Below are 41,543 nucleotides of genomic sequence, written 5' to 3' on the forward strand. Positions count from 1 at the left end.
GGTTGGGGAAGGGGGTAGCCACAAACGCTGACCTCGCCCGGGGCTACCCCCCTCCCTGCCCCTCCCCCGCAAGGGGGGAGGGAACGGAGAGAGCGTCGCCCGGAACGACTCATCGTAGCCACCGATCCCAATCCGATCACGCCGCTTTCGACGCCGCGGCGAGCGAGGCGAAGGTCTTGCCTTCCGCCGCGAGCTTCTTCAGCAGCGGCGCGGGCTCGAGGCTCGGATCGTTGGTCTCCTTGGCGTAGAAGGCCAGACGATCGGCGATGTGCTTGAGGCCGACGCTGTCGGCCCAGAACATCGGGCCGCCGCGGTAGATCGGCCAGCCATAGCCGTAGAGCCAGACCACGTCGATGTCGGAGGGACGTGCCGCGATGCCCTCTTCCAGGATCTTCGCGCCCTCGTTGATCATCGGATACATCATGCGCTCGAGGATCTCCTCGTCGCTGACGACGCGCTTCTTGCGGCCGAGACGAGCAAGCGTCTCGTCGATCAGCTTCTCGACCTCGGGATCGGGCAGCGGCGCGCGGGAGCCGGCCTCATACTTGTAGTAGCCCTTGCCGGTCTTCTGGCCGAAGCGGCCGGCTTCGCACAGCGCATCCGCAATCTCCGACTTGATGCCGCGGTCCTTGCGCGAGCGCCAGCCGATGTCGAGGCCGGCGAGGTCGCCCATCGCGAACGGGCCCATCGGCATGCCGAACTTGGTGACGACGGCATCGACCTGCTGCGGCAGGGCTCCCTCGAACAAGAGCTTCTCCGACTGCTTGCCGCGCTGGGCCAGCATGCGGTTGCCGACGAAGCCGTCGCAGACGCCGACCACGGCCGGCACCTTTGCGATCTTGCGCGCGATGTTGACGGCCGTCACGAGGGCGTCCGGCGCGGTCTTGTCGGCGCGCACGATCTCGCACAACTTCATGACGTTGGCCGGCGAGAAGAAGTGCATGCCGAGCACGTCCTGCGGACGCCTGGTCGACTTCGCGATCTCGTCGATGTTCAGGTACGAGGTGTTGGAGGCGAGCACGGCGCCCTGCTTGGCGTACTGGTCGAGCTTGCCGAACACCTCCTTCTTCACCGCCATGGTCTCGAACACGGCTTCGATGACGAGGTCGGCATCGCCGACATTCTCGATGCCGACGACGCCGTTGATCAGCGCCATGCGCTTGGCGGGCGCGTCTGCCGGGATGCCGCCGCGCGCCGCGGTCGCTTCCCAGTTCTTCTGCATGATGCCCATGCCGCGCTTGAGCTGCTCCTCGGCGGTCTCGATCAGGGTGACGGGGATGCCGGCATTGGCAAAGGACATCGCGATGCCGCCGCCCATGGTGCCGGCGCCGAGGATGGCGACGCGGTTCACGGGACGCGACTTGGTGCCTTCAGGAACGCCCGCGATCTTGGCGGCTTCGCGCTCGGCGAAGAAGGCGTAGCGCTGCGCCTTGGACTGGTCGCTGGCGACGAGCTTCAGGAAGCCCTCGCGCTCCTTCTTCAGACCTTCGTCGAAGGGTAGGTCAATGGCGTAGCCCACAGCGTCGGCGGCGGCGAACGGCGCCTCCAGGCCGCGCGACTTCTTGGTCATGGCGGCGACCGCGTTGGTGAAGATCGTGCGGTCGGCCTTGGCGGCCGCGATCTTGGAATCGTCGTCGCGCAGACGCCGCAGCGGACGTTTCTCCGCGATGAGCTTGCGCACGAAAGCTTCGCCGCCCGATGCCGGTCCCTCGATGATCTCCTCGATCAGGCCGTTCTTGAGCGCTTCCGCGGCACCGATGGGATCGCCGCCGACGATCATCTTGACCGCGAGCTCAGGACCCACCGCGCGTGGCAGCCGCTGGGTGCCGCCGGCGCCCGGCAGCAGGCCGAGCTTCACCTCGGGCAGGCCGAGCTTGGCTTCTTTCACCGCGACGCGGAAATGACAGGCGAGCGCGACCTCGAGGCCACCGCCGAGCGCCGTGCCGTGGATCGCGGCGACCACCGGCTTCGGCGAGTTCTCGATCTCGGACAGCACGTCGTTGAGGGCGGGCGGCTTCGGCGGCTTGCCGAACTCGGTGATGTCGGCGCCGGCGATGAAGGTGCGGCCGGCGCAGGTCAGCACGATGCCCTTGATGGCGGGATCGGCGATTGCGGCCTTGATGCACTCCAGGATTCCACCGCGGACCGCGGCACTCAGTGCGTTGACCGGCGGGCTGTCGACCGTGACGATGCCGACTTCGTCATGACGCTCAAGCTTGACCACTTCGCTCACGGTGTTCCCTCCTTGGTGGGGATTGCTTTTGTTCGATTTCGCGGTGCGGAATTTAATTCCGCATCTTGACGGCAGGGTTATTTTGAAGCACGGACGTTGTCAACGACTCCGCGCAAGAAGCAGATCAGGGATGAAGCGTACAGGAAAGAAGACAGCGACCGATCGGAATTTCGTCGTCGCGCTTTCCCGCGGACTGGACGTATTGCGAGCATTCCACCCGAACGACGGCCTTCTCGGCAATCAGGAGATCGCGGCGCGCACCAACTTGCCGAAGCCGACGGTGTCGCGCCTGACCTACACCCTGACCAAGCTGGGTTATCTCGCGCCGGTTCCCCGCTTCGAGAAGTACCAGCTCACACCCGCCGCGATGTCGCTCGGCTACGCCGCGCTCGCCAATCTCGGCGTTCGGCATTTGTCCGAGCCGTTCCGCGAGGAAGTGATGCGCGCGACCGGCGGCGCCGTCGCGGTCGGCGGCCGCGACCGTCACAGCATGATCTATTTCGGGCAAAGCCGCGGCAGCGAGACGGTCGGCGTTCAACTTGACGTCGGCTCCCGCGTTCCGATTGCAACCAGTGCGATGGGCCGTGCCTATTTCTGGGCGCTCGACGACGCCGACCGCGCGGAGTTGTCGCGTCTGTTGCGCGAACACTACGGCAGCCGCTGGGCAAAGATGCGCGACGGGCTGGAGCGCTCCGGCGAAACCGTCGCGAAATACGGTTTTGCGATTTCGGTTGGCGACTGGCACGACGACATCGGCGCCGCCGGCGTTGCGCTCAAGCTCAACGACGGAACCGGACCTTACGCATTCAATTGCGGCGCCCCCGCATTCCGCTTCACGGAAGAGCGTTTGATCAACGACATTGGACCGCGCCTCTTGGCGATGGTAAGGAACATCGAAGCGGCGCTCGGGGGTCTGATGCCGCATTCCAAAAAAGACGTCAGCAAAAAGCTGAAATCAGGAGGAAAAGTTGCGCGTGTGCCCGAGGGGATCAGATAGCCTTTGTCATCGTCGGGAGCGGTTCGCATCGCCCCTTCGCTCATCGAACGACGTGAGCGAGACGAGATGACGCAGGCACAGCTCGCGCAGGGGACATCGCCCCTGCTCGCGGTTCGCGACGTCAGCGTCGTGTTCGGCGGCATTGTCGCGCTCAACGGCGTGTCCTTTGACATGCACAAGGGCCAGATCCTCGGCTTGATCGGCCCCAACGGCGCCGGCAAGACCACGCTGTTCAACTGTCTGTCCCGGCTGTATCAGCCCTCGTCCGGCGACATCCTGATGGATGGCGTAAGCATCCTGTCGCGGCCGCCGCACCGGATCGCCGAGATCGGCATCGGCCGCACCTTCCAGAACGTGGCGCTGTTTCCCAACCTTTCGGTGATGGACAACGTTCGCGTCGGAACGCACGCCCGGACCTCCAGCGACATCATCAGCGACTCGCTGCGCCTGGCCTGGATTCGCCGCAGCGAGACCGACGTCAACAAGAAGGTGCACGAGATCCTCGCCTATCTCGAGCTCGAGGACGTCGCCCACACCGTCGTGTCCGGCCTGCCCTTCGGCACGCAGAAGCGCGTCGAGCTGGCGCGCGCGCTCGCGGCCGATCCGAAGATCCTGCTGCTCGACGAGCCCGCCGGCGGCCTCAATCACGAGGAGGTCCATGTGCTCGGCGACCTGATCCGCCGCATCCGCGACGAGCGCCACATGACCGTGCTGCTGGTCGAGCACCACATGGGCCTCGTGATGTCGATCGCCGACCACGTGGTCGCGCTGAACTTCGGCAAGAAGCTCGCGGAGGGCACGCCCGCCCAGGTGCAGGCGGACCCCGACGTCATCAAGGCCTATCTCGGGAGCAAGGACCAATGACGACACTTCTCACCGTCAAGGACCTGCGCGCCTATTACGGCCAGGTCCAGGCGCTCCACGGCCTGTCCTTCTCGCTCAACGAAGGCTCGCTGACGACGCTCTTGGGCGCCAACGGCGCCGGCAAGACCACCACGCTGCGCGCGATCTGCAACATGGTGCGCTCGACCGGCGGCATCGAGTTCGACGGCAAGCCGCTGAACAACCGCTCCACCGAGAGCATCGTGCGGTTCGGCATCGCCCACGTGCCGCAGGGCCGCGGCACCTTCACCACCATGACCGTGGAGGAGAACCTCCAGCTCGGGGCCATCACCCGCAAGGACAGCGCCGGCATTATCTCCGACATCGAGCGCATGTACGCGCATTTCCCGGTGCTGAAGCAGCGCCACACCCAGCAGGCCGGCACGCTGTCCGGCGGCGAGCAGCAGATGCTCGCGGTCGCCCGTGCCCTGATGCTGCGGCCACGACTGATGCTGCTGGACGAGCCGTCCTTCGGCCTCGCGCCGCTGGTGGTGCGCGACCTGTTCGGCATCCTCGGCAAGATCAATCGCGAGGACAAGGTCTCGATCCTGGTGGTCGAGCAGAACGCCCAGCTCGCACTTGAGCTCGCCGACCAGGCCTATGTGATCGAGACCGGCCGCATCGTGATGTCAGGCAAGGCCAAGGACATCGCGAACAACGAAGAAATCCGCAAATCCTATCTGGGTTACTGAGGGAGCCGGGACAATGGAACTGTTTACCAACCAGGTCCTGGCCGGCATTGCCACGGGCGCGATCTACGCCTGCATGGCGCTGGCCGTGGTGATGATCTACCAGGCCATCGACCATCTCAACTTCGCGCAAGGCGAGATGGCGATGTTCTCGACCTTCATCTCCTGGCAGCTGATGCAATGGGGCGTGTCCTATTGGGCCGCCTTCCTGATCACGCTGGCATTCTCCTTCGTCGCCGGAATCGCGATCGAGCGCATCCTGTTCAAGCCGCTGGTGAAAGCGCCGGTGCTGACCAACGTTGCCGGCTTCATCGCACTGTTCGCGATCATCAACTCCTCGGCCGGCCTGATCTGGGACTTCACCATCAAGCAGTACCCGACCCCGTTCGGCTCCTCGCCGTTCCTGGGCAGCCAGCTGATCTCGACCCACCAGGCCGGCATGATCGGCGTCACCGTGCTGCTGCTGCTCGGCCTCTACTTCTTCTTCCAGTACACGCGGATCGGTCTGGCGATGCGTGCGGCGGCCTCGGTGCCTGAATCGGCCCGCCTGGTCGGCATCAACACGAGCTGGATGATCGCGCTCGGCTGGGGCATGGCGACCGCGATCGGCTCGATCGCCGGCATGCTGATCGCACCGGTGGTGTTCCTGGAGCCCAACATGATGGGCGGCGTCTTGATCTACGGCTTCGCCGCCGCGGTGCTCGGCGGGCTGTCGAGCCCGTTCGGCGCCGTGGTCGGCGGCTTCCTGGTCGGCATCTTCGAGAACCTCGCCGGCACCTACATCCCCGGCGTCGGCAACGAGCTGAAACTCCCGATCGCGCTCGCGCTGATCATCTCCGTCCTGGTCGTCAAACCCGCCGGCCTGTTCGGCCGGCACATCGTCAAGCGAGTTTGATCATGAGCGCTGCAGAAGAAGTCGTTGCAGAAGGCCACCAGGCGGTCGAGGCCGTTCCGAAGCGGGCGATGACGCTGGGCACGGGCACCTCGCTGTTGGTGCTGGCGGTGTTGTTGGTCGTGCCGGTGTTCGTCAAGAACTTCATCATCTTCCAGATGACGATGCTCCTGATCTACGGGCTGGCGGTGCTGGCGCTGAACATCCTGACCGGCGGCTCCGGCCAGTTCTCGCTCGGCCAGAGCGCGTTCTACGCCGTCGGCGCCTATACGTCGGCGGTGCTGATGGAGTACTTCAACGTCAATTACGCGCTGACAATTCCGGTTTCCGCGGCGGTCTGCTTCGGCTTCGGCTACCTGTTCGGCAAGCCGGCGCTGAGGCTGTCGGGCGTCTATCTCGCGCTCGCGACCTTCGCGCTCGCCACCGCGATGCCGCAGCTCTTGAAGCTGAACTTCCTCGAGCACTGGACCGGCGGCGTGCAGGGCCTCGTTGTCACCAAGCCGGACGCGCCGTTCGGCCTGCCGATGTCGCAGGACATGTGGCTGTACTATTTCACGCTGATCGTGACGGTCGCGATCTACGTCTTCTCGGTCAACCTGCTGCGCTCCCGCTCCGGCCGCGCCTTCATGGCGATCCGCGACAACGAGATCGCGGCCTCCTCGATGGGTGTCAACGTCGCCTTGTACAAGACGCTGGCCTTCGGCGTGTCCGCCGGCATCACCGGCGTCGCCGGCTCGCTCGGCGCCATCGCGGTGCAGTTCGTGGCGCCCGACAGCTACACCATCACGCTGGCGATCTCGCTGTTCCTCGGCATGGTGGTCGGCGGCGTCGGCTGGCTGCCCGGCTCGTTCGTCGGCGCGGCCTTCATCATCTTCGTGCCGAACATGGCGGAAAGCATTTCCAAGGGCCTTTCCGGCGCGGTGTTCGGCGTGCTGCTGTTCCTGGTCATCTACCTCGTGCCGCATGGCGCAAGGCAGATCGCGATCCTGGGCCAGCAATTCGCCGGCAAGCTCAGAAGAAACTGAAACACTCGAAGACTGTTGTTTAAACCAAGGAGACCGAATTGCGATTTGGAAGAACACTGCGAGCCGCCGCGCTGGTCGCGGCAACGGCGGCCATTGCCCTCACCTCCGGCGCTGCACTCGCCCAGAAGAAATACGACACCGGCGCGTCCGATACCGAGATCAAGATCGGCAACATCATGCCGTACAGCGGTCCGGCATCGGCCTACGGCATCATCGGCAAGACCGAGGAAGCCTATTTCCGGATGATCAACGACAAGGGCGGCATCAACGGCCGCAAGATCAACTTCGTCACCTATGACGATGCCTATTCGCCGCCGAAGGCGGTCGAGCAGGTGCGCAAGCTCGTCGAGAGCGACGAGGTGCTGGCCGTGTTCAACCCGCTCGGCACGCCCTCGAACAGCGCGATCCAGAAATATCTCAACGCCAAGAAGATTCCGCAGCTGTTCGTCGCCACCGGCGCCACCAAGTGGAACGATCCGAAGAACTTCCCCTGGACCATCGGCTGGCAGCCCTCCTACCAGAGCGAGGCCCAGATCTATGCCAAATGGCTGATGAAGGAAAAGCCCGACGCCAAGGTCGCGATCCTCTATCAGAACGACGATTTCGGCAAAGACTACCTCAAGGGCACCAAGGACGGCCTCGGCGCCAAGGCCTCGTCCATGATCGTCATGGAAGAGAGCTATGAGGTGTCGGAGCCGTCGGTCGACGGCCACATCGTCAAGATCAAGGCCGCCAATCCCGACGTGCTCCTGATCTATGCGACGCCGAAGTTCGCGGCCCAGACCATCAAGAAGACGGCCGAGCTCAGCTGGAAGCCGCTGCAGATCCTCACCAACGTGTCGATCTCGGTCGGCAGCGTGATGAAGCCGGCCGGATTCGATGCGGCGCAGGGCGTGCTGTCGGCGGCCTATGCCAAGGACTCCACCGACCCGCAATGGGCCAACGATCCCGGCATGAAGAAGTGGAATGAGTTCGTCGACAAGTACATGCCCGGCGCCGACAAGACCGACACCGCCATGGTCTACGGCTACGGTGCAGCCTCGACCCTGGCCAAGGTCCTGGAAATGTGCGGCGACGATCTGACCCGCGCCAATCTGATGAAGCAGGCGGCTTCGTTGAAGGATTTTGCGCCGGACACGCTCCTGCCCGGCGTCAAGATCAACACCGGCCCCACCGACTTCGCCCCGATTTCGCAGCTCCAGATGCAGCGGTTCAAGGGTGAGAAGTGGGAACTATTCGGTGAGATCATCAGCGGCGACGTCGCCTCCGAGTGACACGCTGACGTAATAGTCCGAGCCCAAGAAGCCCCCACGAGCGATCGCGGGGGCTTTTTGTTGACGTCGCGCGTCAATCTTGTTCAATGCGGCGCCGATCCAACTCGGGGTGGGAGAATGATGACTGCCGTTCGACGTCAGGTTGCGGCGCTTCTGGCCACAGTCGCATTGTGCACTGCAATGGGCAGCCCGGCACTGGCGCAGAACAAATACGACACCGGCGCCTCCGATACCGAGATCAAGATCGGCAACATCATGCCCTATAGCGGCCCTGCTTCGGCCTATGCCGCGATCGGCAAGGTCGAGGAAGCCTATTTCAACAAGATCAATGCCGAGGGCGGCGTCAACGGCCGCAAGATCAAGTTCATCTCCTACGACGACGCCTATTCGCCGCCGAAGACGGTGGAGCAGGCGCGCAAGCTGGTCGAGAGCGACGGGGTGCTCCTGATCTTCGGCTCGCTCGGCACCTCCACCAACAGCGCCATCCGCAAATACATGAACGAGAAGAAGGTGCCGCAATTGTTCGTCGCGAGCGGAGCCTCGAAGTGGAACGACCCGAAGCAATATCCCTGGACCATGGGCTGGCAACCGAGCTACGCCGGCGAGGCGCGCATCTACGCCAAGTACATCATGAAGGAGAAGCCGGACGGAAAGATCGGCGTGCTCTACCAGAACGACGATTTCGGCAAGGACTATCTGAAGGGGTTGAAGGACGGCCTCGGCGCCAAAGCCTCGATGATCGTGCTGCAGGAGTCCTACGATACCTCCGAGCCCACGATCGACGAGCACGTCGTGAAGCTCAAGGCCTCGGGCGCCGACGTCTTCATCAGCATCACCACCCAGAAATTCGCCGCGCAGGCGATCAAGAAGGCGGCGGAGATCAACTGGCATCCGGTCCACATCGTCTCCAACGTCTCGGCCTCCGTCGGCGGCGTGATCGAACCGGCCGGCCTAGAGATATCCCAAGGCATCCTGTCGGCGACCTACATGAAGGACGGCTCCGATCCGCAGTGGAATGCCGATGACGGCATGAAGCGGTTCTATGACTTCCTCGCGAAGTACAATCCCAAAGCCAACAAGCTCGATGCCGGCGTCGTGTTCGGCTATGCCGCCGCGCAGACCATGGTGAAGGTGTTGCAGATGTGCGGCGACGATCTCACCCGCGAGAACGTCATGAAGCAAGCGGCTTCCTTGAAGGATTTCGAACCCGACACGCTGCTGCCCGGCATCAAGATCAACACCGCGCCGGACAATTTCGCCCCAATCGAGCAGTTGCAGATGATGCGCTTCAAGGGCCGGAAATGGGAGCTGTTCGGCGACGTCATCTCCAGCGAGATGGGACATTGAAGCCGCACAATTTCGCAATTTAAAATAATTCAGATTTTACAACACAACCTATGCGCAGCTGAGCAACGACCCGCTTCATCTCGCCCGCCGGAATATTCCGCATCCCCTCGAAAAAGAAGCACCTCGCCGCGACGGCGGCGGCGGGTGTCGTCCTTGCTGGGCGCCTGAGAAGGGTATTCAATGCGTGTCAGAGCGGCGCGCAATGATCGCTCCCAACAAGAACAATCGACACATTCAAACCGAGCTAGGGAGAGCAAGATGCCTGCAATGCATGTGCGATTGGGGGCCTTCTCGGCCGCCCTCGTACTGACTGCCACTCTGTCCACGACAGCGTTCGCGCAGAAGAAATACGACACCGGCGCATCCGACACCGAAATCAAGATCGGCAATATCATGCCCTACAGCGGACCGGCCTCCGCCTACGGCGTGATCGGCAAGACCGAGGAGGCGTATTTCCGCAAGGTCAACGCCGAAGGCGGCATCAACGGCCGCAAGATCAACTTCGTCAGCTATGACGACGGCTACTCGCCGCCCAAAACCGTGGAGCAGGCGCGCAAGCTGGTCGAGAGCGACGAGGTGCTGCTGATCTTCAATTCGCTCGGTACGCCGCCGAACACGGCGATCCAGAAATACCTGAACCAGAAGAAGGTGCCTCAGCTGTTCGTCGCCACTGGCGCCACCAAGTGGAACGACCCGCAGAACTTCCCGTGGACGATGGGCTGGCAACCCAACTACCAGAGCGAGACGATCATCTACGCGAAGTATATCCTGAAGAACAAACCCGACGCCAAGATCGCGGTGCTGTATCAGAACGACGATTACGGCAAGGATTATCTGAAGGGCTTCAAGGACGGACTGGGAGCCAAGGCAGCCTCGATGATTGTCATCGAGGACAGTTATGAGGTCTCCGAACCGACCATCGACTCGCACATCGTGAGATTGAAGGCCACGGGCGCCGACGTCTTCATCAACATCACCACGCCGAAATTCGCGGCGCAGGCGATCAAGAAGAACGCCGAACTCGGCTGGAAGCCGCTGCATTTCCTCAACAACGTCTCGGCCAATATCGGGAGCGTCATCAAGCCGGCCGGCTTCGAGGCCGCGCAGGACATCATCTCCTCTGCGTACTTCAAGGATCCGACCGATCCGCAATGGAAGAATGATGCTGCGATGAAGGCGTGGAACGACTTTCTGGACAAATACTATCCCGAGGCCAACCGGGCCGACGGGGCGGTGATGTACGGCTTCATCGTGTCTCAGGGCCTGGTGCAGGTACTCAAAGCATGCGGCGACAATCTGTCACGTGAGAATGTCATGAAGCAGGCGGCCAGCCTCAGGGACTTCGAGCCTGTTGGCCTGCTGCCGGGCGTGAAGGTTAACACCAGTGCCAGCGACTTCGCTCCGATCTCCCAATTGCAGCTGCAGCGATTGAAGGGCGAGACATGGGAACTGTTCGGCGACGTCATCAGCAGCGACGCGGGCGGTTGAAGAGGCCGGCCGGCACCAATGGCTACTAAAGAAGCAAGCCCCTCGGCCCTGCCCGGGGGGCTTTTCCTTGAAGCTTCCCGGTAAATCGTATTGAATTGCAGCCGCGTCGCCAAAAACAAGCAGCACAAGAAAACGGACGCACACACCAAGAAAAAACAGGGAGATTGGAATGCCTGCTGTCACCGGCAAAATTGCCGCCGCGTCACTAGCGCTTGCGCTCTTCGCAGCTACGACATCCACCGCGTCGGCCCAGAAAAAATACGATACCGGCGCGACCGATACCGAGATCAAGATCGGCAACATCATGCCCTACAGCGGACCGGCCTCCGCCTACGGCGTCATCGGGCGGACCGAAGCCGCCTATTTCAAGAAGGTCAATGACGAGGGCGGCATCAACGGCCGCAAGATCAATTTCGTCTCCTACGACGACGCCTATTCGCCGCCGAAGACGGTTGAGCAGGCGCGCAAGCTGGTCGAGAGCGATGAAGTGCTGCTCATTTTCAACTCGCTCGGTACGCCGCCGAACTCGGCGATCCAGAAATACATGAACTCGAAGAAGGTGCCGCAGCTGTTCGTCGCGACCGGCGCCACCAAGTGGAACGATCCGCAGAATTTCCCCTGGACGATGGGCTGGCAACCCAACTACCAGAGCGAGACGCAGATCTACGCGAAATACATCATGAAGGCCATGCCGAACGCCAAGATCGGTGTGCTCTACCAGAACGACGATTACGGCAAGGACTACCTGAAGGGTTTGAAGGACGGCCTCGGCGCCAAGGCCGCGAGCATGATCGTGCTCGAGGAAAGCTACGAGACGTCGGAGCCGACGATCGACAATCACATCGTCAAGCTGAAGGCGACCGGCGCCGACGTCTTCATCAACATCACCACGCCCAAGTTCGCGGCGCAGGCGATCAAGAAGATCTCCGAAATCGGCTGGAAGCCGACCCACTTCCTCAACAACGTCTCGGCCTCGGTCGGCAGCGTGATCAAGCCCGCCGGCTTCGAGAATTCGCAAGACATCATCTCGGCCGCCTATCTGAAGGACGTGTCCGACCCGCAGTGGAAGGACGACGCCGGCATGAAGGCCTTCCTGGAGTTCATGACGAAGTACTTCCCTGAAGGCGACAAGCTCGACGGCGGCACCATCGTCGGCTACGGCGTGGCGCAGACCCTGGTGGAAGTGTTGAAGAAGTGCGGCGACGACCTCACGCGCGCGAACGTCATGAAGCAGGCGGCGAGCCTGAAGGACTTCCGCACCGAAGTGCTGCTGCCCGGCATCAAGATCAACACCGGCCCGAACGACTTCGCACCGATCAGCTCGCTTCAGCTCATGAAGTTCAAGGGCGAGAAGTGGGACCTGTTCGGCGACGTGATCAGCGCCGACGCCGGCGGCTAAAGCGCGATGCGATTAGGATGAATCGTCATCGCGCTTTAGGTTGTTGTTTAAGCATGATCTTTTCGGAAAACCGCTGCGCACTTTTCCGGATCATGCTTTAGCCCCGCGCGACTTGCCAATGCCACGCCCCCTGCGCCGACCGCGCAGGGGGTTTTTGCTTGCGCGCCGATCATGATGACGCGATTGCACAATCGAATAATGGCTGTGGCCGCTTACGCTTTTGCGCCTGATGCGATAGGCATGTGAGCGGCGTGACCGCCAGCTTGTTCCGTCTGCTCAAGGCCTTTCGTGATGACCGATCGACGCCCCCTGCTCCGCGCACTCTATGACGCCGCCGTCGCCGCCGCTCATCCCAATGTGGTGCTGGCGCCGCACTTGCCGCCCGCGCCCAAAGGACGCGTGATCTGCCTCGCCGCCGGCAAGGGCGCTGGCGCCATGGCCGCGGCGGCCGAGCGGCACTATCTCGACACGCTCCAGCTCGCGCCCGAACGCCTCGTCGGCATCGCCACCACGCGCCACGGCTACGGCGTGCCGACGCGCCGCATCCGCGTGGTCGAAGCCGGTCATCCCGTGCCGGACGAGGCCGGCCTGAAGGGCGCCGCCGACACGCTCGCGCTCGCAGGCGAGGCCGGTCCGGACGATCTGCTCCTGGTGCTGCTCACCGGCGGCGGCTCGGCCAACTGGATCGCGCCGAGCGAGGGCATCAGCTTCGCGCAGAAGCAGGCGGTCAACAAGGCGCTGCTGCGCTCGGGCGCGCCGATCGGCGAGATGAATATTGTCCGGAAACATCTGTCGCGGATCAAGGGCGGCCGGCTGGCGCGCGCCGGCAAGAATGCCGCCGAGATCGTGACGCTCGCGATCTCGGACGTGCCGCATGACGATCCTTCCGCAATCGCTTCCGGCCCGACCGTGCCCGATCCGACCACGCTGGCGGACGCACGCGCCATCGTCGCGAAATACAAGCTCGGCATCGACGATGCCGTCCGCATCGCGCTCGACGATCCCGCCAACGAAAGCTGCAAGCCCGACGATGCCGCCTTCGCGCGCGCGCGTTTCGAACTGATCGCGCGGCCCAAGCAGTCGCTCGACGCCGCGGTAAAGCTCGCGCGCGAATCCGGCTACGAGACCATCGACCTCGGCGCCGACCTCGAAGGCGAGGCGCGCGAGGTTGCCGCCGCGCACGCCAGACTGGCGCTGGACGCGCGCGCGCAAGGCAGGCGCCTTGCGATCCTGTCCGGCGGCGAGCTCACGGTGACCGTGCGCGGCCAGGGGCGCGGTGGGCCGAACCAGGAATACGCGCTGGAGCTGGCCAACCTGCTCAAAGACACGCCGGACGTTTCGGCGCTGGCAGGCGATACCGACGGCGCCGATGGCGGTGCCGGCCACCCCACCGACCCCGCCGGTGCGCTGATCGACGCGGCGACATTCGCCAGGATGAAGGCGCAGGGGCTGAAGCCGCAGGAATATCTGGACAACAACGACGCCACCGCGTTCTTCGAGGCCACCGGCGACCTGCTGCTGCCGGGTCCGACGCTGACCAACGTCAATGACATCAGGGTCATCCTGGTGGATTAGGCTCGTCCCGTGCGGAAGCGAATCCGGGACATTCGCAGCGACGGCGCGTGGGCGGCTTAGCGTTTGCCGCCGACGTGCTCCAGCAGCGCGAGCAGGCCCTTCAGCAAGTCCGTCGGTGACGGCGGGCAGCCCCTGATGTGCAGATCCACCGGAACGGTCTCGGATACGCCACCGACGCAGGCGTAGCTGTCTCTGAAAATGCCGCCATCGACCGCACAAGCGCCGACCGCGACGACCCATTTCGGATCTGGCGTCGCGTTGTAGGTCCGCTCCAGCGCTTCCTGCATGTTCTTCGTCACGGGACCCGTGACCAGCAGCACGTCGGCATGGCGTGGCGAGGCGACGAAGCGCAGGCCGAAACGTTCGATGTCGTAGAAGGCGTTGGAAAGCGCGTGGATCTCCAGCTCGCAGCCGTTACACGATCCGGCATCGACCTCGCGAATGGCAAGAGAACGCCCCAGCCGGGCCTGGGCAGCTCGGTCGACCTTCGCTGCAAGCTCGGCCAACGCCGAACCATCCGACGCCGGAGCGGGCTCCGTCAGCGAACCATGGGTGAGGCTTTCGAGCAGGGTCTTGCGCATGGCTTAGAGGTCCACGCCCGAATAGGAACAGTTGAACGATTTGTTGCAAAGCGGGAAGTCGGCAATGATGTTGCCGTCAATCGCGGTTTCCAGCAGCGGCCACTGGAACCACGAGGCGTCGCGCAGGTGGCAGCGGTCGACACGCAACTCGCCGTCGAGCCGCAGCCACACCAGAACGTCGCCGCGGAAGGCCTCGGTGAGCGCCATGCCCTCACAGGCACCGCCGCCGCTCCGGGCTGGCAGCGCGGTCTCGAGTTCGCCCGGCCCAAGCCGGTCGAGAATCTGCTCGATCAACGAGACGCTCTGCTCGACCTCGCGAATTCGGATCCAGACCCGCGCATTCACGTCACCGGCCTGTAGAACCGGCACCTCGAACGACAGCGCGTCGTAAGGCATGTAGGCCAGCGCCCGCCGCGCATCAAAATCGCGGCCCGAGCCGCGGCCGACAAAGCCGCCGGCGCCGAACTGGCGCGCATATTCCGCCTTCACGATGCCTGTGGTGACGGTGCGGTCCTGCAAGGACGCCGTATTGTCGTAGAGTTCGATCAAGCGCGGAAAGACCTTGCGTAGCTCCGCGAGCAGCGCGCGTAGCGCGGAAACGCCGTCCGGCGCAATGTCACGCCTCACGCCACCGGGCACGATGACGTCCATCATCAGGCGATGGCCGAACGCGACGTCCGCAGCGCGCAGGCAACGCTCACGCAGAACGCCGGTCTGGGCATGCATCAGCGCGAACGAAGCGTCGTTGCAGATGGCCCCGATGTCGCCCAGATGATTGGCAAGCCGCTCCAGCTCCGCCATCAGCGCCCGCAAGAGGCTCGCTCGCCTCGGCGCCTCGATCTGCAGTGCTGCTTCCACGGCACACGCAAAGGCGAAGACGTAGGCGACGGCGCTGTCGCCGGAGGCGCGGCCGGCGAGCTTTGCCGCGGCCTCGAGGCTAGCCCCCTGCATCAGCGACTCGATGCCCTTGTGGGTGTAGCCGAGCCGCTGCTCCAGCCGCACCACATGTTCGCCATTGGCGGTGAAGCGGAAATGGCCGGGCTCGATGATCCCGGCATGGACCGGGCCGACCGCCACCTGGTGCAACGCCTCGCCCTCCGCCGGCAGGAATTGGTACGGCCGCACGTCGCGCGAGGCGTTGCGGGCCGACAGCGGATAGGATTGGCCCCAGGCGTCATGATCGAGCCACGGCCGCAGATCGTGCGCAGCTGTCGGAACAAGCCCGAACAGATCATGGATGGTCCGCTCCAGCCGAAGCGCCGGCGGATGACGGTTGGCGACGCTTGGAAATGTGCCGGCCGTACACTCGTAGGTGACGACCGCGATCGCGGCCGAGCCTGCATCGAGCATCGCCATATGCACCGCGCTCGGCTCGCCCCAGAAGCCGAGCAGTGTGAGGCCCCCCTCGACCAGCCGATCGATCGCCACCTGCCAGCCCGCTTCCGTCACGACGGCGCGCGGCCAGGGCCGGTGCGACGACACCGCTTTGACATGGGGGATGCTGTCGAGGATGCCCATCGCTTATCCCAGGAGCTTGGCGACGTTCTGGAAGCCGGTGACCAGCACCGGCGGCAGATAGATGCCGGCCATCAGCACCAATCCGAGGTGTGTGAACATCGGCACGTAGGAGGCTTCCGCCGGTGCGGTCCTGCCTTTGGGCTCGCCGAACATCACCACGCCGACCCGCAGGAAGAGCCCGCCGAGCGCGATGATGATGCCGAGCACCAGGATCACCGTCAGCCAGGGCGCGCGGGCGAACGTCGAGCTCACCACCAGAAACTCGCTCATGAAGATGCCGAACGGCGGCAGCCCGACGATGGCGATGACGCCGAGCATCAGGCCCCAGCCGAGCACGGGGTTGGTCGTCGTGAGGCCGCCGATATCGGCGATCTTCTGTGTGCCCTTGACCTGCGCGATATGGCCGACAGCGAAGAAGATTGCCGACTTGGTCAGCGAATGCATGGCCATGTGCAACAGAGCCGCGAAATTGGCGAGCGGGCCGCCCATGCCGAAGGCGAAGACGATGATGCCCATATGCTCGATCGAGGAATAGGCGAACATCCGCTTGATGTCGCGGCGCCGGTACAGCATCAGCGCGGCGAAGATCACCGAGATCAGGCCCATGGTCACCATCAGCGGACCCGGCGCGATGGCCTCGGAGTTGACCGCGAGCATCATCTTGAAGCGCAGCAGTGCATAGAGCGCGACATTGAGCAACAGACCGGACAGCACCGCCGAGATCGGCGTCGGGCCCTCAGCATGGGCATCCGGCAGCCAGGCGTGCAGCGGCGCAAGGCCGACCTTGGTGCCGTAGCCCAGCAGGAGGAAGACGAAGGCGACGTTGAGCAGCGCCGGGTCGAACTGTGCGGCGTGCTGCACCAGCACCGTCCATACCATGCCGTCCAGCCCCTCGCCCACCGCGGGGCGCGCCGCCATATAGACCAGGATGGTGCCGAACAGCGCGAGCGCGATGCCGACGCTACCGAGGATGAAGTATTTCCATGCGGCTTCCAGCGCCTCATGGGTGCGGTAGATGCCGACCATCAGCACGGTCGTCAGCGTCGCCACCTCGACCGCGACCCACATCAGGCCGATATTGTTGGCGACGAGCGCGAGGTTCATCGCGAACATCAGCATCTGGTACATCGCGTGATAGAAACGCAGGAAGGCCGGTGTCAGCCGCCCGATCTCGATCTCGTGGTGGATGTAGCTCGCGCTGAAGACCGAGGTCGTGAAGCCGATGAAGGTGGTCAGAATTATAAAGACCTTGTTGAGGTCGTCGAGCAGCAGATACTGCCCCGACGCCGGCTCGATCACGAACAGGGACAGCGAGGTGAGGAAGGTGGCGAGCGCCGCGACGATGTTGAGCTTCGCCGCCAGCATGTAGCCAGGCAGGATCGCGAGCAGAGCGGCCGAGACGGACGGGATCAGCAGGATCGCACCGAGCGCATCGATCGTCATCGCCGCTCTCCCCGGAAGCGATCGAGCGCCTGCACGTCCACGCTGTCAAAACGCTCGCGGATGCGGAACAGGAATATCCCGATCACGATGAAAGCGATCAGCACCGAGAAGGCGACGCTGATCTCGACCACCAGCGGCATGCCCTTGGCTCCCGTTGCCGCCAGCACCAGCCCATTCTCCAGCGACATGAAGCCGACGACCTGGCTCACGGCGTTGCGTCTCGTAACCATGATCAGGAGCCCCAGCAGCACCACCGACAGCGCGAAGGCGAGATCCTCGCGCGCGAGTGCGTCGGCGCCCGGCGTCACCCGCAACATCACCACCATCGACAGCGCGACGAGGCCTATCCCGGCCATCATCGTCAACCCGATGCCGATCACGTTCTCGATCTCGCGGTGGATACCGAGCCGCTTGATGATCCGGTGCAACGCCACAGGGATGATGATGGCCTTGAAGACCAGCGCGATCAGCGCCGTGATATAGAGATGCGGCGCCTGCTGCACATAGGCCTGCCAGCCCACCGACAGCGCCAGCACGCCGGCATGCAGCGCATAGACGTTGAGCAGCGCATAGAGCCGATCCTGATAGAGCATCATGAAGCTCGCCAGCACGAGGGAGCCGGCGAGCAGATGGGCGATGTCGAATTGCAGGCTGCTCATCTCACAGGCTCCCCGACACGAAGCGCAACAGCGTGGCAAGCAATGCCAGCATCAGCGCCGCGCCCAAGAACTCCGGAATCCGGAACACGCGCATCTTGGCGATCGCGGTCTCGAACACGGCAAGCAGGAAGCCGAGGACCGTCAGCTTGCCGAGATAGACCAGCGCGCCAAGAGCGAGCCTTGCAACGCTCGCATCGGCGGTCGCCGTACCCCATGGCAGGAACACGCAGGCGATCAGCGAGACATAGAGCAGAAGCTTGAGCTGCGACGACAAGTCGATCAGCGCGAGATGCCGCCCCGAATATTCCAGCACCATGGCCTCGTGCACCATGGTGAGCTCGAGATGGGTGGCGGGGTTGTCGATGGGGATACGGGCATTCTCCGCCAGCGCCACGATGGTCAGCGCCACGAACGCCATCCCCAACGACACACGCAGACCGACCGCGTCCGAGCCCATGAACTCGGCCACCGTGGGGAGCTGCGTCGAGCCGGCGATCATTGCAACCGAGAACGCGGTGATCAGCATCGCGGGCTCGGCGAGGGAGGCGATCATCACCTCACGGCTGGAGCCGATGCCGCCGAAGGCGGTCCCGACGTCCATGCCGGCGAGCGCCTGGAAGAAGCGGGCGCTGCCGAGCAGCGCAGTGATGGCGATGAGATCGGCGGTCCAGGAGAACAACAGACCATTGCCGAAGGTCGGCACCAGCGAGGCCGCGACCCAGGTGCCCGCGAAGATCAGATAGGGAATGACGCGGAACAGCCAGGAGGCGTTGTCCGCGAGCACGACGTCCTTGCGCATCAGGCGGATGAGGTCGCGATAAGGTTGGAGCAGCGGCGGGCCGCGCCGGCGTAGCAGCCGAGCCTTCACCTTCCGCACGAAACCCGTCAGCAGCGGCGCGAGCCCCAGCACCAGCGACATCTGCGCGCCCTGGGAGAGGATGTCGCGCAGCTCGTTCATAGGGCCACCACCAGCAGCAGCACAACCAGCGCCACGAACACCAGCGTCAGGTAGCGGCGGATGCTGAAGAACTGCAGGATATTGATGCGGTCCGTCGCAAAGCCGATGGCCTTCGCGATCGGCGCGTACAGCCCCTCCCAGATCAGATCGTGCAGTTCGACCTTGAGCCGCGCGGGAAGCGCCGAGGACGGCGGCGGCATCTCGCCGATCTCGCGTGCGCCAAAGATGACGCTGCCGAACACGCGGCGGATCGGCTGCGAGAAGCTGGAGGCCGAGTACTGGATCGCCGGGTCCGCCTCGGGATAGCCGCAATCCCAGGCCGGAGCGCGGCGCAAGCGGTCGGAGGCGAGACGGTGAATGGCTGTCGCCGCCGCCGTGCCGCAGAGGGCCGCGAACAGGAACACCAGAAGGCCGTTATAGGAGCTGCGGCTTTCCGCAATCGGCACGATCGTGAGCCACTGCAATCCGACCTGATGCGGCATGATGTTGCCGACCATATCCTTGCTCACCGGCGCCAGTGCGTCGATGAACAGCCCGGGCAAGATACCGGAAATGAGGCAGAAGGCGGCAAGCGCGAACATTGCGGTCAGCGAGAAGCCGTCAGTCTCGTGCGCTGACGCCGCGACATCCGAACGCGGCCGACCGAGGAAGCTGATGCCATAGAGCTTGACGAAGCAGGCCGCGGCAAAGGCGGCCGCGAGCGCCAGCAATCCGCCGACCGCCGGGATGACCAGCTTGAGGCCCCAAGAGGGCAGTTGCGGTGAAAGCAGGATCGCCTGGAAGGTCAGCCATTCCGAAACGAAGCCGTTGAACGGCGGCAAGGCCGAGATCGCGACGCAGCCGACCAGCATCGCGAACGCCGTCTTCGGCATGCGATGGATCAGCCCGCCGAGCTTCTCCATGTCGCGCTCGCCGGTCGCTCCCAGCACCGCGCCGGCGCCGAAGAACAACAGGCTCTTGAACAGCGCGTGATTGAAGACGTGCAGCATCGCCGCGGTGAAGGCGAGCGCCGCCACCCAGTCGAGCCCTTCCGCCTTGAAAGCCAGCGCCAGCCCGAGGCCGGTGAAGATGATGCCGATGTTCTCGATCGTTGAATAGGCGAGCACGCGCTTGATATCGCGCTGCATCAGCGCATAGAGCACGCCCAGCGTCGCCGTCGGACCGCCGACCAGCAGCACCACCATGCTCCACCACCACACCGGTTCGGGCACGAGATCAAAGACGATGCGCACGAAGCCGTAGACGGCGACCTTGGTCATGACGCCGCTCATCAGGGCGGAGACGTGGCTGGGCGCGGCGGGATGGGCGAGCGGCAGCCAGGCGTGCAGCGGCACCAGGCCAGCCTTGGAGCCGGCCCCCAGCAGCACGAGGATGACCACCGTGCCGGTCAGCGCAGCGGAAGGATGCGAGGCTCGGATCGCATCGAAATCGTAACCGGCCTCGCTCGCGAGCAGGCCGAAGGCGAGCAGCAGCGCCAGCGTGCCGAAACCTGCCATCAGAATATAGACATAGCCGGCGCGGACATTCTCCGGGTCCCGGTGATGCGACACGACCATCGCCCAGGAGGTCAGCGACATGAATTCCCAGGCGACCAAAAAGCTGAAGGCGTCGTTTGCCAGCACGACGACGTTCATCGCTGCGAGGTAGGCGGGATAGAACGGCAGCACGCGGCCGGGAGAATCCTCGTGCCGGCCGTAACCGAGCGCGAACAGGCTGGCGGCGACGCCGCCGAGATTGACGACGACGAGGAAGAAGGCGGACAGCGCATCGAGCCGGAAATGAGCACCGAGCCAGGGCAGTCCGATCGGCAATATCGCGCTCGGCGCCGGCTGAGGGGGATAGAGCAGACCGGACAGCGCCGTGACGCAGAGCGTCGATGTGACGATCAGGCATCCGCCGTAAAGGATGATCGAGCCGCGCGGGCGCGTCGACAGCACGATTCCGGCAGGCGCCAGCGCCAGCAGAGCGGCCACCGACCATAGCGCGACGGCGATCATGGTCGGTCCTCGATCATGGCTTGTCGTCCGCGCTCGGAGGTGGAGATTTCAGCCGCACCCCGCGGCCCCCGGCGCTTGACACCGCCCCCTCGGCGATCAACTCGATGCCGGCAACCGACAGCGCCTCAACCAGCTTCACCAGGGAATCGACATTGCCGCGGATCACGCCTTCGGAGGCCTCCATGCGCTGGATCGTCGGCAGCGACAGCGAACAGCGCTGCGCGAGTTCGCGCTGATCGATCCTGAGCAAGGCACGGGCGGCTCGAAGCTGCGCGGCTGTGATCACGGTGCAGGATGTCCGTGGCGATTACAATGATTGATTTGCCAAGCTTAGGGCGCATAAAATGATGTTTCAAGCATCATTTTCTATGTGCAGCGCGTCATATTCGATCTACGTCCTCGGAACTCACGCTCTCGCGCCCCCCGCCAGCAGGCTCGTCCCTATTCCGGGCGCGCCTGACGCGCCCCAAGCGCGATCGTGCAGCTGTCCGGCGGACCGTCCTGGTATGACAGTGCGAGAGGAGAGACGCGGACGCCGCGACAGACGCCAATCAGGCCGGGGCGCGCTCGCGCAGTGGGGGAGTGACTGCCCGCCTCAAAACTCGTTGGCGATCTTCGAAAGCATCGCGATCAGGGCTTCGCGGTTGCTTTGTCCGAGCAGATCGTTCAGCCGGGCCTCGTGCTTGGTGGCGACGAGCTTCTTGGCGCGGGCCAGCACGGCCTTGCCCTTGTCGGTCAGCACCAGGATGTGCGAGCGGCGGTCGTTGGTGGAGCGGATCCGCGCGCAGAGGTCGCGGCTCTCGAGGTTGTCGAGCATCGCCACGAAGTTCGGCCTCAGGATGCCAAGGGTGGAGGCGATCTCGGTCTGGTTACGGCCGGGATTCTTCTCGACCAGCAGCAGCACGGAGAACTGCGCCGGCGTGAGCTGGAGCGAGGCCATGCAGCGCAAGAAATTCTCGAACACCTTGAGTTGCGCCCGCTTCAAGACATAGCCGAGCTGTTCGGAAAGCCCGCCGAGCTGGAGCGCCTCGGCAGCCCCCTGCCCCTGCGATTCGGCCGTGTCCTTGCGGCCCTTGGCCGGGTCGGCCGGCTTTTCGGAGGTCTTTTCAGCGGTCTTTTCAGCAGCCTTGGAAACGGTCATCGCCTCGTGCTCGTAATCCCGTTAAATTCGGGACGGGTCGTTCCCCACCCTTGATGTTATATTTGATAATTGTTATGGACCATATCAAATATCGCATGCGTGTATCAATGGCTGTGAGCGGACCGTCCACCGCAATCGAGGGGACCGGTTCGTAATATTGAGGGGGAGCGTCCGGTCTTGAATACCACCATCATGCTGTTCCTGGTGCAGGACGGCATCACCAATGGCGCGATCTATGCGCTGCTCGGCCTGGCGCTGGTGCTGGTGTTCGCCGTCACCCGCGTAATCCTCATTCCCCAGGGCGAATTCGTCACCTACGGCGCGCTGACCTATGCCTCGCTGGCCGCGGGTCAGATGCCCGGGACGGCAAAGCTGGCGCTGGCGCTGGGCATCGGCGCCTTCGCCTTCGACCTGTTCGTGGCGCGCAAGGCGCTGCACGGGCGGCTGGTCGTGCGCAGCTTCATCACGAACATCGTGCTGCCCTCCATCGTGCTGGCAATGACCGTGTACTTCGCCGCCCAGAAGCCGCCGGTCGCGATCTGCATCGCGCTGTCGCTGGTGATCGTCGCGATGATCGGCCTCTATCTCTATCGCATCGCGTTCCAGCCGCTGGCGCACACCTCGGTGCTGGTGCTGCTGATCGCTTCAGTGGGCGTCCACCTCGCGCTGCAGGGCCTCGGCCTTCTGTTCTTCGGCGCCGAAGGCCAGCGCGGGCCTGCCGTGCTGTCCGGCGCCTTCACCGCCGGCGCGCTGCGCTTCACCGGCCAGAGCATCACCGTCTACGCCATCACCGTCGCCTTCATCGTCGGGCTCTGGCTGTTCTTCGGCCTGACGCTCTACGGCAAGGCGCTGCGCGCGACCGCCGTGAACCGTCTCGGGGCGCGGCTCGCTGGCATCCGCACCACGCTGTCGGGGCAGATCGCTTTCCTGCTGGCCTCGGTCATCGGCGCGCTGTCGGGCATCATGATCGTGCCGATCACGACGCTCTATTACGACTCCGGCTTCCTGATCGGCCTGAAGGGCTTCGTCGCCGCGATCATCGGCGGCCTCGTCAGCTACCCCTTGACCGCCGTCGCGGCGCTGGTGGTCGGCATCGTCGAGGCGTTCTCGTCCTTCTATGCCTCCAACTACAAGGAGGTGATCGTCTTCATGCTCTTGATCCCCGTGCTGCTGCTGCGCTCGCTCGCCGCGCCCGCCGTCGAAGAAGAGAAGGACTGAGGCCAAGATGCAGAGCCGGCTTCCTATCATTGTCTTCGCACTCGTGATGGCGGCGATCCCGTTTGTCCCGGGGATGCCCCCGTTCTGGATCGTGCTGCTCGACAATATCGGCCTCGCGGCCCTGGTCGCGATGGGCCTCGTGCTGCTGACCGGCGTCGGCGGCCTGACCTCTTTCGGACAAGCCGCCTTCGTCGGCTTCGGCGCCTATACCACTGCGGTGCTGTCGACGGCCTATGGCCTGTCGCCCTGGCTGACGCTGCCGCTGTCGCTGGCGGTCAGCGGATCGCTGGCGGTTCTGCTCGGTCTGATCACCGTCCGCCTCTCCGGCCATTATCTGCCGCTCGGCACGCTCGCCTGGGGGCTCGGCCTGTTCTATCTGTTCAGCAAGCTGGAATTCCTGGGGAGAAACGACGGCATCTCGGCGATCCCGCCGCTGTCGATCGGCACGTTCAAGATGCTCTCGCCCGGCTCGATCTACTACGCGATCTGGGTCGCCGTGATCTTCTCGGCCCTGCTGACGATGAACCTGTTGGATTCCCGCACCGGCCGCGCCATTCGTGCGCTGCGCCGCGGCCACGTCGCGGCCGAGGCCTTCGGCGTGCACACGCCGCGCGCCAAATTGCTGGTGTTCATCCATGCCGCCGTGCTCGCCGGCCTTTCGGGGTGGCTCTACGCGCATCTGCAGCGCGCGGTGAACCCGACGCCGTTCGGCGCGCAGGCCGGCATCGAATATCTCTTCATCGCCGTGGTCGGCGGCGCCGGCTATGTCTGGGGCGGCGTCCTGGGCGCGGCGATCGTCGTGGTCCTGAAAGAGGTGCTGCAAAGCTATTTGCCGCTGATCCTGCCCGGCTCGGGACAGGTCGAGACCATCGTGTTCGGCATCATGCTGGTCGCGCTGCTGCAGCTTGCGCCCGGCGGCCTCTGGCCCTGGCTGATGTCCTTCCTGCCGGAGCGCACCAGCGGCAAGAAGCCCGATACCTCCCTGAAGCTCGAGCAGCGCCCCCGCGCCCCCGGCGAGGGCAGCGTCCTGCTCCAGGTCGACAAGGCGCGAAAACAGTTCGGCGGCGTGGTCGCGGTCAACAACGTCTCCTTCGACGTCCAGGCCCGCGAGATCGTCGCGCTGATCGGCCCGAACGGCGCCGGCAAGAGCACGACGTTCAACCTGATCACCGGCGTGCTGTCCGCGACGTCGGGCTCGGTCTCGGTGCTGGGCAAGAAGGTCGACAAGGCGCCGCCGCAGGAGATCGTCAAGCTCGGCATCAGCAGGACCTTCCAGCATGTGAAGCTGGTCCCCGACATGACCGTGCTGGAGAACGTCGCGATCGGCGCGCATCTGCGCGGCCATTCCGGGCCGATCTCCTCCATGCTGCGGCTCGATCGCGCCGACGAGGCAAGACTGCTTGCGGAGGCCGCCCGCCAGATCGAGCGCGTCGGCCTCACCGAGCAGATGCACCAGCTCGCAGGCTCGCTCTCGCTGGGACAGCAACGCATCGTCGAGATCGCGCGGGCGCTCTGCGTCGATCCGATGCTGCTGCTGCTCGACGAGCCCGCCGCGGGCCTGCGCCACATGGAGAAGCAGCGGCTGGCGACGCTGCTGCGTGACTTGCGCGACGGCGGCATGAGCGTGCTCCTGGTCGAGCACGACATGGGCTTCGTCATGAACCTCGCCGACCGTATCGTGGTGCTCGATTTCGGCACCAAGATCGCCGAAGGCACCCCTGCCACGATCAAGACCAATCCCGAAGTGATCAAGGCCTATCTCGGAGTGGCGGCATGAGCGCGCTGTTGTCCGTCACCGATGCCCATGTCGCCTATGGCAAGGTCGAGGCGGTGCGCTCGGTCTCGCTCGAGGTCGGCACGAATGAAATCGTCACCATCGTCGGTGCCAACGGTGCCGGCAAGACCACGCTGCTTTCGGCCATCATGGGCATCCTGCCGCTGAAGGGCCGCGTCGTATTTGCCGGGCAGGATCTCGCCCGGCTCGACATCGAGGACCGCGTCGCGATGGGCCTCGGCCTCGTCCCCGAGCACCGCGAATTGTTCGTGACCATGAATGTCGAGGACAATCTCGAGCTTGGCGCCTTCCGTATCGAGAGGTCCAAGGCGAGGGCCTCGATGGAGCGCGTCTACACGCTGTTTCCGCGGCTGAAGGAGCGGCGCAAGCAGCTCGCCGGCACGCTCTCGGGCGGCGAGCAGCAGATGCTCGCAATGGGCCGCGCGCTGATGGGCGAGCCGAAGCTGCTGATGCTGGACGAGCCGAGCCTTGGCCTCGCGCCGATCATCGTCGCCGACATCTTCCGCATCGTCGCCGAGCTGCGCGCCGCCGGCGTCTCCGTGCTGCTGGTCGAGCAGAACGCGCAGGCGGCGCTGAAGATCGCGGACCAGGCCTATGTGATGGAGCTCGGCGAGTTCGTGCTCAGCGGCAAGGCCAGCGACATCGCCGCAAACGAGCGGGTGGCGGCGAGCTATCTCGGCTTCCAGCACGAAGGCGAAAGCGTGATCTGACTCTTACCCTCTCCTGGAGGGCAATCGCATATGGCGTTTTGCGCGACCTGAGCGCGCACCTCGTCCTTCGAGACGACCGCTTCGCGGTCTCCTCAGGACGAGGCTAAATAGCATCTGTGCTCGTTGAAACTGGTGCCGCGCACCCGCATCCTCATCCTGAGGGCCCGCCAGCGGCGGGCGTCTCGAAGGATGGCCACAGTCGAGATCGCCGCCATATGCGATTGCCCCCTCCGGAGGGTAAGCGAGCCGCGGCTTATATAGCCGCCTTCCCCTTCAAGGCCGCCACTTCCGCCTCCAGCTCCGCGATCCTCGCATCCCTCGCCGCCAGTGCCGCCGCGACATCCGCCGCGTCGAACTTCTGCGGAATGTGCTGCGGGCAGTTGGTGTCCCAGGCTGCGATCTTGAACAGGATCACCTGCTCCGGCCGGGCGCGGTAACCCTTCGGCATCAGCGACGCCGTCAGCGCCTCGTCGTCCTCGACGACGTGCGCCTCGCCCCAGATCTTCACGCGGCGGCGATGGGCGTAGTCCATCACGAAGATGTACGCCTTGGGATTCTCCGAGAGGTTTCCCTGCGTGATGTATTGCCGGTTGCCGGCGTAGTCGGTGAAGGCAAGCGTCTGCTTGTCCAAGACCTTCAAGAAGCCCTTCGGGCCGCCGCGGTGCTGGATATAGGGCTGGCCGTCGGCCGATGCGGTGGCGAAATAGAAGCTGTTGGCGTCAGCGAGGAATGCGGCGAGGTTGTCATCGACCTCGGTGCGCCATCCTCGCTGCTCGGCATCGGCATAGCCCTCGCGCGATCCCTTTCGGGTCTGGATCGATTTCACCGCCGGCGAAAAGGCGACGTCGCTGGCGTAGGTGTGAGTTGCCGTCATCGGAATAGCTCCTGGAATTCCGGCGCATTGGTGCGTCTGTCAGAGTTCAAAATGGACCTTCCAGAGGCCAAAACAATCGATCCACTTGACACTTCATCATTGCGATATATGCAATAATTCCCATGGACCGCCTTGAAGCCATGCATGTCTTCGTCACCGTCGCCGACTTGCGCGGCTTTGCGCCGGCGGCGCGCAAGCTGCGGCTGTCGCCCTCGGCGGTGACGCGGCTGATCGCGGCGCTGGAGGAGCATCTCGGCGCGCGGCTGTTGCAGCGGACCACGCGGCAGGTGACGCTGACCGACGTCGGGACGCGCTATCTGGAGCGGGCGCGGCGGATCCTCGCCGATGTCGAGGAGGCCGACGGCTCCGCGCGCGAGGAGCGCAACCGGCCGAGCGGACGGCTGGTGGTCTCGGCCCCGGTCGGCTTCGGCCGCCTGCATGTCGGGCCGGTGATGACCGCCTATCTCAAGCGCTATCCCGAGGTCGCCTGCGAATTGCGGCTCTCCGACCATCTCGTCAACCTGGTGGAGGACGCCGTCGATGCCGCGGTGCGGATCGGCCATCTCGCCGATTCCTCGCTGGTGGCGCGCCAGGTCGGGGAGATGCGGCGGATCGTCGTGGCCGCGCCCGCCTACCTCAAGCGCCATGGCGAGCCGAGGACGCCGGAGGCGCTGCGCGAGCACCAGACCATCCAGTTCGGCCCATCCGCCAGCTGGCATTTCATGCAGGACGGCCGCGACATCGAGATGATTGTAGCGCCGCGCTTCACCAGCAACAGCGCCGACGCCGCCCTGCAATATGCCGAGGCCGGCGGCGGCGTGACGCGGGTGCTGGCCTATCAGGCCGCCGAGGGGCTGAAGCGCGGGCGGCTGAAGATCGTGCTGGCGAAATACGAGCAGCCGGCGCTGCCGATCCACATCGTCTATCCCACCTCGCGCCTACTCTCGGCCAAGGTGCGCGCGTTCGTCGATCTCGTGGTGGAGACGGCGGAGTGGAGGTTCGGCTAGGTCTCGTGTCCCGGACGCGCCGCGAAGCGGCGCAGAGCCGGGACCCAGAAAACCAAGGTTGGGCTGCGGATGTATGCGCCCCGGCTCTGCAGCGCATCACTGAAGAAGTGCTGCGCTGCGTCCGGGGCACGAGAGAACTACTTCTTCGGCACCACGCGGAACGTGCCGCTGGCGCGCGCGATCACGGCGTCGTCGGCCTTCGCCAGGCATTGCGCGAAACAGATCGTGGAGCCGGTCTTGATCGCCTCGCCCTCGACCGCGAGCCATTGGCCGATTTCGGCGGCACCGGCATAGTCGACCGACAGCGAGATTGTGACCAACGAGGTCGACCAGCCCGTCGCCTGGGCACAGCTATAGCCCATGGCGGCATCGGCCAGCGCCGCAATCAATCCGCCATGGATCAGCCCGCGCGCGTTGGTATGCGGCATCGCCAGCCGCAATCCCACGGTGACCCCCTTGTCGGTCTTCTTGGAGTAGAGCGGCTCCCAGGGATCGGTGAGCGGCGCCTTGCGGAAATGCGGCTCGAAGCCGGCGGGGATGTCGGGGAGGGTCATGGCTGTCTCGCGTTGCTGAGGTCGCCGGCATTGAACACGACGGACGCGACGAGCGCATCAATTACAAAGTTTCAAACGGGATTTGCGCGGGTGTTTGAAACGCGCGGTGCCGCAATGACAGAGCCGTAGGGTGGGCAAACGCGCGTAGCGCCGTGCCCACGATCTCTGCACAATTGAGAAAATTGGGTGGGGCACGCTTCCGCTTTGCCCACCCTACGGCACCGTCCTTAGAACGGCAGCCCGACATAATTCTCCGACAATGACGTCATCGCCGCCTGCGACTGCGTCACGTAGTCCAGCTCGGCGAGCTGGATGCGGGCGCCGATGGTGCCGGTGTCGGGGAATTTGTGCAGCATCGAGGTCATCCACCAGGAGAAGCGCACCGCTTTCCAGACGCGTGCCAGCGCTTTGCCGGAATAGGCGTCGATGCCGGCGCTGGATTTCTCGTCGTAGAATTCGCGCAGCGCGCTCGACAGATAATGCGCGTCGCTGGCGGCGAGGTTGAGGCCCTTGGCGCCGGTCGGCGGCACGATGTGAGCCGCATCGCCGCACAGGAACATCCTGCCGAAGCGCATCGGCTCGGCGACGAAGCTGCGCAAGGGCGCGATGCTCTTTTCGATCGAGGGGCCGGTGACGAGGCTGTCGGCGGCCTCCTGATCGAGCCGGCGCTTCAATTCGTCCCAGAAGCGGTCGTCCGGCCATTGGTCGACGTGGTCATCGAGCGAACATTGCACATAATAGCGGCTGCGCCTGGTCGAACGCATGGTGCAGAGCGCAAAGCCGCGGGCGTGGTTGGAGTAGATCAGCTCGTGGCTGACCGGCGGGGTGTCCGACAAGATGCCGAGCCAGCCGAACGGATAGACCCGCTCGAACTCCTCGATCGCCGAGGCCGGAACGCTGGCGCGGCTGACGCCGTGAAAACCGTCGCAGCCGGCGATGAAGTCGCAATCGAGCGTGTGGGTGACGCCGTCCTTGACGTAAGTTACACGCGGGTGACTGCCGTCGAAATCGTGCGGCTGGACGTCCTTGGCCTCGTAGACCGAGACGAGACCGGCGGCCTTGCGCGCATTCATCAGGTCGAGCGTGACCTCGGTCTGCCCGTAGATCATGACCGTCTTACCGGTCGCGCCCTTCATGTCGATGCGATGACGACGCCCGGAAAAAGCGAGCTCGATGCCTTCGTGCACCAGACCTTCGGCATGCGCCCGGGTCCCCGCGCCGATCTGGTCGAGCAGCGCGACGGTTCCCTCCTCCAGCAGGCCGGCACGGATACGGCCGAGGACGTAGTCCGGGCTCTGCCGCTCCAGAATGACATTGTCGATGCCATAAGCGTGCAGCAGTTGCCCAAGCAACAATCCGGCCGGCCCGGCCCCGATGATTGCGACCTTTGTCCGCAATACTTGCTCCTTCCGATCCTGTAGGCTTTCGTGGCGGCTCGCTTGTCGCTTCAACACGCTCGGGATAATTATACCATATAATCGTTGGGCAAAAGGGGAGCGCGCGGGTCGCTGCGAAGGGCGACAAATCCATGCAACGGGCTGACGGAGGATGCGACAGAGGTGCGCGCCAGTTCTGGCTTGAACCCGCCCGCCATTTAGATAACATGTTAATTAATGAGACCGGGCCAGCGAAGCCCGCCGTCGACAACAGGGAGAGACGCGTGATGAGAAGAGCCTGTCTGGCATTGCTGCTGGCCGCGAGCGTGACGCCTGCCCTCGCGCAGGACAAGACCTTCGATTTGAAGATCTCGCACTGGGTGCCGGCTTCGCATCCGCTGCAGAAGTCGCTGGAAGACTGGGCCGCGGCCGTCGAGAAGGATTCCGGCGGCACCGTCAAGGGCAAGGTGTTTCCGGCCCAGCAGCTCGGCAAGGCGTTCGACCATTACGACATGGCGCGCGACGGCATCGCCGACGTCACCTACGTCAATCCCGGCTATCAGCCCGGCCGCTTCCCGATCGTCGGCGCCGGCGAGCTGCCGTTCTTGATCTCGGACGCCAAGGGCGGCTCGATGGGCCTGGACGCCTGGTATCGCAAATATGCCGAGAAGGAGATGAAGGACGTCAAATACTGTCTCGCCTTCGTCCACTCGCCCTCGTCCTTCCATTCCAAGACCAAGAAGATCGTGATGCCCGAAGACGTGAAGGGCATGAAGATCCGCCCGGCGCACGCCACCATGGCGAACTTCGTCACTTCGCTCGGCGGCACCAACGTGCAGTCCTCGGCGCCGGAAGTGCGTGACATCATCGAGCGCGGCGTCGCCGACGGCGTCACCTTCCCCTGGGGCTCCCTGGTGCTGTTCGGCATCGACAAGGTGACCAAGTACGACATGGAGGCGCCGCTCTACACCACGACCTTCGTGTTCGTCATCAACAAGGACAAGTACAATGCGATGTCCGACAAGCAGAAGGGCGCGATCGACAAGAACTGCTCGGTCGAGATGGCGGGCATGGTCGGCGAGCACTGGGGCAAGTTCGAGGATGCCGGCATCGACAAGGTGAAGGCGGAATCCGGCCATGAGGTCTACAAGTTGACACCCGAGCAGGCCGCCGCCTGGAAGAAGGCCGCCGAGCCGCTGGTGAAAACCTGGAGCGACGGCGCCAAGAAGGCCGGCGCCGATCCGGATGCCGCGCTCGCCGATTTGAAGGCCTCGCTGAAGAAATACAACGCACTGGCGGAGTGAGCCCGGCAGCGGCCGGGTACTCGCTGCACCTCTCCCGCTTGCGGGAGAGGTCGGCGCGAAGCGCCGGGTGAGGGCTCTCTCCTCTTCGGGGTTCTCGATTGCGGAGACACCCTCTCCCCCACCCTCCCCCGCAGGCGGGGGAGGGAGCGCAGCTCTCTCGCGGGCGTATCTCGACTCGTCATAAGGACTCTTTCCCATGAAGCGCTCCTGGATGGACCGCATCATCGATTCGATCGAATGGATCGCGGCCGGCTTCGTCGGCATCGTCGCGCTCGACATCTTCCTGTCGGTGCTGCTGCGCAATACGCTGAACTATTCGATCCCCGACAGCTTCGACATCGGTCGCATGCTGCTCGGCATCCTCATCTTCTGGGGCATCGCCGCGACCTCCTATCGCGGCACCCACATCACGGTGGATCTGGTCTGGGGCAACGTCGGGCCGCGCTACCAGCGCTGGATCGACGTGTTCGCCACCCTGGTGCTGCTGTTCGTCGTGACCGTGCAGACTTGGACTCTGTTCGACAAGGTGCGCGGCACCTACAACGACAACGTCCAGACCTTCGACATGCACATGCCGACCTGGCCATTCTTCGCGGTCGCCTGGATCGGCGACGTTTCCGCCGTGCTGCTGATCGCGATCCGCACCTACCGCCTGATCTTCCATCCCGAAGACATGCACGATCCCAAATTGAAGGCGACGGAGTAATCATGAGCACCGATGCCGTCGCCTTAATCGGCTTCGTTTCCCTGTTTGTCCTGATGCTGTTGCGCGTGCCCGTCGGCATGGCGATGGGTCTCGTCGGCGTCTCCGGCTTCGCCTATCTCGTCAACGGCAATGCGGCGCTGAAGCTGGTCGGCCAGACCTCGATGCGCACGGTCACCGACTACACCTTCGGCGTCATCCCGATGTTCCTGCTGATGGGCTCGTTCGTCAGCAATTCCGGCATGAGCCGCGAGCTGTTCCGCGCCGCCAACGGTTTCGTCGGCCATTTGCGCGGCGGGCTCGGCATTGCCACCGTCGGCGCCTGCGGCGGCTTCGCCGCGATCTGCGGCTCCTCGGTCGCGACCGCCGCGACCTTCTCCGCCGTCGCCTACCCCGAGATGCGCCGCTTCGGCTATCCGCAGTCGTTCGCCACGGGCGTGATCGCCGCGGGCGGCACGCTGGGCGCGATGCTGCCGCCCTCCACCGTGCTCGCCGTCTACGGCATCATCACCGAGCAGGACATTGGCAAGCTCTTCATCGCCGGCATCATCCCGGGCCTGCTGGCGATGACCATGTACATGATCACGATCTTCCTGATCGGTTATTTCCGCCCCAACTTCCTGCCCAAGGGCAAGGTGACGCCGTGGCGCGAGCGCTTTGCGGGCCTGAAGGAGATCTGGGCGCCGGTGCTGCTGTTCGTGTTCGTGATCGGCGGCCTCTATGGCCTGCCCTTCCTGCCGCGCTTCACGCCGACGGAAGCCGGCGGCGTTGGCGCCGCCGGCGCCTTCATCATCGGCGTGCTGACAGGCCGCCTCGACCGCGAGAAGATCCTGGCCTCGCTGCTGCAGGCGACGCGCACCGCGGCCGCGGTCTTCACGGTGCTGATCGGCGCGCTGATCTTCGGCTATTTCCTGACGGTGACCCAGACGCCGCAAAAAGTGACTGAGTTCCTGACCGGTCTCGGCCTCGGCAGCTACGGCGTGCTCGCGCTGATCATGGTGATGTATCTCGTGCTCGGCTGCCTGATGGACGCCATGGCGATGATCATCCTCACCGTGCCGATCATTTTCCCCGTCATCACGCATCTCGGCTTCGATCCGATCTGGTTCGGCGTCATCATCGTCATGACCGTCGAGCTCGGCCTGATCCACCCGCCGGTCGGCATGAACGTCTTCGTCATCAAGAGCGTGGTGAAGGACGTCTCCTTCTCCACCATCTTCAAGGGCGTGATTCCGTTCGTGGTCACGGACCTGATCCGCCTCGTGATCCTGATCGCCTTCCCGCTGCTGGCGACCTGGCTGCCAACGCGGATGATGGCGAATTGACGAGGAGGAGCGATGACCACCCCGACGCTCGAGACCAAATACGTCTTCACCATCACCGCGCGCATCGGCGACGTCGTCACCGCCGGTGAGACCGGCATCGGCGTTCGCCGCATCATTCCAATCATCGGCGGCGAGGTGACGGGCGCGATAACAGGCAAGGTATTGCCATTCGGCGCAGACTTCCAGACCATCCGACCCAACGAGTTGATCGACCTCGAGGCGAAATACGCCTTCGAGACCGACGACGGCGCCGTCGTCTATGTCGAGAACAAAGGCATGCGCTTTGGCCCTGTCGAGCTCTTGCAAAAGCTCAAGCGTGGCGAGCCGGTCGATCCCAAGCTGATCTATTTTCGCACCGTCCCGAAATTCGAGACGGGGCACGAGAAATATCGCTGGCTGATGGAGCACATTTTTGTGGGCTCGGCCGCGCGCCATGCCGATCGCGTCGTGATCGACGTGCATCAGGTGATGTGACTCTTTGGGGACTCACGGGTACCAACCCGTGCCCGGCCTTCACTGCGCCTTCTGAGCCAATTCGGGAGCGCGGCGGGCGCAAAGCTCGGGCAGATCCTGCCGCGAGAGTGTGGCGGCGCGCCTGAGCTCATTGAAGGTGAGAGCTGAATCCGCCTATGACACGGCTCTGAGCTGGTTCAGGATACGACTTGCGCAAGATTGCGCAGACCACGGGAGTGCCACCATGTCCCTCATGGCTTCCAGCGACTCAAATCCACGACACAGCTTCGATCCTGCCGAGATGGGCGCCATCGCCCATCTCTATCGGGGCGAGGTCTATCGCTCGACGATCTGGCGAACGCGACTCGATAACACGACCAATTGGGCCATTGTCACGATGGGCATCGCGCTGTCGACGACCTTTTCGAGCCCGCAAGCATCTCCGCTGCCGCTCGTGCTCGTCGGGTTGCTGCTTGCTGCGTTCCTCGCAATGGAGGCGCGGCGCTATCGCTATTTCAACGTCTGGCGCGCCCGCGCCCGCTGGATCGAGAAGAATTTTTACGCGCCGATGTTCACGGGCGAAGCGCACGATGACGGCTGGCAGACGGTTCTTGCGCGTGATTACACCGCGCCCCGCCATCACATTTCGTTCGTCCGCGCTGCGGGGCGGCGGCTGCGACGCAACTACGTTTGGATCCTCGCCATCCAGGCCGTGGCCTACTACGGCAAGATTGCAATCCATCCGACGCCCGCAGCGAGCTTGGCGGAATTTGTCGATCGCGCGGCGGTCGGACCGCTTCCCGGCTGGATCATTCTGCTCATGGGGGTCGCCTACGATTTGGGCTGGCTGGCGTTCGCGTTCGGCACGCTTTGGCTCGACCAGCGCGAGCACGGGACCAAGGGCGATGGCGTTGCAATGGGCTAGCTAGCGACGGGGAAGTCCGGCCGAGCCCCGGGGTCCCCCGCCCGCCCCTAGGGAGTGGATCGGGAACGCGCCCCTCCTTGACTCCCCCAAAATTCGTTATAGAACATAACTATTCTGACAAGGACGCAAATGACACAGGGAAACGCCGAGACCGCTGCCGCGGGCACCTCCGGGCTACTCCGGATCGAGAGGGCGGACCGGGTTCTGACCGTGGGTCTGAACCGGCCGGCCAAGCGCAATGCGCTCAACGACGGCATCATCCTGGAAATCGGCGAGTGTTTTGCCTCCCTGCCCGAGGATATCGGCGCGGTCGTCATTCACGGCATCGGCGACCATTTCTCCTCAGGACTCGACCTCTCCGAGCTGACCGAGCACGACGCGACCGGCGGCCTGCTGCATTCCCAGATGTGGCACCGGGTGTTCGACCGCATCCAATACAGCCGCGTGCCCGTGATCGCGGCCCTGAAGGGCGCCGTGATCGGCGGCGGGCTGGAACTTGCGTGCTCGGCGCATATCCGCGTCGCCGAGCCCTCGACCTATTTCGCGCTGCCGGAGGGACAACGCGGTATCTTCGTCGGCGGCGGCGGCTCGGTGCGGCTGCCGCGGCTGATCGGCGTCGCCCGGATGATGGACATGATGCTGACGGGCCGCGTCTATAGCGCGACCGAAGGCGCGTCCTACGGCTTCGCGCAATATGTGACGGAAGCCGGCAACGCGCTCGGCAAGGCGATGGAGCTTGCGACCAAGGTCGCCTCCAACGCGCCGCTGACCAATTTCGCCGTGCTCCAGGCGCTGCCGATGATCGCGGAGGCCAATCCGCAGACCGGTCTGTTGATGGAATCGCTGATGGCGACCGTGGCGCAGAGCGACAAAGAGGCAAAACGCCGGATCCGTGAATTCCTCGAGCACAAGACCGCAAAGGTAAAGCCGAAGCCATGAGCGCACAGCCGTCCTCTTCCAGCATGGAGCGCGGCGCGAGCAATTTCCCGCTGCGGCCCATCTCGTTCGGCGATCCCGCCGTCAACATCGAACGGCGCGACGACGGTACGATCTACCTCCGGCCCAAACAGCCGCTCGGCGATTATCCGGTCCGCCTCACCGGCCGCCTGCATCATTGGGCGACGACCACGCCGGATCGCGTCTTCATGGCGGAGCGCGAAGGCGGCCGCGGCTGGCGCAAGATCACTTACGCCGAGCTGCTCGTCGCAACTCGGCACATCGCTTCAAGCCTGATTGCGCGCGGCCTGTCGGCGGAGCGGCCGGTCGTCATCCTCTCCGGCAACTCGATCGACCACGCCCTGCTCGCGTTCGGCGCGTTCTATGCCGGCATTCCGTTCTGCCCGGTGTCACCGGCCTATTCGCTGGTGTCGAAGGACTACGGCAAGCTGTCGTATCTGATGAAGCTGCTGACGCCCGGCCTCGTCTTCGCCGAGGACGCCGACAAGTTCGCCGATGCGCTCGCCGCCAACGTCTCGCTCGGCACCGAGATCGCCGCCTCGTATGGCGGCGTGCCGGGCCGTGACGTCACGCTGCTCGCCGACCTCATGGCGACACCGATCCGCAGCGATCTCGACGACGTCCATGGCAGGATCGGTCCCGACACGATCGCGAAATTCCTGCTGACCTCGGGCTCGACCGGCAATCCGAAGGCCGTCATCAACACCCAACGCATGATCTGCGCCAACCAGGTGATGCTGCGCGAGACGCTCGCTTTCCTGAAGGACGAGCCGCCGGTCATCGTCGACTGGCTGCCCTGGAATCACACATTCGGTGGCAACCACAATATCGGGCTGACGCTCTACAACGGCGGCTCGATGTATCTCGACGCCGGCAAGCCGATGCCCGGCGGCATCGAGGAGACCGTGCGAAATCTCCAGGAAATCTCGCCGACGGTCTATTTCAACGTGCCCAAAGGCTATGAATCGCTGCTGCCCTATTTGCGCGAGGACCAGGGCCTGCGCGCAAAATTCTTCGACCGCCTGCACGCGATGTTCTTCTCGGGCGCCGCGCTCTCGCCGTTCATCTGGGACAGCCTCGACGAGCTCGCGGTGAAGGAAAAAGGTTATCGCGTGCCGATGCTGACCGGGCTGGGCGCGACCGAGACCGCGCCGTTCTTCATGTCGGTCAATCCGCGCACGAGCCGCTCCGGCCATGTCGGCCTGCCCGTTTCGGGCAACGACGCCAAGCTGGTGCCGAACAACGGCAAGCTGGAGGTGCGGGCCAAGGGGCCGAACGTCATGCCCGGCTACTGGCGCCAGCCCGACATCAGCGCGAAATCCTTCGACGAGGAAGGATTTTACAAGATGGGCGATGCGCTCAAGCCCGCCGATCCCGACGATCTCAATGCCGGCTTCGATTTCGACGGCCGTGTCGGCGAAGACTTCAAGCTCGCCAGCGGCACCTGGGTCAGCGTCGGTCCCTTACGCGCGCGCCTCACGGCCGCCTGCGCCCCGCTGGTGCGCGACGTCGTCATCGCCGGCATCAACCGCGACGAGATCTCGGCGCTGGTCGTGCTCGACCTCGACGGCTGCCGGCTGATCAATCCGACGCTGCCGGCCGACGATCTCGTCGTCGCGACGCGCGACCGCCTGGTACTCGAAGCTTTTCGCGAGCGCCTGACCCGTTTCCTCAGCCAAGCCACGGGATCCTCGACGCGGATCACGCGCGCGATCCTGATGGACACGCCGCTCTCGATCGACAAGGGCGAGGTCACCGACAAGGGTTCGATCAACCAGCGTGCCGTGCTGGAGCACCGCACCGAATTGATCGAGGAGCTCTACGCTGCCAATCCATCCAACCGTGTGATATCGGTCGGATGACATGACAATTGGAATGAACCGATCGGCTGCTCCTTCACCTCGCTCCGCTTGCGGGGAGAGGTCGAATTTGCGCAACGCGCAAATTCGGGTGAGGGGGACTCTCCGCGAGTCTCACTCTCGCCGTCTCCGCGGGAGAGTCCCCCTCACCCCAACCCTCTCCCCGCAAGCGGGGCGAGGGAGCGCATCGAGCGCTTGGATACGATCGCGTCTGAATTAGAATCGAAGGAGAACGCCATGTTGTTGAAGGATCAGGCAGCCATCGTCACCGGCGGCGCATCGGGATTGGGTGCGGCCACCGCGCGCAAGCTGGCGGCGCAGGGCGCCAAGGTCGCGGTGTGCGATCTCAATACCAAGCTTGCCGAGACGGTTGCCGCCGAGATCAAGGGCGTGGCCGTGACCTGCGACGTCTCCGATGCCGCCTCCGCCGAAGCCGCGGTGGCGCAGGCTGCGAAAGCCCACGGCCCGGCGCGCGTGCTGGTCAATTGTGCCGGCATCGGCGTTGCCAAGCGCGTGGTCGGCCGCGACGGCCCGATGGCGCTCGCCGATTTCGACAAGGTGATCAAGGTCAATCTGATCGGCACCTTCAACATGCTGCGCCTTGCCGCCACCGAGATGTCCAAGCTGGAGCCACAGGCGACCGGCGAGCGCGGCGTCATCATCAACACCGCGTCCGTTGCCGCCTATGACGGCCAGATCGGGCAATCCGCCTATTCGGCGTCCAAGGGCGGCATCGTCGGCATGACGCTGCCGATCGCGCGCGAGCTGGCGCAGTTCGGCATCCGCGTGCTGACCATCGCACCCGGCCTGTTCCTGACGCCGCTGCTCGCGAACCTGCCGCAGGAGGCCCAGGACTCGCTCGCCGCCGCCATCCCCTTCCCGCGCCGGCTCGGCCAAGCCGACGAATTCGCCGCGCTCGCACTGCACATGGTCGAGAACGCCTATCTCAACGGCGAAGTGGTGCGTCTCGACGGCTCGCTGCGCATGGCGCCGAAGTAAGGCCGGCCAAATGTTCGTGAACCGGCGCGAGGTCCAGATCCAGTGGGGTGATTGCGACCCCGCCAACATCGTCTACTACCCGCGCTATTTCGCGATGTTCGACGATTCGACCTCGACCTTGTTCGAGGTCGCCGGCTTCTCAAAGCAGGACTTGGTTCGCAAATACGGCCTGGTGGGCATCCCCATGGTCGACACGCGGGCCAAGTTCTATATCCCTTCGACCTATGGCGACTGGATCACCATCGAGACTAGAATCGAGAGCATCAAGCGCTCGAGCTTCGAGGTGAAGCACAACGTCTACAAGGGCGAGGCGCTGGCGATCGAGGGGTTCGAAACCCGCGTGCTGGTCGGCCGCGATCCCGTTAACCCCGACAAGCTGAAATCGGCACCATTCCCGGCGGAAATGGTAGCCAAGTTCACGGGAAGCTAAATCGCCGCATCACCAAAAGAGGGGGCTGAATTACCCCCCGATTTCTGCTTTCAAAGAAACACGTAAAGGGAGGAAATAGATGAAACGCTTTTACCTGACTGCCGCGATCGCCGCGGCGACGCTGGCCCTGCCGGCGCTGCCCGCGCTGGCCCAGACCAGCGAAATCACCATCGGCATCACCACCACCACGACCGGCCCCGGTGCCGCGTTGGGCATTCCCGAGCGCAATGCGCTGGAGTTTGTGCCGAAGGAGATCGGCGGCATGCCGCTGAAGGTGATCGTGCTCGACGACGGCGGCGATCCCACCACTGCAACCACCAACGCCCGCCGCTTCGTGACCGAATCCAAGGCCGACATCATCATGGGCTCGGCACTGACGCCGCCGACCATCGCCGTCTCCAACGTCGCCAACGAAGCCGGCATTCCGCATTTCGGCCTGGCGCCGTTCCCGATCACGCCGGAGCGCATGAAGTGGTCGGTGGCGATGCCGCAGCCGATCCCGATCGTTGGCAAGGTGCTGTACGACCATATGAAAGCCAAGGGCGTGAAGACGCTCGGCTATATCGGCTATTCCGACTCCTATGGCGACCTCTGGTTCAACGACCTCAAGGCGCAGGCCGTGCCGATGGGCATGACCATCGTCGACGAGGAGCGCTTCGCCCGTCCCGACACCTCGGTGACTGGTCAGGTGCTGAAGCTCGTCGCCGCCAATCCCGACGCCATCCTGGTCGGTGCATCCGGCACCGCGGCCGCGCTGCCGCAGACCGAGCTGCGTGAACGCGGCTATCAGGGCCTGATCTACCAGACCCATGGCGCGGCCAGCATGGACTTCATCCGCATCGCCGGCAAAGCGGCGGAGGGCGTGCTGATGGCCTCTGGCCCGGTCATGGATCCCGAGGACCAGCCGGACGAAGCCGCGACCAAGAAGCCGGGCCTCGCGCTGAACTCGGCCTATGAGGCCAAATACGGCCCGAACAGCCGTAGCCAGTTCGCCGGCCACTCCTACGATGCCTTCGAGATCCTGAAGCGCATCATCCCGACCGCGCTGAAGACCGCAAAACCCGGCACGCCGGAATTCCGCGAAGCGATCCGCCAGGCGCTGCTGACGGAGAAGGAGCTGGCGGCTAGCCAGGGCGTCTACAACTTCACTGAAAAGGACCGCTACGGCCTCGACGAGCGCTCGCGCATCCTGCTCACGGTGAAGAACGGCAAGTACTCGCTGGTGAAGTAAGGCGGAGAGAGTCGAAAGACGACGAGAGCCGGCCCGATGGGCCGGCTCTCTTGTTTTGGCCTTGGAGAAAGCACTGCGAGCCTCGGCGGCACTGCGCCCCCTCTCCCGCTTGCGGGAGAGGGCTGGGGAGAGGGTGCCGCCGCGTTGGGATTTTCGACGCCTGCCATGAAGTCCCCCGAGCCGAGAGAGCCCTCTCCCGGCGCACGGGACGAAGCTTCGCTTCGCCCGGACGCGCCGACCTCTCCCCAAGCGGGAGAGGTTGCAGCCAGCGTGAGGATCCGCCGCCGGCCTCACGCCGCCTGCCGCAGCGGGGCCCAGGCGAATTCGGGGTAATACGTCTCCATCATGCGGTCGACAAAGGCGGTGAGGTTCGGAAATGCCTCGGCGCGCTCGCGCAACGCCGATTCGAAGAACGGCGACAGGATGCCGGCGAGCATACCGAAGGCGGTGGCGTCGACGCCGCAGGGCTTGTTGCCCATCAGGTACGCCTTGTCGCCGAGCTGCACCGACAGCGCAAACAGCGAGCGCACGGCGAGGTCGACGTCGTCATCGGGGGCGTGGCGGCCGAGGCCGGACAGCAGATAGTTCTCGGCGACGCGGAACTGCGCATCCTCGCGCAGCTTCTCGCGGTTATGCTCCGGTGCGCCATCGAAGAAATGCGCGGGTCCCTTGGCGAAATTCACCGGATCGACCCAGCGCGCCCCGACCAGTCCCCAATAGATATGGTGCTCGATCATCCGTTCGAACGCCCAGGCCTGCGCACGCTCGGCCAGCGACAGGCCGGCATCGAAATCGAAGCCGTAGCGGCGCTCGATATGAGCGCGGATGAAGGTGGAATCAGCCACCGCCTCACCGCCGTCGTCGATGAACGGCAATTGCCCCTTGGGAGAGGCCGGCGGCATCGCCCGCTCCTTTCGGTAGGGCAGTCCCGCCATCTTGAGCTGCACCTCCGTCTTGGTGACGAAGGGGCTGATTTCCGGCAGGCCGAAGCCGGTGCCAAAGCCGTAAAGCGTGATCATGCGAGCTCTCCTGAACCTCTCGAAAGTTGGCGGAACCTAGCGACCGGCTGCTGCCACCATGGTGGCAGCAGCCGTGATATCTTCTGCGAAGCGGGCCCCGCGCCAGGCGCGGCCCATCACGTGGCGGACCAGCGCGCCCGCGGCCTGGGTCAGCGAGCGTGCCACGACGCTTGCGAGGGCAAACCGGAGGTCGAGGGCCATGAGATCGAGCGAAACGAGGCGCCCGAATGCCGATACGGACCACGCCTGTGCCCGCAGCATCGGAATCGCCGGGCCGAAATGGGTTGGAATGATCATGGACAAATCCCCTTCAGTCGATGTGTTGTCCCGGTATAGAACCCCCCTGCTGCCAACATCCTGTCAGCAGCCGCGCGCCGCTTTCTGAAAAGACCACCGATAAGAGAATTGTCATGAGACGCGCTGACCGGCTGTTTCAGATCATCCAGGTGCTGCGGCGGACGCGGAAGCCGCTGACAGCGGACGCCATCGCGGCCGAGCTCGAGACCTCGAAGCGCACGATCTATCGCGACATCGCAACGCTGATCGGCCAGCGCGTGCCGATCCGCGGGGAAGCCGGCATGGGCTACATCCTGGAGAAGGGATTTGACCTGCCGCCCTTGATGTTGACACCCGACGAGATCGAGGCGGCCGTGCTGGGCGCACAATGGGTCGCCGGCCATGCCGATTCGGCGCTGGCGCGCGCGGC

General features: G+C 64.4%; 39 protein-coding genes. 25 read left to right on the forward strand and 14 right to left on the reverse strand.

Annotation, left to right across the window (positions count from 1 at the left end):
* Positions 1 to 136 precede the first annotated feature (136 nt).
* Positions 137 to 2,233: a 3-hydroxyacyl-CoA dehydrogenase NAD-binding domain-containing protein gene (locus tag E4K64_RS36230; protein WP_135167477.1), complete on the reverse strand. Its 2,097-nt coding sequence runs from the start codon at positions 2,231 to 2,233 to the stop codon at positions 137 to 139.
* Between the two features lie 130 nt (positions 2,234 to 2,363).
* Here E4K64_RS36230 and E4K64_RS36235 point away from each other — a divergent pair, with 130 nt between their 5' ends.
* The 10 genes from E4K64_RS36235 (at position 2,364) to E4K64_RS36280 (ending at position 13,801) form a co-directional block, all read left to right on the forward strand.
* Entirely contained in the window at positions 2,364 to 3,230 is an 867-nt protein-coding gene (locus tag E4K64_RS36235) for an IclR family transcriptional regulator (protein WP_164718863.1), read from the forward strand.
* A 66-nt stretch (positions 3,231 to 3,296) separates the two neighbouring features.
* Entirely contained in the window at positions 3,297 to 4,094 is a 798-nt protein-coding gene (locus tag E4K64_RS36240) for an ABC transporter ATP-binding protein (protein ID WP_135167478.1), read from the forward strand.
* Entirely contained in the window at positions 4,091 to 4,804 is a 714-nt protein-coding gene (locus E4K64_RS36245; RefSeq protein ID WP_135167479.1) for an ABC transporter ATP-binding protein, read from the forward strand. Before E4K64_RS36240 ends, E4K64_RS36245 begins: the two co-directional genes overlap by 4 nt.
* Before the next feature lie 13 nt (positions 4,805 to 4,817).
* Positions 4,818 to 5,696, forward strand: a complete 879-nt coding sequence (locus E4K64_RS36250; protein WP_135167480.1) for a branched-chain amino acid ABC transporter permease — start codon at positions 4,818 to 4,820, stop codon at positions 5,694 to 5,696.
* Positions 5,697 to 5,698: 2 nt separating this feature from the next.
* The gene (locus tag E4K64_RS36255) at positions 5,699 to 6,718 is read left to right on the forward strand and encodes a branched-chain amino acid ABC transporter permease (RefSeq protein WP_135167481.1); all 1,020 of its coding nucleotides are present in this window, start codon (positions 5,699 to 5,701) and stop codon (positions 6,716 to 6,718) included.
* A 38-nt stretch (positions 6,719 to 6,756) separates the two neighbouring features.
* Positions 6,757 to 7,992 (forward strand): ABC transporter substrate-binding protein, encoded by a 1,236-nt coding sequence (locus E4K64_RS36260; RefSeq protein ID WP_135167482.1) that lies wholly within the window; start codon positions 6,757 to 6,759, stop codon positions 7,990 to 7,992.
* Between the two features lie 120 nt (positions 7,993 to 8,112).
* A complete protein-coding gene (locus tag E4K64_RS36265) occupies positions 8,113 to 9,339 on the forward strand; it encodes an ABC transporter substrate-binding protein (RefSeq protein ID WP_135167483.1) in 1,227 nt (408 codons plus the stop codon).
* Between the two features lie 258 nt (positions 9,340 to 9,597).
* Positions 9,598 to 10,827 (forward strand): ABC transporter substrate-binding protein, encoded by a 1,230-nt coding sequence (locus E4K64_RS36270; RefSeq protein WP_135167484.1) that lies wholly within the window; start codon positions 9,598 to 9,600, stop codon positions 10,825 to 10,827.
* 169 nt (positions 10,828 to 10,996) lie between these two features.
* A complete protein-coding gene (locus E4K64_RS36275; protein WP_135167485.1) occupies positions 10,997 to 12,226 on the forward strand; it encodes an ABC transporter substrate-binding protein in 1,230 nt (409 codons plus the stop codon).
* A gap of 291 nt (positions 12,227 to 12,517) precedes the next feature.
* Entirely contained in the window at positions 12,518 to 13,801 is a 1,284-nt protein-coding gene (locus tag E4K64_RS36280) for a glycerate kinase type-2 family protein (RefSeq protein WP_135167486.1), read from the forward strand.
* Positions 13,802 to 13,857: 56 nt separating this feature from the next.
* Here E4K64_RS36280 and E4K64_RS36285 read toward each other — a convergent pair whose 3' ends face one another.
* From E4K64_RS36285 to E4K64_RS36320, 8 genes are all read right to left on the reverse strand, one after another.
* Positions 13,858 to 14,382: an NADH-quinone oxidoreductase subunit B family protein gene (locus E4K64_RS36285; RefSeq protein ID WP_135167487.1), complete on the reverse strand. Its 525-nt coding sequence runs from the start codon at positions 14,380 to 14,382 to the stop codon at positions 13,858 to 13,860.
* Positions 14,383 to 14,385: 3 nt separating this feature from the next.
* Positions 14,386 to 15,900, reverse strand: a complete 1,515-nt coding sequence (locus tag E4K64_RS36290) for a hydrogenase large subunit (protein WP_135167488.1) — start codon at positions 15,898 to 15,900, stop codon at positions 14,386 to 14,388.
* 3 nt (positions 15,901 to 15,903) lie between these two features.
* Positions 15,904 to 17,343 (reverse strand): hydrogenase 4 subunit F, encoded by a 1,440-nt coding sequence (locus E4K64_RS36295; protein ID WP_135167489.1) that lies wholly within the window; start codon positions 17,341 to 17,343, stop codon positions 15,904 to 15,906.
* The gene (locus tag E4K64_RS36300) at positions 17,340 to 18,002 is read right to left on the reverse strand and encodes a hydrogenase-4 component E (protein WP_028138582.1); all 663 of its coding nucleotides are present in this window, start codon (positions 18,000 to 18,002) and stop codon (positions 17,340 to 17,342) included. The genes E4K64_RS36295 and E4K64_RS36300 overlap by 4 nt, the downstream gene beginning before the upstream one ends.
* Position 18,003: 1 nt before the next feature.
* Positions 18,004 to 18,960, reverse strand: a complete 957-nt coding sequence (locus tag E4K64_RS36305) for a respiratory chain complex I subunit 1 family protein (RefSeq protein WP_126259683.1) — start codon at positions 18,958 to 18,960, stop codon at positions 18,004 to 18,006.
* Positions 18,957 to 20,957 carry a hydrogenase 4 subunit B gene (gene hyfB / locus E4K64_RS36310; protein ID WP_135167490.1) on the reverse strand — a complete coding sequence of 667 codons (2,001 nt, stop codon included), beginning with the start codon at positions 20,955 to 20,957 and terminating at the stop codon, positions 18,957 to 18,959. Before hyfB ends, E4K64_RS36305 begins: the two co-directional genes overlap by 4 nt.
* A 13-nt stretch (positions 20,958 to 20,970) precedes the next feature.
* Positions 20,971 to 21,243 carry a helix-turn-helix domain-containing protein gene (locus E4K64_RS36315; RefSeq protein ID WP_126259681.1) on the reverse strand — a complete coding sequence of 91 codons (273 nt, stop codon included), beginning with the start codon at positions 21,241 to 21,243 and terminating at the stop codon, positions 20,971 to 20,973.
* A 309-nt stretch (positions 21,244 to 21,552) separates the two neighbouring features.
* Positions 21,553 to 22,098, reverse strand: coding sequence for a MarR family winged helix-turn-helix transcriptional regulator (locus tag E4K64_RS36320; protein ID WP_135167491.1), 546 nt, complete (start codon positions 22,096 to 22,098; stop codon positions 21,553 to 21,555).
* Between the two features lie 177 nt (positions 22,099 to 22,275).
* On the opposite strand from E4K64_RS36320, the gene E4K64_RS36325 reads away from it, so the two are divergent.
* The 3 genes from E4K64_RS36325 to E4K64_RS36335 are packed head-to-tail and all read left to right on the forward strand — an operon-like array spanning position 22,276 to position 25,821.
* On the forward strand, positions 22,276 to 23,316 hold the full coding sequence (locus E4K64_RS36325; RefSeq protein ID WP_167772433.1) for a branched-chain amino acid ABC transporter permease: 1,041 nt from the start codon (positions 22,276 to 22,278) through the stop codon (positions 23,314 to 23,316).
* A 7-nt stretch (positions 23,317 to 23,323) separates the two neighbouring features.
* Complete coding sequence (locus tag E4K64_RS36330; protein ID WP_135167492.1) at positions 23,324 to 25,093, forward strand: branched-chain amino acid ABC transporter ATP-binding protein/permease; 1,770 nt, start codon at positions 23,324 to 23,326, stop codon at positions 25,091 to 25,093.
* On the forward strand, positions 25,090 to 25,821 hold the full coding sequence (locus E4K64_RS36335) for an ABC transporter ATP-binding protein (RefSeq protein WP_135167493.1): 732 nt from the start codon (positions 25,090 to 25,092) through the stop codon (positions 25,819 to 25,821). The genes E4K64_RS36330 and E4K64_RS36335 overlap by 4 nt, the downstream gene beginning before the upstream one ends.
* A 253-nt stretch (positions 25,822 to 26,074) precedes the next feature.
* On the opposite strand, the gene E4K64_RS36340 is transcribed toward E4K64_RS36335, so the two are convergent.
* Entirely contained in the window at positions 26,075 to 26,695 is a 621-nt protein-coding gene (locus E4K64_RS36340; protein WP_135167494.1) for a pyridoxamine 5'-phosphate oxidase family protein, read from the reverse strand.
* Between the two features lie 122 nt (positions 26,696 to 26,817).
* On the opposite strand from E4K64_RS36340, the gene E4K64_RS36345 reads away from it, so the two are divergent.
* Positions 26,818 to 27,702: a LysR family transcriptional regulator gene (locus E4K64_RS36345; protein ID WP_135167495.1), complete on the forward strand. Its 885-nt coding sequence runs from the start codon at positions 26,818 to 26,820 to the stop codon at positions 27,700 to 27,702.
* A gap of 137 nt (positions 27,703 to 27,839) precedes the next feature.
* On the opposite strand, the gene E4K64_RS36350 is transcribed toward E4K64_RS36345, so the two are convergent.
* On the reverse strand, positions 27,840 to 28,256 hold the full coding sequence (locus E4K64_RS36350; protein WP_135167496.1) for a PaaI family thioesterase: 417 nt from the start codon (positions 28,254 to 28,256) through the stop codon (positions 27,840 to 27,842).
* A 227-nt stretch (positions 28,257 to 28,483) separates the two neighbouring features.
* Positions 28,484 to 29,653 carry a 4-hydroxybenzoate 3-monooxygenase gene (pobA, locus tag E4K64_RS36355; RefSeq protein WP_135167497.1) on the reverse strand — a complete coding sequence of 390 codons (1,170 nt, stop codon included), beginning with the start codon at positions 29,651 to 29,653 and terminating at the stop codon, positions 28,484 to 28,486.
* A 266-nt stretch (positions 29,654 to 29,919) separates the two neighbouring features.
* Between pobA and E4K64_RS36360 the strand changes: the two genes are divergently transcribed.
* From E4K64_RS36360 to E4K64_RS36410, 10 genes are all read left to right on the forward strand, one after another.
* A complete protein-coding gene (locus E4K64_RS36360; protein ID WP_135167498.1) occupies positions 29,920 to 30,936 on the forward strand; it encodes a TRAP transporter substrate-binding protein in 1,017 nt (338 codons plus the stop codon).
* Between the two features lie 196 nt (positions 30,937 to 31,132).
* Complete coding sequence (locus E4K64_RS36370) at positions 31,133 to 31,642, forward strand: TRAP transporter small permease (RefSeq protein WP_135167499.1); 510 nt, start codon at positions 31,133 to 31,135, stop codon at positions 31,640 to 31,642.
* Between the two features lie 2 nt (positions 31,643 to 31,644).
* Positions 31,645 to 32,964, forward strand: coding sequence for a TRAP transporter large permease (locus E4K64_RS36375; protein WP_135167500.1), 1,320 nt, complete (start codon positions 31,645 to 31,647; stop codon positions 32,962 to 32,964).
* 12 nt (positions 32,965 to 32,976) lie between these two features.
* Entirely contained in the window at positions 32,977 to 33,438 is a 462-nt protein-coding gene (locus E4K64_RS36380) for a DUF3237 domain-containing protein (RefSeq protein WP_135167501.1), read from the forward strand.
* A gap of 280 nt (positions 33,439 to 33,718) precedes the next feature.
* The gene (locus E4K64_RS36385; RefSeq protein WP_235884909.1) at positions 33,719 to 34,342 is read left to right on the forward strand and encodes a DUF2270 domain-containing protein; all 624 of its coding nucleotides are present in this window, start codon (positions 33,719 to 33,721) and stop codon (positions 34,340 to 34,342) included.
* Positions 34,343 to 34,471: 129 nt separating this feature from the next.
* Positions 34,472 to 35,281 (forward strand): crotonase/enoyl-CoA hydratase family protein, encoded by an 810-nt coding sequence (locus E4K64_RS36390; RefSeq protein ID WP_135167502.1) that lies wholly within the window; start codon positions 34,472 to 34,474, stop codon positions 35,279 to 35,281.
* Positions 35,278 to 37,161 carry a feruloyl-CoA synthase gene (locus E4K64_RS36395; RefSeq protein WP_135167503.1) on the forward strand — a complete coding sequence of 628 codons (1,884 nt, stop codon included), beginning with the start codon at positions 35,278 to 35,280 and terminating at the stop codon, positions 37,159 to 37,161. The genes E4K64_RS36390 and E4K64_RS36395 overlap by 4 nt, the downstream gene beginning before the upstream one ends.
* Positions 37,162 to 37,395: 234 nt before the next feature.
* A complete protein-coding gene (locus E4K64_RS36400; RefSeq protein WP_128922235.1) occupies positions 37,396 to 38,157 on the forward strand; it encodes an SDR family NAD(P)-dependent oxidoreductase in 762 nt (253 codons plus the stop codon).
* Positions 38,158 to 38,167: 10 nt separating this feature from the next.
* Positions 38,168 to 38,587 carry an acyl-CoA thioesterase gene (locus E4K64_RS36405; RefSeq protein WP_024340606.1) on the forward strand — a complete coding sequence of 140 codons (420 nt, stop codon included), beginning with the start codon at positions 38,168 to 38,170 and terminating at the stop codon, positions 38,585 to 38,587.
* 79 nt (positions 38,588 to 38,666) lie between these two features.
* Positions 38,667 to 39,818 carry an ABC transporter substrate-binding protein gene (locus E4K64_RS36410; protein WP_135167504.1) on the forward strand — a complete coding sequence of 384 codons (1,152 nt, stop codon included), beginning with the start codon at positions 38,667 to 38,669 and terminating at the stop codon, positions 39,816 to 39,818.
* 290 nt (positions 39,819 to 40,108) lie between these two features.
* Here E4K64_RS36410 and E4K64_RS36415 read toward each other — a convergent pair whose 3' ends face one another.
* Both E4K64_RS36415 and E4K64_RS36420 read right to left on the reverse strand, forming a co-directional pair.
* Positions 40,109 to 40,837, reverse strand: coding sequence for a glutathione S-transferase family protein (locus E4K64_RS36415; RefSeq protein WP_135167505.1), 729 nt, complete (start codon positions 40,835 to 40,837; stop codon positions 40,109 to 40,111).
* Positions 40,838 to 40,873: 36 nt separating this feature from the next.
* Positions 40,874 to 41,134, reverse strand: coding sequence for a hypothetical protein (locus E4K64_RS36420; RefSeq protein WP_135167506.1), 261 nt, complete (start codon positions 41,132 to 41,134; stop codon positions 40,874 to 40,876).
* A gap of 113 nt (positions 41,135 to 41,247) precedes the next feature.
* Here E4K64_RS36420 and E4K64_RS36425 point away from each other — a divergent pair.
* On the forward strand, positions 41,248 to 41,543 hold a 296-nt coding region (locus E4K64_RS36425; protein WP_135167507.1), incomplete at its 3' end, for a helix-turn-helix transcriptional regulator.

It is taken from the genome of Bradyrhizobium frederickii, from assembly GCF_004570865.1.
GTDB classification, from domain to species: Bacteria; Pseudomonadota; Alphaproteobacteria; order Rhizobiales; family Xanthobacteraceae; genus Bradyrhizobium; species Bradyrhizobium frederickii.

Excerpts from the sequence above, each read along its gene's own strand:
- E4K64_RS36305 (WP_126259683.1), bottom strand. The coding sequence starts at position 18,960 with ATGAACGAGCTGCGCGACATCCTCTCCCAGGGCGCGCAGATGTCGCTG.
- E4K64_RS36375 (WP_135167500.1), top strand. The coding sequence starts at position 31,645 with ATGAGCACCGATGCCGTCGCCTTAATCGGCTTCGTTTCCCTGTTTGTC.
- E4K64_RS36285 (WP_135167487.1), bottom strand. The coding sequence starts at position 14,382 with ATGCGCAAGACCCTGCTCGAAAGCCTCACCCATGGTTCGCTGACGGAG.
- E4K64_RS36335 (WP_135167493.1), top strand. The coding sequence starts at position 25,090 with ATGAGCGCGCTGTTGTCCGTCACCGATGCCCATGTCGCCTATGGCAAG.
- E4K64_RS36300 (WP_028138582.1), bottom strand. The coding sequence starts at position 18,002 with ATGAGCAGCCTGCAATTCGACATCGCCCATCTGCTCGCCGGCTCCCTC.
- E4K64_RS36320 (WP_135167491.1), bottom strand. The coding sequence starts at position 22,098 with ATGACCGTTTCCAAGGCTGCTGAAAAGACCGCTGAAAAGACCTCCGAA.
- E4K64_RS36410 (WP_135167504.1), top strand. The coding sequence starts at position 38,667 with ATGAAACGCTTTTACCTGACTGCCGCGATCGCCGCGGCGACGCTGGCC.
- E4K64_RS36245 (WP_135167479.1), top strand. The coding sequence starts at position 4,091 with ATGACGACACTTCTCACCGTCAAGGACCTGCGCGCCTATTACGGCCAG.
- E4K64_RS36240 (WP_135167478.1), top strand. The coding sequence starts at position 3,297 with ATGACGCAGGCACAGCTCGCGCAGGGGACATCGCCCCTGCTCGCGGTT.
- E4K64_RS36255 (WP_135167481.1), top strand. The coding sequence starts at position 5,699 with ATGAGCGCTGCAGAAGAAGTCGTTGCAGAAGGCCACCAGGCGGTCGAG.
- E4K64_RS36250 (WP_135167480.1), top strand. The coding sequence starts at position 4,818 with ATGGAACTGTTTACCAACCAGGTCCTGGCCGGCATTGCCACGGGCGCG.
- E4K64_RS36270 (WP_135167484.1), top strand. The coding sequence starts at position 9,598 with ATGCCTGCAATGCATGTGCGATTGGGGGCCTTCTCGGCCGCCCTCGTA.
- E4K64_RS36275 (WP_135167485.1), top strand. The coding sequence starts at position 10,997 with ATGCCTGCTGTCACCGGCAAAATTGCCGCCGCGTCACTAGCGCTTGCG.
- E4K64_RS36280 (WP_135167486.1), top strand. The coding sequence starts at position 12,518 with ATGACCGATCGACGCCCCCTGCTCCGCGCACTCTATGACGCCGCCGTC.
- E4K64_RS36360 (WP_135167498.1), top strand. The coding sequence starts at position 29,920 with ATGAGAAGAGCCTGTCTGGCATTGCTGCTGGCCGCGAGCGTGACGCCT.
- E4K64_RS36385 (WP_235884909.1), top strand. The coding sequence starts at position 33,719 with ATGGGCGCCATCGCCCATCTCTATCGGGGCGAGGTCTATCGCTCGACG.
- E4K64_RS36405 (WP_024340606.1), top strand. The coding sequence starts at position 38,168 with ATGTTCGTGAACCGGCGCGAGGTCCAGATCCAGTGGGGTGATTGCGAC.
- E4K64_RS36235 (WP_164718863.1), top strand. The coding sequence starts at position 2,364 with ATGAAGCGTACAGGAAAGAAGACAGCGACCGATCGGAATTTCGTCGTC.
- E4K64_RS36400 (WP_128922235.1), top strand. The coding sequence starts at position 37,396 with ATGTTGTTGAAGGATCAGGCAGCCATCGTCACCGGCGGCGCATCGGGA.
- E4K64_RS36395 (WP_135167503.1), top strand. The coding sequence starts at position 35,278 with ATGAGCGCACAGCCGTCCTCTTCCAGCATGGAGCGCGGCGCGAGCAAT.
- E4K64_RS36295 (WP_135167489.1), bottom strand. The coding sequence starts at position 17,343 with ATGACGATCGATGCGCTCGGTGCGATCCTGCTGATCCCGTCCGTCTCG.
- E4K64_RS36390 (WP_135167502.1), top strand. The coding sequence starts at position 34,472 with ATGACACAGGGAAACGCCGAGACCGCTGCCGCGGGCACCTCCGGGCTA.
- E4K64_RS36290 (WP_135167488.1), bottom strand. The coding sequence starts at position 15,900 with ATGGGCATCCTCGACAGCATCCCCCATGTCAAAGCGGTGTCGTCGCAC.
- hyfB (WP_135167490.1), bottom strand. The coding sequence starts at position 20,957 with ATGATCGCCGTCGCGCTATGGTCGGTGGCCGCTCTGCTGGCGCTGGCG.
- E4K64_RS36340 (WP_135167494.1), bottom strand. The coding sequence starts at position 26,695 with ATGACGGCAACTCACACCTACGCCAGCGACGTCGCCTTTTCGCCGGCG.
- E4K64_RS36420 (WP_135167506.1), bottom strand. The coding sequence starts at position 41,134 with ATGATCATTCCAACCCATTTCGGCCCGGCGATTCCGATGCTGCGGGCA.
- E4K64_RS36330 (WP_135167492.1), top strand. The coding sequence starts at position 23,324 with ATGCAGAGCCGGCTTCCTATCATTGTCTTCGCACTCGTGATGGCGGCG.
- E4K64_RS36350 (WP_135167496.1), bottom strand. The coding sequence starts at position 28,256 with ATGACCCTCCCCGACATCCCCGCCGGCTTCGAGCCGCATTTCCGCAAG.
- E4K64_RS36265 (WP_135167483.1), top strand. The coding sequence starts at position 8,113 with ATGACTGCCGTTCGACGTCAGGTTGCGGCGCTTCTGGCCACAGTCGCA.
- E4K64_RS36380 (WP_135167501.1), top strand. The coding sequence starts at position 32,977 with ATGACCACCCCGACGCTCGAGACCAAATACGTCTTCACCATCACCGCG.
- E4K64_RS36345 (WP_135167495.1), top strand. The coding sequence starts at position 26,818 with ATGGACCGCCTTGAAGCCATGCATGTCTTCGTCACCGTCGCCGACTTG.
- E4K64_RS36415 (WP_135167505.1), bottom strand. The coding sequence starts at position 40,837 with ATGATCACGCTTTACGGCTTTGGCACCGGCTTCGGCCTGCCGGAAATC.
- E4K64_RS36370 (WP_135167499.1), top strand. The coding sequence starts at position 31,133 with ATGAAGCGCTCCTGGATGGACCGCATCATCGATTCGATCGAATGGATC.